The sequence below is a fragment of the Gammaproteobacteria bacterium genome (genome assembly GCA_013697705.1).
In the GTDB taxonomy this organism is placed as follows: Bacteria; Pseudomonadota; Gammaproteobacteria; order UBA6002; family UBA6002; genus UBA6002.
The window spans coordinates 1-57,671 of record JACCWJ010000024.1 but is presented as its reverse complement, the minus strand read 5'-3'; the positions used below and the strand labels follow the sequence as shown (position 1 = coordinate 57,671).

50 protein-coding genes, 5 tRNA genes, 1 other RNA gene and 2 pseudogenes (1 of these 58 running past the window's edge) are annotated in these 57,671 nt (G+C 37.3%); 33 read left to right on the top strand and 25 right to left on the bottom strand.

The annotated features are described in order from the left end of the window. Positions 1 to 1,387: the 5' portion of a cation-translocating P-type ATPase gene (locus tag H0U71_05265; protein ID MBA2654455.1), read on the bottom strand. Its footprint begins 1,166 nt before the window's first position; the window shows 1,387 of its 2,553 coding nt (coding positions 1–1,387); the start codon lies at positions 1,385 to 1,387; its stop codon lies off the left edge, out of view. Between the two features lie 175 nt (positions 1,388 to 1,562). On the opposite strand from H0U71_05265, the gene H0U71_05260 reads away from it, so the two are divergent. Genes H0U71_05260 through H0U71_05245 form a run of 4 tightly spaced genes read left to right on the top strand, consistent with a single transcriptional unit; the run spans position 1,563 to position 5,659 of the window. Then, positions 1,563 to 1,862, top strand: a complete 300-nt coding sequence (locus H0U71_05260) for an antibiotic biosynthesis monooxygenase (GenBank protein ID MBA2654454.1) — start codon at positions 1,563 to 1,565, stop codon at positions 1,860 to 1,862. A 50-nt stretch (positions 1,863 to 1,912) separates the two neighbouring features. Further along, positions 1,913 to 3,268 (top strand): MBL fold metallo-hydrolase, encoded by a 1,356-nt coding sequence (locus tag H0U71_05255; protein ID MBA2654453.1) that lies wholly within the window; start codon positions 1,913 to 1,915, stop codon positions 3,266 to 3,268. A 4-nt stretch (positions 3,269 to 3,272) separates the two neighbouring features. Next, complete coding sequence (locus H0U71_05250) at positions 3,273 to 4,781, top strand: thymidine phosphorylase family protein (protein MBA2654452.1); 1,509 nt, start codon at positions 3,273 to 3,275, stop codon at positions 4,779 to 4,781. Then, positions 4,778 to 5,659 (top strand): ribose-phosphate diphosphokinase, encoded by an 882-nt coding sequence (locus H0U71_05245; protein MBA2654451.1) that lies wholly within the window; start codon positions 4,778 to 4,780, stop codon positions 5,657 to 5,659. Before H0U71_05250 ends, H0U71_05245 begins: the two co-directional genes overlap by 4 nt. A 123-nt stretch (positions 5,660 to 5,782) precedes the next feature. Here H0U71_05245 and H0U71_05240 read toward each other — a convergent pair whose 3' ends face one another. From H0U71_05240 to H0U71_05225, 4 genes are all read right to left on the bottom strand, one after another. Beyond that, positions 5,783 to 6,124, bottom strand: coding sequence for an alkylphosphonate utilization protein (locus H0U71_05240; protein MBA2654450.1), 342 nt, complete (start codon positions 6,122 to 6,124; stop codon positions 5,783 to 5,785). A 73-nt stretch (positions 6,125 to 6,197) separates the two neighbouring features. Then, positions 6,198 to 7,829 (bottom strand): STAS domain-containing protein, encoded by a 1,632-nt coding sequence (locus H0U71_05235; protein ID MBA2654449.1) that lies wholly within the window; start codon positions 7,827 to 7,829, stop codon positions 6,198 to 6,200. A 31-nt stretch (positions 7,830 to 7,860) separates the two neighbouring features. Then, the gene (pckA, locus tag H0U71_05230) at positions 7,861 to 9,426 is read right to left on the bottom strand and encodes a phosphoenolpyruvate carboxykinase (ATP) (protein MBA2654448.1); all 1,566 of its coding nucleotides are present in this window, start codon (positions 9,424 to 9,426) and stop codon (positions 7,861 to 7,863) included. 313 nt (positions 9,427 to 9,739) lie between these two features. Next, positions 9,740 to 10,045 (bottom strand): HigA family addiction module antidote protein, encoded by a 306-nt coding sequence (locus tag H0U71_05225; protein MBA2654447.1) that lies wholly within the window; start codon positions 10,043 to 10,045, stop codon positions 9,740 to 9,742. 637 nt (positions 10,046 to 10,682) lie between these two features. Between H0U71_05225 and H0U71_05220 the strand changes: the two genes are divergently transcribed. From H0U71_05220 to nhaA, 7 genes and pseudogenes are all read left to right on the top strand, one after another. Continuing rightward, on the top strand, positions 10,683 to 12,659 hold the full coding sequence (locus H0U71_05220; GenBank protein ID MBA2654446.1) for a cation:proton antiporter: 1,977 nt from the start codon (positions 10,683 to 10,685) through the stop codon (positions 12,657 to 12,659). A gap of 22 nt (positions 12,660 to 12,681) precedes the next feature. Beyond that, a complete protein-coding gene (locus H0U71_05215; GenBank protein MBA2654445.1) occupies positions 12,682 to 13,665 on the top strand; it encodes a 2-hydroxyacid dehydrogenase in 984 nt (327 codons plus the stop codon). A gap of 226 nt (positions 13,666 to 13,891) precedes the next feature. Next, on the top strand, positions 13,892 to 14,032 hold the full coding sequence (locus H0U71_05210) for a hypothetical protein (GenBank protein MBA2654444.1): 141 nt from the start codon (positions 13,892 to 13,894) through the stop codon (positions 14,030 to 14,032). 102 nt (positions 14,033 to 14,134) lie between these two features. Next, positions 14,135 to 14,416: a hypothetical protein gene (locus H0U71_05205; protein ID MBA2654443.1), complete on the top strand. Its 282-nt coding sequence runs from the start codon at positions 14,135 to 14,137 to the stop codon at positions 14,414 to 14,416. A gap of 162 nt (positions 14,417 to 14,578) precedes the next feature. Continuing rightward, positions 14,579 to 14,830 (top strand): hypothetical protein, encoded by a 252-nt coding sequence (locus H0U71_05200; protein MBA2654442.1) that lies wholly within the window; start codon positions 14,579 to 14,581, stop codon positions 14,828 to 14,830. Continuing rightward, positions 14,788 to 15,030, top strand: coding sequence for a tyrosine-type recombinase/integrase (locus H0U71_05195; GenBank protein ID MBA2654441.1), 243 nt, complete (start codon positions 14,788 to 14,790; stop codon positions 15,028 to 15,030). Before H0U71_05200 ends, H0U71_05195 begins: the two co-directional genes overlap by 43 nt. Before the next feature lie 214 nt (positions 15,031 to 15,244). Then, positions 15,245 to 16,412 (top strand): annotated as a pseudogene (gene nhaA / locus H0U71_05190) (Na+/H+ antiporter NhaA). A 101-nt stretch (positions 16,413 to 16,513) separates the two neighbouring features. Here the strand turns inward: nhaA and H0U71_05185 are convergent. Together H0U71_05185 and crcB are read right to left on the bottom strand one after the other, a co-directional pair. Continuing rightward, entirely contained in the window at positions 16,514 to 16,819 is a 306-nt protein-coding gene (locus H0U71_05185; GenBank protein ID MBA2654440.1) for a DUF190 domain-containing protein, read from the bottom strand. Beyond that, positions 16,816 to 17,193, bottom strand: a complete 378-nt coding sequence (gene crcB / locus H0U71_05180) for a fluoride efflux transporter CrcB (protein ID MBA2654439.1) — start codon at positions 17,191 to 17,193, stop codon at positions 16,816 to 16,818. The genes H0U71_05185 and crcB overlap by 4 nt, the downstream gene beginning before the upstream one ends. A gap of 536 nt (positions 17,194 to 17,729) precedes the next feature. Between crcB and H0U71_05175 the strand changes: the two genes are divergently transcribed. From H0U71_05175 to H0U71_05155, 5 genes are all read left to right on the top strand, one after another. After that, positions 17,730 to 17,933 carry a toxin-antitoxin system HicB family antitoxin gene (locus tag H0U71_05175; protein ID MBA2654438.1) on the top strand — a complete coding sequence of 68 codons (204 nt, stop codon included), beginning with the start codon at positions 17,730 to 17,732 and terminating at the stop codon, positions 17,931 to 17,933. A gap of 118 nt (positions 17,934 to 18,051) precedes the next feature. Beyond that, positions 18,052 to 18,294: a hypothetical protein gene (locus tag H0U71_05170; GenBank protein MBA2654437.1), complete on the top strand. Its 243-nt coding sequence runs from the start codon at positions 18,052 to 18,054 to the stop codon at positions 18,292 to 18,294. Between the two features lie 87 nt (positions 18,295 to 18,381). After that, positions 18,382 to 18,642 carry a type II toxin-antitoxin system RelE/ParE family toxin gene (locus H0U71_05165; protein ID MBA2654436.1) on the top strand — a complete coding sequence of 87 codons (261 nt, stop codon included), beginning with the start codon at positions 18,382 to 18,384 and terminating at the stop codon, positions 18,640 to 18,642. Next, entirely contained in the window at positions 18,639 to 18,956 is a 318-nt protein-coding gene (locus H0U71_05160) for a helix-turn-helix transcriptional regulator (GenBank protein ID MBA2654435.1), read from the top strand. Before H0U71_05165 ends, H0U71_05160 begins: the two co-directional genes overlap by 4 nt. Before the next feature lie 551 nt (positions 18,957 to 19,507). After that, the gene (locus tag H0U71_05155) at positions 19,508 to 19,786 is read left to right on the top strand and encodes a hypothetical protein (GenBank protein MBA2654434.1); all 279 of its coding nucleotides are present in this window, start codon (positions 19,508 to 19,510) and stop codon (positions 19,784 to 19,786) included. A gap of 245 nt (positions 19,787 to 20,031) precedes the next feature. On the opposite strand, the gene H0U71_05150 is transcribed toward H0U71_05155, so the two are convergent. Both H0U71_05150 and H0U71_05145 read right to left on the bottom strand, forming a co-directional pair. Continuing rightward, the gene (locus tag H0U71_05150; GenBank protein ID MBA2654433.1) at positions 20,032 to 20,448 is read right to left on the bottom strand and encodes a type II toxin-antitoxin system VapC family toxin; all 417 of its coding nucleotides are present in this window, start codon (positions 20,446 to 20,448) and stop codon (positions 20,032 to 20,034) included. Beyond that, positions 20,445 to 20,717, bottom strand: coding sequence for a type II toxin-antitoxin system Phd/YefM family antitoxin (locus H0U71_05145; protein ID MBA2654432.1), 273 nt, complete (start codon positions 20,715 to 20,717; stop codon positions 20,445 to 20,447). The genes H0U71_05150 and H0U71_05145 overlap by 4 nt, the downstream gene beginning before the upstream one ends. A 1,447-nt stretch (positions 20,718 to 22,164) precedes the next feature. Between H0U71_05145 and H0U71_05140 the strand changes: the two genes are divergently transcribed. From H0U71_05140 to H0U71_05100, 9 genes are all read left to right on the top strand, one after another. Next, the gene (locus tag H0U71_05140) at positions 22,165 to 22,941 is read left to right on the top strand and encodes a hypothetical protein (protein ID MBA2654431.1); all 777 of its coding nucleotides are present in this window, start codon (positions 22,165 to 22,167) and stop codon (positions 22,939 to 22,941) included. Further along, positions 22,928 to 23,812, top strand: a complete 885-nt coding sequence (locus tag H0U71_05135) for a nucleotidyl transferase AbiEii/AbiGii toxin family protein (protein ID MBA2654430.1) — start codon at positions 22,928 to 22,930, stop codon at positions 23,810 to 23,812. The genes H0U71_05140 and H0U71_05135 overlap by 14 nt, the downstream gene beginning before the upstream one ends. Before the next feature lie 27 nt (positions 23,813 to 23,839). Next, on the top strand, positions 23,840 to 24,673 hold the full coding sequence (locus H0U71_05130) for a transglycosylase SLT domain-containing protein (GenBank protein MBA2654429.1): 834 nt from the start codon (positions 23,840 to 23,842) through the stop codon (positions 24,671 to 24,673). Position 24,674: 1 nt separating this feature from the next. Further along, the gene (locus H0U71_05125; protein MBA2654428.1) at positions 24,675 to 25,226 is read left to right on the top strand and encodes a hypothetical protein; all 552 of its coding nucleotides are present in this window, start codon (positions 24,675 to 24,677) and stop codon (positions 25,224 to 25,226) included. Positions 25,227 to 25,371: 145 nt separating this feature from the next. After that, entirely contained in the window at positions 25,372 to 25,899 is a 528-nt protein-coding gene (locus H0U71_05120; GenBank protein MBA2654427.1) for a transposase, read from the top strand. 1,246 nt (positions 25,900 to 27,145) lie between these two features. Further along, entirely contained in the window at positions 27,146 to 28,495 is a 1,350-nt protein-coding gene (locus tag H0U71_05115; protein MBA2654426.1) for a putative DNA binding domain-containing protein, read from the top strand. A 46-nt stretch (positions 28,496 to 28,541) separates the two neighbouring features. Next, entirely contained in the window at positions 28,542 to 30,968 is a 2,427-nt protein-coding gene (locus H0U71_05110; protein ID MBA2654425.1) for a DEAD/DEAH box helicase family protein, read from the top strand. Positions 30,969 to 31,002: 34 nt separating this feature from the next. Continuing rightward, positions 31,003 to 31,701, top strand: a complete 699-nt coding sequence (locus H0U71_05105) for a hypothetical protein (protein MBA2654424.1) — start codon at positions 31,003 to 31,005, stop codon at positions 31,699 to 31,701. 395 nt (positions 31,702 to 32,096) lie between these two features. Beyond that, positions 32,097 to 33,269, top strand: coding sequence for a tyrosine-type recombinase/integrase (locus H0U71_05100; protein ID MBA2654423.1), 1,173 nt, complete (start codon positions 32,097 to 32,099; stop codon positions 33,267 to 33,269). A 106-nt stretch (positions 33,270 to 33,375) separates the two neighbouring features. Here the strand turns inward: H0U71_05100 and H0U71_05095 are convergent, their stop codons facing one another. Both H0U71_05095 and H0U71_05090 read right to left on the bottom strand, forming a co-directional pair. Further along, positions 33,376 to 34,344 (bottom strand): nucleotidyl transferase AbiEii/AbiGii toxin family protein, encoded by a 969-nt coding sequence (locus tag H0U71_05095; GenBank protein MBA2654422.1) that lies wholly within the window; start codon positions 34,342 to 34,344, stop codon positions 33,376 to 33,378. Between the two features lie 12 nt (positions 34,345 to 34,356). Next, a complete protein-coding gene (locus H0U71_05090) occupies positions 34,357 to 35,163 on the bottom strand; it encodes a transcriptional regulator (protein MBA2654421.1) in 807 nt (268 codons plus the stop codon). A gap of 163 nt (positions 35,164 to 35,326) precedes the next feature. Here H0U71_05090 and H0U71_05085 point away from each other — a divergent pair, with 163 nt between their 5' ends. Together H0U71_05085 and H0U71_05080 are read left to right on the top strand one after the other, a co-directional pair. After that, on the top strand, positions 35,327 to 35,458 hold the full coding sequence (locus H0U71_05085; protein ID MBA2654420.1) for a hypothetical protein: 132 nt from the start codon (positions 35,327 to 35,329) through the stop codon (positions 35,456 to 35,458). Beyond that, a pseudogene (locus tag H0U71_05080) lies at positions 35,430 to 35,669 on the top strand (DUF1016 family protein). The gene H0U71_05085 and the pseudogene H0U71_05080 overlap by 29 nt, the downstream one beginning before the upstream one ends. 683 nt (positions 35,670 to 36,352) lie before the next feature. On the opposite strand, the gene H0U71_05075 reads toward H0U71_05080, so the two are convergent. The 9 genes from H0U71_05075 to H0U71_05035 all read right to left on the bottom strand — a co-directional run bounded on the left by H0U71_05075 (position 36,353) and on the right by H0U71_05035 (position 43,543). Next, entirely contained in the window at positions 36,353 to 38,935 is a 2,583-nt protein-coding gene (locus H0U71_05075; protein MBA2654419.1) for a DUF927 domain-containing protein, read from the bottom strand. Between the two features lie 20 nt (positions 38,936 to 38,955). Continuing rightward, positions 38,956 to 39,174, bottom strand: a complete 219-nt coding sequence (locus H0U71_05070; GenBank protein MBA2654418.1) for a helix-turn-helix domain-containing protein — start codon at positions 39,172 to 39,174, stop codon at positions 38,956 to 38,958. Positions 39,175 to 39,470: 296 nt separating this feature from the next. Next, positions 39,471 to 40,640 carry a hypothetical protein gene (locus tag H0U71_05065; protein ID MBA2654417.1) on the bottom strand — a complete coding sequence of 390 codons (1,170 nt, stop codon included), beginning with the start codon at positions 40,638 to 40,640 and terminating at the stop codon, positions 39,471 to 39,473. A gap of 311 nt (positions 40,641 to 40,951) precedes the next feature. Next, positions 40,952 to 41,545, bottom strand: coding sequence for a hypothetical protein (locus H0U71_05060; GenBank protein ID MBA2654416.1), 594 nt, complete (start codon positions 41,543 to 41,545; stop codon positions 40,952 to 40,954). A gap of 234 nt (positions 41,546 to 41,779) precedes the next feature. Continuing rightward, positions 41,780 to 41,855, bottom strand: a tRNA-Lys gene (locus H0U71_05055). Positions 41,856 to 41,946: 91 nt separating this feature from the next. Next, positions 41,947 to 43,212: an MFS transporter gene (locus H0U71_05050; protein MBA2654415.1), complete on the bottom strand. Its 1,266-nt coding sequence runs from the start codon at positions 43,210 to 43,212 to the stop codon at positions 41,947 to 41,949. Positions 43,213 to 43,273: 61 nt separating this feature from the next. Then, a tRNA-His gene (locus H0U71_05045) sits at positions 43,274 to 43,349 on the bottom strand. A 5-nt stretch (positions 43,350 to 43,354) separates the two neighbouring features. Next, positions 43,355 to 43,431, bottom strand: a tRNA-Arg gene (locus tag H0U71_05040). Positions 43,432 to 43,466: 35 nt separating this feature from the next. Further along, positions 43,467 to 43,543, bottom strand: a tRNA-Pro gene (locus tag H0U71_05035). A gap of 158 nt (positions 43,544 to 43,701) precedes the next feature. Between H0U71_05035 and dapD the strand changes: the two genes are divergently transcribed. From dapD to H0U71_05020, 3 genes are all read left to right on the top strand, one after another. Further along, complete coding sequence (gene dapD / locus H0U71_05030) at positions 43,702 to 44,535, top strand: 2,3,4,5-tetrahydropyridine-2,6-dicarboxylate N-succinyltransferase (GenBank protein MBA2654414.1); 834 nt, start codon at positions 43,702 to 43,704, stop codon at positions 44,533 to 44,535. A gap of 8 nt (positions 44,536 to 44,543) precedes the next feature. Continuing rightward, positions 44,544 to 45,698, top strand: a complete 1,155-nt coding sequence (dapE, locus tag H0U71_05025) for a succinyl-diaminopimelate desuccinylase (protein ID MBA2654413.1) — start codon at positions 44,544 to 44,546, stop codon at positions 45,696 to 45,698. Between the two features lie 136 nt (positions 45,699 to 45,834). Continuing rightward, a tRNA-Ser gene (locus H0U71_05020) sits at positions 45,835 to 45,925 on the top strand. A 280-nt stretch (positions 45,926 to 46,205) separates the two neighbouring features. Here H0U71_05020 and H0U71_05015 read toward each other — a convergent pair. After that, positions 46,206 to 47,366, bottom strand: coding sequence for a Fic family protein (locus tag H0U71_05015; GenBank protein MBA2654412.1), 1,161 nt, complete (start codon positions 47,364 to 47,366; stop codon positions 46,206 to 46,208). A gap of 338 nt (positions 47,367 to 47,704) precedes the next feature. On the opposite strand from H0U71_05015, the gene H0U71_05010 reads away from it, so the two are divergent. Further along, the gene (locus H0U71_05010; GenBank protein MBA2654411.1) at positions 47,705 to 48,706 is read left to right on the top strand and encodes an aminoglycoside phosphotransferase family protein; all 1,002 of its coding nucleotides are present in this window, start codon (positions 47,705 to 47,707) and stop codon (positions 48,704 to 48,706) included. A 332-nt stretch (positions 48,707 to 49,038) separates the two neighbouring features. On the opposite strand, the gene H0U71_05005 is transcribed toward H0U71_05010, so the two are convergent. Continuing rightward, the gene (locus tag H0U71_05005; protein MBA2654410.1) at positions 49,039 to 49,977 is read right to left on the bottom strand and encodes a class I SAM-dependent methyltransferase; all 939 of its coding nucleotides are present in this window, start codon (positions 49,975 to 49,977) and stop codon (positions 49,039 to 49,041) included. A gap of 212 nt (positions 49,978 to 50,189) precedes the next feature. After that, on the bottom strand, positions 50,190 to 50,327 hold the full coding sequence (locus H0U71_05000) for a hypothetical protein (protein ID MBA2654409.1): 138 nt from the start codon (positions 50,325 to 50,327) through the stop codon (positions 50,190 to 50,192). Positions 50,328 to 50,621: 294 nt separating this feature from the next. Between H0U71_05000 and ffs the strand changes: the two genes are divergently transcribed. Together ffs and dnaX are read left to right on the top strand one after the other, a co-directional pair. Next, positions 50,622 to 50,718, top strand: an RNA gene (gene ffs, locus H0U71_04995) — signal recognition particle sRNA small type. Positions 50,719 to 50,746: 28 nt separating this feature from the next. Next, positions 50,747 to 52,354 (top strand): DNA polymerase III subunit gamma/tau, encoded by a 1,608-nt coding sequence (dnaX, locus tag H0U71_04990; GenBank protein ID MBA2654408.1) that lies wholly within the window; start codon positions 50,747 to 50,749, stop codon positions 52,352 to 52,354. Between the two features lie 8 nt (positions 52,355 to 52,362). Here dnaX and H0U71_04985 read toward each other — a convergent pair whose 3' ends face one another. After that, a complete protein-coding gene (locus H0U71_04985; GenBank protein MBA2654407.1) occupies positions 52,363 to 54,711 on the bottom strand; it encodes a protein kinase in 2,349 nt (782 codons plus the stop codon). 186 nt (positions 54,712 to 54,897) lie between these two features. Further along, positions 54,898 to 57,315, bottom strand: coding sequence for a protein kinase (locus tag H0U71_04980; protein MBA2654406.1), 2,418 nt, complete (start codon positions 57,313 to 57,315; stop codon positions 54,898 to 54,900). Between the last annotated feature and the right edge of the window lie 356 nt (positions 57,316 to 57,671).

Sequence of the window (57,671 nt, the reverse complement as noted above, 5' to 3'; positions counted from 1 at the left end):
CCTTAGCTACACCTAGAACACGTAAGCCTTTTTTTGCCATGGAGTTTGCATAATTAGATTGCTGTTTTGTAGTTTCTTCATCAAGGTGACAAAGTTTATATACAGCCTCAGGTGATCCTTTTGTTGCAACGATATAATCGGATTGATCAGGTATTTTCCATACATGTGTTATCACCAGTAAATCGGGTGTGAGTTCGTATTCATGAATTAAAGTTCGATCTGCGTGCAAATGTTTTGTATCTTTTAAGTAATGTTCACCTAATTTGTGAATTGCTATTTCCATAGCATCAAATGGCTCTATTTCACTAGCTAAGATACTAAATTCCACAATATCATGGTATTTACTGGGTAATACAGGCTCATTAACAAAATCCACGGTATAGGCTTTGTCAATAAATAATTCATCCACCCTCATTTGATTTAGAGTTAACGTTCCTGTTTTATCCACACATAATACAGTGGTAGCGCCTAGAGTTTCGATAGCGGGGATTTGTCTTGTAAGTACTTGCAGTTTAGATATTCGCCATGCACCTAAAGCAAAGAAGACCGTTAATATAACGGGAAATTCTTCTGGAAGTGTTGCCATGGCAAAGGTGATACCAGCCAATATCCCACCAAGCCATGATCCTCTTGTAAAACCATATATTATGATAATGATGGTACATAAACTTAATCCTAAAATTACTAAATTTTTAACTAATCGACCTGTCATTTTTTGGAGAGGGGTTTTTTCTGGTTTGATTTCTTGAATAACTTTTCCAATTTTACCAATTTCAGTTTTTGTGCCTGTGGCAATCACCTTTGCAATTCCTTGTCCTTGTGTCACCATCGTTCCCGAATACACATAAGGTAAATTATCGCCACCTGGTTGTTGGTTTTTTGGTATGTTGTCATCTGACTTTTTTTTGCTAACAGAAATAGCTTCTCCCGTTAACATGGACTCATTAACTCTTAAATCATGACATGTTAATAAAATAGCATCAGCTGGAATACGATCACCTTCTTTCAGAACAACAATATCCTCTACAACAACCTCCCTTCCAGCGATTCGTTTGTATATATTATCTCGAATCACTAATGCACGTGGACTGGTTAAGTCCCGCAATGCTTCTAACACGTGTTCTGTCTTTCTCTGTTGAAAGACCAGAATTACAATAATGACCGCTACAAAGATGAGAAGAACAATGGCTTCTTTTGGATCACCTAAAACCAAATAAATGGCTCCTGCGATGAGCAGAAGTAAGATCATGGGTTCCCGAATGGCTTCTAACGCAATTGTTAACCAATTTCGTTGTTTTATTGTGGCTGGGAGCTCATTGTATCCCTGTTCCTTAAGTTTTTTAACGACCTCAATTTCAGACAAGCCATTATAAATAGGTTTTTCCATTGCATTTCCTGTATATGATATTTATTTTTTATATAATTATAATAAAATATATCATAATTATATTAAGCAATGATCAAAACTTTCATGATCACTGCTACCATTTTTTAAACTACGATTTACGATTTGATATATACTTTAAGTGTCACTTATTTTATAGACATTAAGGAAATAGTTTATGGATGATAGATACTATGCTTTTATAGTAGCGGGTTTGGCAAAAGAAGGGACTGAAAACCACGTTCTAAACTTTCTTAAAGAATTGATGACGAAATCGCGTCAAGATGAAGGCTGTATTATTTATAATATCCATCAGTCAACCGATAATCATCAAGAGTTTGTATTGTATTCTCTTTGGGAGAATAGAGAGGCATTTGAACGTCATAATCAGACACCCCATATGCAAGCATTTAAACATGAATTACATAAAAAATTATTTGATAAAGAGTCAGCTAAAACTTATTGGAATCTTTTATAATTTTTTTTTGAAATTTAACTCTGCAAGAAGCAGGCACTGAAAGGATATCTATGCAACTCACATTTATGGGTGCCACAGGGACCGTTACGGGTTCTAAATATTTATTAGCCTCAGATTCTAAAAAAATATTAATTGATTGCGGTCTTTTCCAAGGTTACAAAGAACTTCGTTTGCGTAACTGGAGTAATTTACCCATTGATCCTCATAAGATTGATGCGGTTATACTTACTCACGCTCATATCGATCACTCAGGTTATTTACCTTTGCTGGTAAAGAATGGTTTCTCAGGCAAAATTTATTGTAGTTCTGCTACAAGAGATTTATGTGAGATTCTTTTGAGAGATAGTGGTCATCTGCAAGAGGAAGAAGCCCGGTTTGCAAATGAGCAAGGTTATTCAAAGCACCATCCAGCATTGCCACTTTATACACAAGAGGATGCTGAGCGTTCATTACACTTTTTTCATACTGTTAATTTCGGATTAGAATATCACCTAGATGATGATCTGAGTTTTCAGTTAACACGTTCTGGTCACATTCTTGGATCATCATTTGTACGTATAAAACATCATAATCGTATACTTTTATTTAGTGGTGATTTAGGTAGACCACATGATCCCGTGATGAATCCTCCTGTTATTGTTCAATCAACGGATTATTTAGTGTTGGAAGCTACGTACGGCAATCGTCTGCATGAAGCGATTAATCCTATCGATCAGTTGGGGAAAGTAATTACTAAAACCGCAAAACGAGGTGGTTCTGTTATAATTCCTGCATTTGCTGTGGGGAGAGCGCAAAGCATTTTGTATTTTATTTACCAGTTAAAAAAAACAAACAAAATACCAGATATACCTGTCTTTTTAGATAGCCCAATGGCGGTGAGTGCTACTAAAATTTTCTGTAACTATGCTAACGAATATAAGTTCTCTAAGCAGCAGTGTTATGACATTTGTGCCGGTGCTACTTATACCAACACAGTTGAAGAATCCAAAGCTATTGATAATTATCAATACCCAATCATCATTATTTCTGCAAGTGGGATGGCGACAGGCGGACGTGTTCTTCATCATTTGAAACAATTTGCTCAAGATTACCGCAATACCATTTTATTTACCGGTTATCAGGCGGGTGGTACGCGTGGTGCACGGATGGTTAATGGGGAATCTGAGGTTAAAATTCATGGCCAAATGATTCCGATACGAGCAGAAGTGATTGAACTTAGTAACACATCAGCACATGCTGATTATCAAGAAATATTGGCCTGGTTAAAAAAAATTACCACACCACCCATAAAAACCTTTATCACCCATGGTGAGCCGGAAGCCGCTCAGTCCTTGAAAAACATAATAGAAAAGGAATTAGCATGGGACTGTGAAATACCTGTGTACTTGCAAACGGAAGAGCTGTAATTAAATGCGGCAATATTCTTTACGCCTCAAATATCTTGGCATTGATACCTATAAAGAAAATATTATTTATATGCGACAAGATTGTCCTATTTGCCGTGCTGAAGGGTTCGAAGCTCAAGCTCGAATTCAAATTACTTTTGGTGACAAGATTATTATTGCTACTTTAAACACGATTGAGTCTGAACTTTTAAGCAGAGAAGAAGCAAGTTTATCGAAAAATGCTTGGACCCTTTTAGGAGCTTCGCCTGATGATATGATATTTTTATCTCATCCAAAGCCACTCGATTCTTTGAGTTATATTCACGCCAAAATCTATAATCATCAATTCTATCCTCGGCAGATCCAATCTATTATAAACGATGTATTGGTTGGAGATTTATCAGACATTCAAATTGCATCATTTTTAACAGCTTGTGCTGGAGATAGATTAAATACTACAGAAATTATTGAGTTGACCCAAGCGATGGTTAACACAGGCGAGCGTTTAACATGGCCTTTTGAATGTGTTGTTGACAAACATTGTGTGGGTGGGGTGCCTGGCAATCGTACGACATTAATAGTCGTACCTATTGTGGCTGCATTTGGTTTAACTATACCCAAGACTTCTTCCCGTGCCATCACTTCACCTGCCGGTACAGCTGATACCATGGAAATATTTGCACCAGTCGAGATCGACATTCCTACCATGCGCAAAATAGTTGAAAAAGAAAATGGTTGTATCATTTGGGGTGGTTCTGTCGCATTGAGTCCAGCTGATGATATTTTGATACGAATTGAAAAAGTGCTCGATTTGGATAGTGAAGGTCAGCTCGTAGCCTCTATATTATCAAAAAAAATTGCAGCAGGTTCTAATCATGTGGTTATTGATATTCCTATTGGTAATACAGCAAAAGTCCGAAGTTTAAAAACGGCGACTGTTTTAAAACAATATTTAGAAACAATAGGAAATAAACTAGGCATGAAAGTGCGTGTAGTGTTTACAGACGGTTCTCAACCTATTGGTCGTGGTGTTGGTCCAGCTTTAGAAGCACGTGATGTATTGTCTGTATTGCAAGGAAAAGATGACGCACCTCAAGATCTACGCGAACGTGCTTTAGTGCTTGCAGGCAGTGTGTTGGAATTTTCACCAACAGTTGAACTAGGTCAAGGAGAATTAATTGCAAAAAACATTCTTGATAGCGGACTCGCATGGAAAAAATTTCAAGCGATATGTGAGGCTCAAGGTGGCATGCGTGATATTCCCAAATCTGTTTATACTCATACTATTCATTCATACAAATCAGGCATAATCAAAAATATCGATAATAGAAAATTAGCAAAAATTGCGAAATTAGCGGGCGCACCCCAATCTAAATCTGCAGGCGTAGATTTACATATTCGCCTTACAGATAAAGTCAGCAAAGATGATCCTCTTTTCACTATACATTCAGAAACAAAGGGTGAACTTAGATACGCGCTATCATTTATTCAAGAAAGACAAGATATTATCTCATGCTTTGAGGATGCGGAATGAATGCCATTATTTTTTCATTATTTTCTCCTTCCCAGTTATCCGACAAAGTAATCGAAAATTGTAATCTAGAAATTGGAGATGCTGTTTTGCGTGACTTTCCTGATGGTGAAACATTTATAAAAATTAATTCTGATGTGCAAAACCGAGATGTGATTGTGATGACGAGTTTAAACTATCCTAATAATAAAATATTACCATTGTTATTCTTTTCAAGAACAGTGAAAGAGTTAGGTGCAAAAAAAATTGGATTAATAGCGCCGTATTTAGCCTATATGCGCCAGGATAAGAATTTCAGTACGGGTGAGTGTATTTCATCACGATATTTTGCAGATTTATTATCACAGAATTTTGATTGGTTACTGACAATTGATCCTCATTTACATCGATACAAATATCTCGATGAAGTTTATACAACGCCAACTTTTACTCTGCATGCAAAAGAAAAAATTGTTAAATGGATACAGGGCAATGTAAAAAATCCAATTATTATAGGTCCTGATGCTGAAAGCAAACAGTGGGTTTCAAGTATTGCAGACAGTGCTAACATTCCTTATTTAATTTTACAGAAAATTAGACGCGGAGACAGAGAAGTGGAAGTGTCTATTCCACAGATTCATGAATTCCGATTTCATACGGTAGTTTTGATTGATGACATTATATCAACCGGTAATACAATGATTGAAGCTATAAAACATCTAAAAAAATCAGAGGTCAAATCGGTTATTTGTATAGGAATTCATGCGTTATTCGCAAAAAATTCTTATGAAGCATTAAAGCAGAGCGGTTGTTCTATAATAACTTGTAATACGATTGATCATAATACAAACGCTATTGACTTGAGTAGTTTAATTGTTCATGTCTTAGCCACCTTGAACTGAAAGAATAATCCAATTTTTAAGTCCCTTTGATCCTTCCCTGCCTAGTTCTATAATATTTTATCATAATTCATCTGAGTTATCTTTTATTGTTGATTCACGGAGTTAGCCCAATAACACATCTATCTAAACCTTTTTTACAAACTGAGATTTCAACTTAATAGGACCAATACCATCAATTTTACAATCAATATCATGGTCTCCTTTAACAAGTCTGATATTTTTTACTTTAGTTCCTACTTTGACCGTAAATGAGGAACCCTTTACTTTTAAATATTTTATGACGGTGACCGTGTCACCATCCTGAAGTGTGTTACCATTTGCATCTTTAATAATTAAGGTATTTTCAGGGGCTTCTTCATCTTCGTCATTGGCCCATTCATATAAACACTCTGGGCAAACAAAAAATATGCCGTCTTTATAAGTAAATTCAGAATTACATTTCGGACATTTTGGTAATGTGTTCATGGTTTCAATCCTATTTTTTTCAAATTAATTCTACATATGCTCTTTTTTAAAATTCAAAAAAGCAAATATTTAATTAATGTAAACTTCTAACTATCTCTATAAGCGTCTCAAATATACGCCCCTCACTAATCCAACGTGTAATTCCTATTTTAACTAATTTTCGAGTAACTTTTGGATTTGCCTCACAAAGATAAACAGTTACTCCTCTTTTATGAAACTGTTCGATCACTTCACTAAATGTCTGTAGTCCCGTTATATCCATAAAGGGAACATTCTTCAGACGAAAAATAATATTTTTTGGGTCAGAATGAGTTACTGCAAGGGCATGTTCTATTTTTTCAGCTACCCCAAAAAAGAAAGGCCCTTGAATGGTGTAGACAAGGGTATCTTTTGGCAGAGTCAAACCTTTTTCTATTAATTTACCATTCAACATTTCATGGTCTTGTTTTTCAACTGTAACAAACTGACTCATCCGGCGAACGAAAAGTAACATAGCTAATATAACACCCACATTCACAGCAACCACTAGATTAGTGAATATCGTTAGCAAAAAAGTTGTAAATAACACGAGTAGATCATACCGAGGAGCGTGTTTGGTCATATGGATAAAATGAGGAATATCACTCATATTATAAGCAACGACAAATAGAATTGCTGCCAGCGTACAAAGTGGAATGTCTTTTGCTAATGGCGACAATAGTAAAATAACAAGAATTAAAAAAATAGAATGCACGATGGCTGCAATGGGGCTATTACCACCATTTCGAATGTTTGTTGCAGTTCGGGCAATTGCACCGGTTGCAGCAAATCCACCAAAAAGGGGTGAAAAAATATTTGCTAAGCCTTGTCCAATTAATTCTTGATTAGAATGGTGACGTGTCTTAGTCATACCATCAGCTGCAGTAGCTGATAATAGCGATTCAATAGCGCCCAAGAGTGCAATGGTAAATGCGGGCCCAATTAAATTTAAAGCAGATGTTAGTTGTATGGTGGGCAAATGAAAGCGAGGCAGAACTTGTGAAATACCCCCGAAGGTGCTGCCAATGGTCGCAACCGATTTAAATTGAAATACAGTCTGAAGCGCTGTTGCAACAGCCATAGCAATTAAAGGTCCGGGTATACGTCTTAAGAATTTTGGAGTTATCCATACTAAAAATAAGCTTAAGCAAGCTAAGCCTGTCGTCGCCAAATCAAGATTGGGTAATGCTTTAATTAAAGCTAATAATTTTAGATGAAAATGTGCATTTAAAGGAAGCTGCGTTGGTAATCCAAAAAAATCCTTCCATTCTCCTACAAAAATAATAACACCAATCCCACTGGTAAATCCCACGATCACAGGATCAGGGATAAATTTAATTACGCTTCCCAGTTTTATAATGCCCATAAACAGCAAGATAAATCCTGCAAATAAGGTAGCTATCTGTAAACCATCAACACCATATTGAGCTGTAATACTAGCGAGAATAACAACAAATGCACCCGTAGGGCCTGCAATTTGTACACGGCTACCCCCAAAAATTCCTACAATTAATGCTGAGATGATAGCGGTATATAAACCCTGTTCAGGTTTCACTCCAGAAGCAATAGCGAAAGCCATTGCCAAAGGCAAAGCAACAATTCCAACAATTAAACCAGCTACTATATTAGGTAACCAATTTTTAAATTTTAGTAATCCAGCACGATACGCTTCAATAATAACTATCATTTTTTCTCATATGCATTGCAAGGTTCATACCTTAAGTCAACTCAGGACCTGCGGCCATGATTTCAGGTGAGACCTTAAACTTCTTAAAATTAGCAATAAATGCTTCTGTCAATTTTTTAGCGTGTCCATTGTAGTCTGCTGTACTCCGCCAAGCATTGATAGGATTTAGTAGTTTTTGATCGACTTCTTTGATAGAAGTCGGAATCGCGAGTTTAAATTCAGGCATTACTTCATAAGTCGCCTGCTCCAATTTTTGATTCAGAATAGCGTTAATAATGGTGCGTGTCGTCGGAATATCAAAACGTTTTCCGCCTTCACCATATGCTCCACCTGTCCAGCCTGTATTGACAAGATAAACTGGGCAGTTAGTTCGTTCGATGTGATGTATCAACAAATTAGCATACACATCGGGTGACCGCGGGAAAAATGGAGCACCGAAACATGTGCTGAATGTTTGTTTTATTCCGCTGCCTTGGCCTACTTCTGTACTTCCAACCAGTGCTGTATAACCGCTTAGAAAATAATATGCAGCTTGTTCTTTGCTGAGTTTTGCAACAGGTGGTAAAACACCATAAAGATCACACGTTAAAAAAATGATGGCCGTGGGTTGTCCGCCACGATTTTGCTTCATTCTTCGCTCAATATGTTCAAGAGGATAAGCGGCGCGGCTATTTTGTGTAAGACTACTATCGTCATAACGAGGCGCTAAAGTAGTTTCGTCTAATACTACATTTTCCATAATCGCGCCATCTCGGATCGCTTGCCAGATCAGCGGTTCGCGTTCAGCGGAAAGATTGATACATTTTGCGTAACAGCCACCCTCAAAGTTAAATACACCATTATCTCCCCAGCCATGTTCATCATCACCAATTAAATAGCGATCAGGATCAGCTGATAGGGTTGTTTTGCCTGTTCCAGAAAGACCAAAAAATAATGCGGCATCTCCATCATGACCCACATTTGCCGCACAGTGCATAGGTAAAATACCTTGGGGAGGAAGTAAGAAATTCATTACAGCAAACATCGCTTTTTTCATTTCACCCGCATAATGTAAGCCACAGAGCAAAATTCTTCGTTTTTTAAAATCAATAAGCAATGCTGCATCACTTTTAACTCCGTCTCTTTCAGGATCAGTTTTAAGTTGGGCAGCGTTAAGAAGTGTCCAAGTTTTAGCGGAATCTTCTGTTTTAAAAGTTCGTATAAATGCGTTGTAACAAAATAACTGGTGCCACGCTAAATCTGTGATGACAGTCACAGGCATTTGATAATTTTCATCAGACCCTACAGCTAAATAAGAAATAAAATGTGTATTTTTTTTAAAATATTCTTGTGTACGTTGCCATAATCTTTCGAAGCATTCTGTCGAAATAGATTGATTAATTGCTCCCCAATCGACTTCATTTGTTGTGACTTCATCTTGAACAATAAAACGATCTTGTGGCGAGCGTCCCGTACGAAGTCCTGTGGTAACTGAAAGCGCACCATTTTGGGCTAGCTTTCCTTCTCCGCGAGCCAATGCAATATTTAATAATGCTTTTGCGGGTAAATTGCGATGCACAGTTTTTTTATTATCTGTTTGAGAAATCATTTTAGACATTCTAGAACCTCTCACGATGATGGGATTGTCAAAATCTTTTGGCAAATCAGAAACTGTGACATTATCGAGGCTAATCACCCTTGCATGCTAGGCATTTTACCAAAATTGCTGAGAATAAGGCGCGTTCGACGTGCCCAATAACAAAACTGACAAAATCTCATCCGGGCGTTCAATCTCTGATACTTAGCTACAATGAAATGATAAGGAGGATATCAAATAAATTGCATAGCATAATTGAAAATCAATTATAATCCAGCGCCTCATCTCAGGAATATTTTATATCATATACCGGTATACGAGGTAAATTAATTTATTATCTATTTCTTTTTTCTTTGATCTGTTGCAGTGCTTTTATTGGCAAATGGGTTTTCCTGGCGTGCCATAAATCCCAATTACATTGAAGATTTAGCCAAAATTCAGGTTCCATTCCGAAAGCTTCCGAGAATGCTAAGGCGGAGTCTGCTGTAACCCCACGATGCATATTAACGATTTCATTGAGACGGGGATATGTCCACCCTAAATGTTCGGCAAATTGTTTTTGTGATAGCCCAAGAGGTTCCAAAAATTCCTTGAGTAAAATTTCTCCCGGATGTATGGGCGGTCTATTTTTTGGAGCCATCATAAAGTTCCTATTATTTTGATTTTGAATCATATATCGATAGATAGAATCATCGCAATAAAATTATGAGTGAATCTTAGGCATCGCTTCAATTGCCTAATAGCCCAAATCCACCCATACTGGCCAACGCCACGTATAGCAATTGCCAGAGCCATACTAAAAAATTCGCCGGTTTGGATTTTAGATGAAGCAACTTCAGCATTAGATTCTATAACTGAGAAATCATTGAAGACGGTACCCATGAGACACTTTTGGCAAAAGGTTGGGCATTTATGCAAGAATGAGGCAAATGCAAGCTGGTGTGTTTGTGCCTGAAACAGAAGATGAAAATGAAGGCGTATAACAAACCCGATATAACAGAGTTAAAAATGGAAACGCTATGTGAAGGGATCTTAAAAATGAAAAGAAAACAAAATTCGTTTAAACGAAAAATACCACTTGATATTTGGGTATATAATCTTTATATATTGCTTAGGGCGCGATCAAGACGCATTTAAAAATCCTAATGAAACTCCTCAGATGCAAGAATTTAAACGTCAATTACATAAAGAACTATTTGCTAAAGAGTCGCCTAAAAATTTTTGGAACTTTTAAAATAATTTCTGTTAAACGATTTGATGAGTAATGAAATAATTATATGAATTTAAGTATTTTCAATAGCATTATTATTATCCTGTTTCTTGTTGTTGCAATACTCGTTCTATTTCGTCGCGCTAAATTACCTCCTATTTTTGGTTACTTATTCGTTGGCAGTTTGGTTGGTCCGCATGCCTTTGGTTGGATTCGAGATGTTAAAAATATTAGCCAGCTAGCAGATTTTGGTGTGATGTTTTTAATGTTCACGGTGGGATTAGAGTTCTCCTACACCCGCTTGCGAAAAATGAAAAGCCAAGTATTAAGTTTAGGCAGTATACAGGTCATATTGACTACTGCAATTACGACCATTATTGCAATGTGGCTAGGGATGACTTTTCAAGAAGCAATTATCGTGGGTGCTATTGTCAGTATGTCTTCAACTGCCATTGTATTAAAACAATTAATTGACCAGTTAGAACTGGATACATTACATGGTAATCATTCTGTCGCAATTTTATTGTTTCAAGACCTGGCCGCTATACCTTTTTTTATTCTTATTTACAGTTTAGCAATTCCAGACCAACCTATACTGATACTTTTATGGAGTGTCATTGCTAAATCATTTGTGGCTATTCTAGCCATACTGGTTATTGGACGTTGGATAATGAGACCCTTATTTAGGGAAGTTGTTGGGTCACATTCCTTGGAACTCTTTACCTTAACGGCTTTACTCATTACCTTGAGTACTGCATGGATAACTCAACAAATGGGCCTTTCATTGGCTTTAGGAGCGTTTTTAGCAGGAATGATTCTCGCTGAAACAGAATTAAGACATCAGTTAGAAGCAGTCATTAGGCCATTTCGTGATATTTTAATGGGTTTGTTTTTTATTTCTATTGGTATGCTTTTTAATGTTCGAGAGATACCCATTACTTGGAGTTGGGCATTTTTGCTACTGGTAGCGTTGCTAATTTTCAAAACGGCTTTAATATTTCTGTTGTCATTGATGGCAGGAAGAAACGCAAAGGAAGCATTACGGACGGGTTTAGTATTAGCACAAGGCGGCGAATTTGGTTTTGCACTATTGGCACTGGCATTGACTTATCACTTGTTGCCATCATTATATGGTCAAGTTGTATTAGGCGCATTGTTATTTAGTATGGCATTAGCACCTTTCATTCTTAAATATAATGAAAAAATCGCAGAAATTGTTTTGCGAAAGATTTCTCTAGAGAAAATAGATAAATCTAAGGCAAAACCAGTGCAAGTTCTTGTCGATCAGGAAAAACATGTCATTCTGTGTGGCTATGGCCGTGTTGGTCAGGGTTTAGCAAGGATATTGGAAAATGAAAATATTCCCTATCTCGCCATAGATTTTGACTTAAATCTTGTTCAAAAGGCAAAGTCGTTAGGATATCCCGTCATTTATGGCGATGCATCGCTTTATGAAATTTTGCAAACATGCAGAATACAAAATGCACATGCTTTGGTAATCACATTTGAACAGATATCTGCCAATCTTAAGATATTGCAACAAGTCCGAATGCATCATAAAACCATTCCTATTTTTGTGCGGGCACTAGATGATTCAGAACTTGAAAAACTGCAAGATTATGGTGCTACAGAAGTCATACCTGCCAGTCTTGAAATTTGCTTAACATTGGCTTCTCATTTGTTAGCAACTTTACAAGTGCCTGTACAACACATTTGGCAGGAGATAAACCAAATTCGTAAAAATCGATATCAGTTGCTTCACGAAATTATTTCAGGTTCAGAAAGCACAGTTGCTGAGGTGGGTGATTTTCAAAAGAGATTTATCACTTTACCCGAAAATGCTTATGCAATTGGCCTGACAATTAAAGAGTTAGCCTTCGATAAAAAAGGGATTTTGTTGGCCTCAATCAATCACGAAGGAATTGAGGATTTTCATTTCTCATCGGCTACTCGACTACAAGTTGGAGATACTTTACGACTTTATGGATTACAAGTTAATCTTGAAGAGGTTGAACAATATCTGATTGAAGGCAATGTTTTTTGAGACCTATGAAGGAATGCACCACATGCAAATAGTTATTTACAGCACCAAAGAATATGAACGTGAACATTTAAAAAAATATAATACATATAATTATGATTTAATTTTTGTTGAAAAAAATCTTTCTTTGGAGACAACTGATCTAGCTCAGGATTGTATAGGTTGTTGTTGCTTTGTTACAGATGATCTTTCTAAAAAGGTAGTTGATAGGTTGGCAGAAATTGGTATTAAGTTTATAACTCTACGTTCATCAGGATATGATCATATAGATCTATCAGCAGCTAAAGACCACAATATCACCGTGATGAGAGTACCCAAATATTCCCCTCAATCCGTGGCAGAGTTTGCAGTAACTTTAATATTAGTTTTGAGTAGAAAGATAATCAAAGCTTATACGAATGGCTTAAAACATAATTTTTTGCTTGATTCTTTATTAGGATTCAATATTCATAAAAAGACAATAGGTATTGTAGGAACAGGATATATTGGTACTGTTTTTGCAAGAATTATGAATGGATTTGGTGCTCATTTACTGGCATATGATCCTGTCAGAAACAAAGAATGTGAACAATATGGAGTAGTGTATACATCCTTTGATAATTTATTAAATGAATCTGATATTATTAGCTTACATTGTCCCCTTAATCAAGAAACCTTTCATCTAATTGATTCTCAAGCTATATCTAAAATGAAAGATTCTGTAATGTTAATTAACACTGGAAGGGGCGGGTTAATTGATACAACATCACTGATTGAGCATCTAAAGAATGGTAAAATTGCATATGCTGGTCTAGACGTTTATCAAAAAGAAAAAGGATTATTTTTTCAGAATTGTTCGGAGCAAGTTATTGAAGATGAGGAATTTTTGACCTTACAAAGTCTTTCTAATGTTTTAATAACTCCACATCAAGCATTTTTTACCACTGAATCAATTCAGAACATTTGCCAAACGACTATAGAAAATATTAACGCCTATTTTCAGGGTGGTTTTTTAAATGCTGTAGAGTAACCAAGAAAATCACAGTTAATGGGGTTTACCAGAAAAATGAATTTATCAGCAATAAGGAAACAAAAATCACTTTTTTCTCTTTTTTCTCTTTTTCTGCAATTTCAGAAGGTTAAAAATAACTAAAATAGCTTATATTTTGCTTTAAATTGGATCTTGGTATTGACAGAGCTCAAATAATGATTAGCCTTGAAGAATAAAATTATAACTAATAAAGGATACCCACCTCATGTCAATTAAATTTTCAAAATTAACCAGAGCAAACATGCGCGGATTAAAAGCCAATGAAAAATTAAATGAGCATGGTATTATTTTTGAGCGCTTAGATAATAGTGACGGTCGCTTTATTATTAACGTAATGGTTGATTGATAACGTATTCATCGTGTCATTGGTAAAGAATCCGAAGGTGTCACACGTAAGCAAGCCGAAGATTTAATAGCCAAGCTTCGCACTGATGCAAGAGAAGGTAGATTGAATTTACCTAAAGGTCGAAAAATTATTTTTTCATTTCAAGAAGCCGCAGGAAAATACTTGGAAAGACAATTATTAGAAAATGCTAGAAATTTGAAAGCAAAAATCTATCAACTACGGCTACATCTTATTCCTTTTTTCAGCGAACTCCCTCTTAACAAAATATCTAGTTTTGATGTTGAGCGTTACAAAAAATTTCGATTGGATAATAAAGTTAGACCTACCACGGTTAACAGAGAGCTCGCTGTATTATCTCACCTATTTACAAAAGCCATTGAATAGAACTGGCTAGATTCAAAACACACTACGATTCGCCGCTATAAAGAAGATCAGAGTCGGATTACTTATCTCACCGTAGAACAGATTGATCGTTTAGTCGAAGCTGCGAAGCAAGATCAACATCCTCAAATTTATCCTTTCATCATGATTGGATTAGAAACAGCAATGCGACGAACTGAGATTCTTTCAATACGACTCGAGCACATTGATCTTGAGCGACGAATAATTTATATACCACAGGCTAAAGCGGGAGCAAGACAACAGCCAATTACTGCTTATTTAGCAGAATTTTTAAAAAATACGTTGGTTCAACCAAATTACAACGAGAATGGGTATTTCCGGCGGAAAAATCGGCGACGGGACACACAGTCAATATTGAAAAGGCCTTTAGACGCGTTGTGGCAGCGGCAGGATTAGACCCCAAACAAGTTGTCAGGCATACCTTAAGACACACCGCAATTACCCACCTAGTTCAAGCAGGAGTTGACTTACCCACTGTTAAGCGAATTTCGGGGCATAAGACTTTACAGATGGTAGAACGTTATAGTCATCAAAACGGTATTCACATTCAAAGCGCAATGGATAAGTTGGAACAACGATACAGGAGCAGTAATTAATTATTTTTTCGAATTATACTTATCGAATTCTTATATAACACAGTAAAAATATTAAACAGTCATTTATAGCTGAGAATCGCTATAAAATCGTAACTATTCAGTCCTGGGTGCAAGCTATTACCCTAAAAGAAGAACTCGAGCCTTTATAATTTTCAGAATTTCTATAGAATGATATTTCTATTTAGCCTGAACCTGTAACGATAAAGGATTTCCCATAAAAAATTTTCAGGAATTTATCAAATACGAGTCAACCAGCAGTATATTTTTACTCATTATTTCTTTCATAGCGATCCTCTGGGCAAATTCACCATGGCGCCCATTGTATTTAGTGTTTTCCATGAACCTATCCATATCAGCGCCTATATTTATCAGTTTGAAACTTCATTAAATCATATTATTAATGATGGAATGATGACTCTCTTTTTTCTACTCGTGACACTTGAGGTAAAACGGCAACTATTGGTTGGAGAACTCAATTCATTAGCTAGAGCGCTATTGCCCCTCATCGCCGCTATTGGCGGCATGTTGCTGCCAGCAGCAATCTATCTATCTTTAAATATGACTCATTTTGTAGCTGTCCGAGGCTGGGCTATTCCCACTGCGACAGATATCGCATTTTCACTTGCCATACTTATATTGCTACGTTCTTATGTCCCTTCTTCCTTGAAGACTTTTTTAACCGCACTAGCCATTATTGATTACCTTGGAGCAATCGTTATCATTGCGATTTTTTATACACATAACCTCCAGGTCTTATATGTTTCTTGGCTTTACTATGCGTATTAATACTCCTTATATTTAACTTAATAGGCATAACTCGTTATTTTCCATATTTCATTATTGGCTTCGCTTTATGGTTGTTTATCCTTAAATCAGGAATTCATTCAACCATAGCGGGGGGCATACTCGGATTATTTATTCCCCTAAAAAGTAGTAAAGAAAACTATTCGCCTTTAAAAAGATTGGAGCATTATTTGCAACTTTGGGTTGCGTATGGTGTGTTGCCGCTTTTTGCACTTGCCAATACCGGGCTTTCATTTTCTGATGTCAAACTATCGAGTTTATTCCATGCCGTTACGCTTGGCATACTTTTAGGACTATTTATAGGCAAACACTTAGGTATATTTTTAGCTTGTTAGGTAGCGGTAAAAGTAAGGGTAGCCAAATTACCAGACGCCATTAACTGGTGTCATTTTTATGGGTTAAGTGTTATTTGCGGAATAGGCTTTACTATGAGTTTATTTATCGGTGATTTGTCTTTCGCAAACTACCAAGCAATTTATGGAAACTTTGTTAAATTGGGTGTTCTAAGTGGATCAATACTTTCTGGAATCACAGGTTCTCTCATCCTATGGGGAACTCGTAGGTTAAGATGTAAGTAACGAGCTTAAATCAGTAGCTAGCAAACATAGAATTGTTTTACTAAATTAAAATTGTCCAGATTATAAATTACGTGGATTCAACAAATAAGTGCAACCACATGTCAAATGTTAGCCTTTGCTTCCCACATAACAATATGTTCTGGTTTTATCATTACATTTAATCCATCAAGAGCTTTATCAATTTTACCTTTATTGTCATCGAAAAATTCGACTATTAAAGGAAGATCAAGAGAAAGATCAACTAATGATGACGTATGATTGCCAGACTCACCAAAACCACTAATGGCGCGAAAAACACTAATGCCACGAATTTTTGCTTCATTTTTCAGATAATCAATTATTTTATTTAATAAATGTGATGATTCAGTGATATAAATTCGCACCATTAACACATCAACAGTTTTCATAAATTCCTTCCTCCAATAACTCCTAGCCAGGCAGCAATAACACAAACAACCGTGCTGAGTAACATATTCATGATTGCGCTAAACCAATTTCCATTTTCAAATAAATTTATTGTTTCGATTGAAAAGGAAGAAAATGTCGTATATCCACCAAGCAAACCAATTAATAATAGTGCCCTAACTTCAGGACCAAAGCCGTCAACTCGTTCCAATGTGATAACAAATAGTAATCCCATCAAAAAACATCCGCTGACATTGACAATCAATGTTCCATATGGGAATTGCCTGCCAAGTATTAAATAAATGCTATTAGAAACCCAATAACGAAGAACGCCACCAATACCAGCTCCAAAGAAAATTAGCACTGTATTATTCAATAAATCTCTCCGTTAATTTGATTGAATATTTCGTTCGGCGTTGCAAAATTTAAAGTCCTTCTTGGTCGTTATTCATCGTAAGATGAAGCTTATTCAAAGAGGTGCTTGTGATTCAGAAATTTTGAAAATTATAGGTTAAGGGTTAGAGTACTGTGCGGTTAGTGGGTGCCCCCTAAAATGGGAAAGAGCCCCCAATTAAACAGGAATTACACAGAAGTTACAACTAGAAAATGGGCCACCACCACCTAAAGCCTTGATTCTATTGGTGGGCCGTGACAGTCTCGAACTGTCGACCCGCTGATTAAGAGTACTCTGTTTAGTCATTCTGTATTTTTCTCAAAAGTTCTTAACTGTTTGATATATTACTGTTTTTTATTCAAAAACCATTCTATCTTCTTCTTGAAAATACTCGAAAATACCTGGTTTTCTTGGCACGATTACACAGGAATTACACAGGAAAATCTCTTCCACCTCCCCTCTTATCAATCTTGATGAGATTAATTCATACTACCCTGCTGAGAGGATAATTCGCTATAATGACGCCCATTAATCAAGATTGGAATTATGCCATGGCTCAAGGCAAACAAAATAACCCCGAAGATAAGAAATTACTCATCCGTTTACCAAAAGAATTACATCAAAAACTTAGGCTTCTAGCCTTTGAACTCAATGTGAGCATGGCTGAGCTTTGTAGAGAAGGGCTAGAATTAATACTCCAAAAACACCAGAAAAGGAAATAAGCATTGAGTATATCGCGATATATCGATATACTTTACCCCTCTAATACAGCAGCGTGACGCGAAGGACTGGTACTCCAACGCGTCACTAGCCACAACTTTACTAACAAGGAGTAAAATCATGGATCAGCATAGCTTAACCAATCTCACGTCATTATTAAATCAGCAAATAGGTTCCCAAGAAACATTAGTCGAATATCTATATAAGGCAAAAGCTCTCATTAATGTAACGTTGGGAAGAGACTTTCTAGATTATGATAAAGTTACTATTAATCATTATCTTTGGATACTAAGCGTATTCATTGAAGATGCATGCTCTCTTAGTGAGAATATACGTAATGACTTGTTGCGAAACGTCCAATGAATGATCGCGAGCCTTATTTGTATTCAGAAGCCCGAAACTAGCAATATAACTAAATATAACCTATAATTACTCCAAAGTAGTAATAACATGGACTATACATTACTGATTAAACGACAAGCTAAGAAGACACTACAAAAACTTTCTCGGCCAGACAGAAATAGGATAACTGAAAAGATTATGGCACTAGGGGCAAACCCAGACGACCCAACACTTGATGTTAAGCCTTTACAAGGGCAGCCCTACTATCGTTTACGTGTTGGCGATTGGCGTGTCATTTATGACAGAGATGATGAGGTAAAGATTATTGCTATAGAGAAAGTCAAACCACGGGGAGATGCATACAAATGAACTTACAAGTTATCAAGTCCGTTGATGGTAAAGATGAGTATGTGCTCTTACCCATTAGCGTTTATAACGCTTTGCGCGACCAGATAAAAGAACGCATGAAGAAAATTAAAAGCAAAGCTGACTATGTCGCTTTTGACCCTGCTGATTATGTTGATAACCCGATTGCCCTTGCACGCATTAAGGCAGGCATTACGCAGGAAGAATTAGCAAAGCGCATGAAAGTTACGCAAGCTTATATAAGCAAAATTGAAGCTCAAGATAAGGTTACGGCGAAAATGCTGCAGAAAGTTAAAGCTGCACTTGATAAGGATTAATCAATATTACAGCGCACGGAGATAATAATATTAGAAATAAATAGGTGTTCTGATTTTAATTACATTAGCTTCAGATTTTATGTTTTGATTTAAATCCAGAACTTTATAGTCCAGTTAAAAAAGGGGGGGCATGTTACATGTATGTGAGAGCGTCAATTGAGCCGCACAAAACTCTATTAAAAAAACCTCCTAAAAACTCGTCTTTATTTAAGATAATATGTTCAGAATATATTTTTGACATGATAGAACATAATTATTTATTTTTTAATGGTGTAGATAATTATACAGATGACAAAAGAGATTCGGACCAGCCAAATCATGATAAAGAATTATGCAAAGGAATTGGATTCGAAAAAGAAAACTTTTACACTTGCGAACTACTATAATAATTCTAGATCAAGATCATATGCTTGCTGCTTTTCTACTGAAGAGACAAAATATCTATGGGATCATTATGGAAATGGCGACGCCAATTCTGTCTGCATGGTTTTAGACTGTTATTGGGATGGAAGATTTGAAGAGTTTTTATAAGCTCCTGAAGGAAAATAATAATGAAAATAATAAAATGTCTTCTTCTATTCACGATCGTGAGCATGTCTTATAAAGTATGCGCTATCAATTCCACTATTAAAAAAAAATATCCTTATACTTTACTCACGGAAGATTACGGCATTTTAAATGAAAATGATTTAGCGGTTTATGCGCGTGGAAAACCCCTAAGACCTTTCAATTTGGAAAATAGTGGCGCATATAATTATTGGCAGTGTTTTCCTCGTGAAAAAGTTACAGTTTTTCTCGAGGATATGGGTTATTCTTCAGATGAACTGTAAGTCATTGAAAATAAATGGGCCGTGACAGGCTCGAACTGTCGACCCGCTAATTAAGAGTGCGCATAGTCGAAAATTGTTCTATTTATTAATCAATGCTTTACGGTGCTTTAGCCTAATCAAAATCTATATAAATCTACTTCAATAGGCAGTAAATCTACTACAGCGCGTGACAATTTTCACTACAGCACCCCCAAAAGTGTTACCCATGTTTTCGGTATAATTTGCAACCTATGTCTCCAATGAACTTAACCCCAAGGATTAAAGATAAGCACTCCCGTGGGCTCAAAATCAGACACATTGCGAGTCATAATATGCAACCCGTTAACCAATGCCGTTGCTGCTATTAACCCATCAGCAGCTGGAATAATTTTTCCTCTCGTTTGTGCATTTGCGGTGAGCTCACCCCAAACATGTACCGTTTCACAGTCGATATTTAAAATGCGCTCGACATAACTACTTTCAATAGTCATTGCCCAGTCGGCTAATTCCGTCTTTTTTTTGGAAGACGGCAATAGTGCAATGCCTTTAATAATTTCACCGATTGTAATTACACTAACGAATAAATCGTGGGATTCGAAGCGCTTAAACGTATTTTTTAGTAAAGCAGTACTCTTAGGATTTCTTAGCTCAGACAGTATGCATGTATCTAACAATACCCTCATAGATCTATCTTACGCATTGGCGATTCATCGCGTGTTAAATCAAGCCCTTCTAAATCAGGGGTTGAATGCAATAAAAAGGCTTTAAAATCTGGGTGCTTTAATTTTGCTTTAAGTTGAAGGTATTCACTTTCTGAAATTACTACCACATTTCCATCTCGCCGATAGATTTTTTGGGGTCCCTCGGATAAAGCAGATCTCGCCACTTCACTGAAGCGGTTTTTTGCTTCGGCTAATTGCCAATAATCAACTTTGCTTTTGTTTGCACTCATTTTTTTGCTCCAATAAAATCTAGATAACCTAGATTTATTATAGGCCGAAATATTCAAAATAGCAATACAAGAACAATTTATTCGCCCATGAAACTTTTCGTTGAACATCCTAAATTAAATGAGCCAGAAAGTGACTGGTCAAACATGTTCCTCGCCAAGTTCCGATGCTTCCACCAAAAGAACTATACTAGCAGGAGCTACCAAACCTGATAGATTGGTTGCATGGTAATAATAGCAAGCTTATAGAAACACCAATACCCCTCCCTGTAAATGAGAATATCAATTCCTCATGGCAACCATCTAGTATGATTCAAGCATGGGGCTTGGAGATACCTTTTGAGTTAATTCGCTATGCTGGCGCTAACCATTTTTGTATAAAAATGGATTACAAAAATGATACGCACTTAATTGAGCCTTATGATCTGAAAAAAATCAGGACGAGATTTTGATATTGAACGCAGTAAATCACGAAACAAATGAATTATTACCTTTCATTTAAAATTCATTCAAAAAGTCGTCATCACGGAAATACCATTTTCTTCACGATATTTAATGTCTTTAACACCATTATTAAAATAATGTCGAGATTGCTTGCCCATCGCCATACCAATGCCTAATCATACTGAACTCGTTTTTGTAGATCAGTGACCCAAATAGTTTTGAATACCACTGATCTTGAATATCACAATTTGTCACCCGATGAGTATCCTAATGTAAGCAAAGAAAGAGCACTATGAATCCATTTGGATCAGAGTTCCGCAAAGTTTTTTATCGTCATAAATAATCGCTGAAAAAAACCTATAAAAAGACATGAAAATATTCCAATTCCATTAATAGCAAATAAGGGATAGGTCTCTTCAAACGGAGGTAAAACGGGAAATCGAAACTTTAAATAATAGCCAAACAAAATCATCCCAATCACATATAATAAAAACACGAAAGACCATCTTGGCAGTTGTTTTGAAACTACAAATATTTGATACCAATGCCATGCTGTCGTAATCAGCGTAGTAATTGATGAAGAGACATGTAAACTAGAACCCCTAGAAAACCCTTTTGGTCCAAAAGTGTTACCTATGTCTTCGGTATAATCTGTAACCTATGTCTCCGGTACGGACCTGATTATATTGGCTCCCCGGGACGGACTCGAACCGCCGACCAAGTGATTAACAGTTAGCCAATCAGTTTTTAACTATTTGATTTTAAATGTTTTTAATAATTGGATGCCCACTATATTTGTCATACTGTGTCTAACAATGTCGCACCAATCTACGCAAAAGTCCCGCAAGCTAAATTTGTGGGTTTTAAAGGAGATTGAGTATTGGGTATTCTCCTTAAATGATTGGCTATTTTAGTCTAACATTTGATATAAATATTGCATTCTATTTATTGACAGTAGATAATTTTTCTATTATTGACAAATAGAATGTAATCAATGAATCCTACAATGATTAGCCAGTTTTTTGCATATATACAAATGCAAGAGAAAAACATATTTTATTTTGGGGAACTACAAAAGGTTTTTAATATCAGTTCTCAACAAGAAAAAGACCTATTGAGTAACTTATCTCGAAGAGGAATGATTATCAGATTGAAGAGAGGAGTTTATTTAGTCCCTCAGAAAATCCCTCCTGGTGGTAAATGGCAACCGGATTCTCTTTATCTCATCAGTCAATTTATGAAGGTGATAGGAGCCAAATATTATATTGGTGGTCTTTACGCTTTTCATCATTACGGGCTAACAAATCAGCTTGTAAATGAAATCACGATTTATAACGATCGTTTATCCGGAAAAAAAAGATTAGGGAATCTAAATATTCAATTAATTAAAATTGCTTCGCCAAAAATTGGTGAACCGGTTACTTTAAGTTTCAAAGAAAAAGAACAGGTAAATATCAGTAGGTTATCTCGTACTATCCTTGATGCTATTAAGGATTGGAGTCGATTTAATACCTTGCCCACGGCTTTTGAATGGATTAAAAATAATATTCAAGATTATGGTTTTCTAAGTGAACTGGTAAACGATACAATCATGTATGGAAATATGAGTAGCAAAAGACGTATTGGATATTTTCTTTATAAACAAACTCATGATAAAAAACTCGTGGAACCAATCTTAAAAAAATTGACAGCTTCAAAAAGCTGGTTACCTCTAGATCCTCAGGGAGGCACTAAAGGATTAACAAAAAAAGAATGGAGAATAATTGATAATGTCCATAATTGAAAATCATTTAGATAAAAATTCTTTTCTTTCTGCCATTGAATTTACTGCAGCAGAAACAAATTTTGAACCAGGTTTAATTGAAAAAGATTACTTTTGTAGTGTACTTCTTAGTTGGATATCATCGCAGGATATCGATAATTTAAATTTTAAAGGAGGGACATTGCTTGCAAAAGGTCATGCTGGTTTTTATAGGCTAAGTGATGATTTGGATTTTACATTGCCAACGCCCTCACTAGCAAGTCGTAAGATAAGAAGTGAAGCCATGAGCCCTCTTAAATCAATATTTAACCAAATACCTAAAATCTTTAAAGGTATAGATATAAAAATTGAGCTGAAAGGTAGCAATGAATCAAGACAATATAATGCCGAAATAAGCTATGAATCAATTTTGGGATTCAAAGAAGGAAGAATATTGATAGAGATTGGATTACGAGAAGAGTTACTTGAATCGCCAATTATTATAAAACTTAATACTTTATTGATTAATCCGTTTACAAAAAAACAATTTGTTAGCCCTTTTGATTTTCGTTGTCTTAGTCGGGATGAAGCTTATGCTGAGAAAATAAGAGCAGCCTTAACAAGTAATAGATTAGCTATACGTGATTTTTTTGATTTGGATTTTGCTTTAAAAAGAAATTTAATTAATTTAAACGATGAAGGCTTCATTAAACTTGTTTCAAAAAAAATTGAAAATAATAATAATATCCTTTTAGAACTCAATAACCCTATAAAAGAACAATTGAAAAGAAAAATAATCACTGAATTAGTTCCAACTTTAAGAAAACAAGAAATAGGAAGTTTTGACCTGAATAAAGTTATTGAAAACCTGGAGCTGCTTCAAAGCAGATTAAAATTAATGTGTAAAAAATAATTAAGTTTAATTGAGAGGGATTTTAATATGGCAAATGAATTTATCGATACAAATCTTCTTGAAGAAGAAAGTTTAGGGTCTATTGTTGATTCAGATAAAAAAGTTCATCCTTGGCGTATTTGTCCAATTGGAAAGCATTATGTTCGAACTCACACTCTTCATATTCCTCCAAGTAAGCAACACCCTGAGGGAGAGGTAGTAACAAGGCATGCGCATTGTGCCAATAACCCACAAAGAAAAGACCCTAAGGAACATGAGCAAAGAGATTTATTGTCCTATGATGAACTTCAGCTAATTTCAAAAACTTACTTTTCAAGTTTGAATGGACCACCTAAAGCAGGGGTTCTTACCCAATTCCCTAATGCTGATGAATTTGATCAACAAATTCGTGGATGGGTACGTTATTGGAATGAAGTATTTCAGGCTATAAACCCGCTCGATCCTAACCTGGTAAAAGCTCTTATAGCAAGTGAGTCAAGTTTTAGTCCGGAACAACACAATCAAACAAAAAACGAAAAGTTAGGAAAAGCACATGGTTTGATGCAAATATTAGATGCAACTTTAACATATCTCGCGGGTCATGAAGGTGGAGTGAGAGATCACTTTGTTTGTCTCGATTCGAAAGAAGTGATGGATCCATCTGCCAACATTTGTGCAGGTGTTCGTTGGCTCTTCATGAAAAAAGCTGCTGCTGCTGAGAGAGTTAAGCATGCTAAATTAGATCGCGCAGTAACGTGGGATGATGCGATAGCGGAATATAAAGGAATATTCAAGGATATTATTGAAGAAAAAGATAATCCTGATCCGCTAAATGAAATGCCAAAATTCCACAAATTCTATGAACAATTATTAAGGTCTTAACATGAGAAAAAAAATTATTTTGATTCTTATATTATTTTCTTTTGTTTGGAAGACATATGCTATTACCAATTCTTTAAGGCAGGAATATCCTAATTCATTATTAACAGATGACTATGGAATTCTAATTAGGAAAGATTTAAAGAGTGAAAAGCCGGCACCTTTTTTACTAAAGAATCCTCCCGGTTATGTTTATTGGCAATGTTTTCCTCGTGACCGTCTAGTGATTAGCCTTGAAGATTTCGGTTCCACTGCAGAAGATATTGGAATAGATGAAAACTACAGCAGTTTAAAAATTACTGCATCCAATAAGCATGATATTTCGCATGAGTATGTTATGCGAAGAAGATGGCCTCTTAGTGTTTATGAAAGAAGATTCAACTCATGGATAAAGTTAATGAAAGGTGAGAACTATGTCTGCATAGCTGGAGAGTTTTTTAATTATAAAGCAAAAATGGAAGGTGGAAAAAGGCTAGGAGTATGTTCATGGATTTTTGAAAAAATTAAAACCAAAAAAGGTCAAGATTCTTACTTTACGAAAAATGTGCTTAATTAACAGAGCGTTCCTGTTATCTCAAGAAAAAATAAAGCCTTTATGTTTTAATTTAAAAGGGAGTGTCATATTAAGTGTGTAAATAGCCATAATCCGATATCCTTATTTAAATAAATTTGGATGTCACACACTTAAAAGGGAAATAACAATGGCTGCAGGAGATACAGTACGCGATGAAATTATAGATGAATTATTAGGTAGCACCAAGTCAGCAGAAGATTTATTTGGTAAAGATGGTTTGTTAAAAAATCTTACCAAACGATTGATGGAGCGATTGCTAGAAGCAGAAATGACCAATCATCTAGGTTATATGAAACACGCTATCGAAGGTAATAACACAGGCAATTCTCGTAATGGTAAAACTAAGAAAACAGTAAAAATAGGAAATGGTAACGTAGAAATATCCATTCCACGAGACCGCGAAAGTGCATTTACGCCTCTATTAGTTGAAAAACGCCAAAGCCGTCTAGCAGGATTGGATGATAAGATTCTATCGCTCTATGCGAAAGGAATGACGATTCGAGATATACAAGATCACTTGCAAGAACTTTATGGAACAGAAATTTCACGAGACTTAATATCAACTATAACCGATGCTGTGCTTGAAGATGTTAAGGCATGGCGCTGTCGTCCGCTAGACGATTTATACCCCATTGTATTTATAGATGGCTTGTAGCTAAATGTCGGCTCGATGGGCGGGTTGAAAACCGAACGGTGTATGTGATATTCGGAATCAAAATTTCAACTGGTTAACTGGCTCACTATTATCATGGTACCTATGAACTTCAGATTTTGAGAGTTCTAAATCTTTATAAATAAAATATAGAAAGACAGCTTCATGTAAAAATTGCTTAGAGTTAGAATCGGCATTTTTTGAGAGTAGATTTCTAATTACAGTCAGATTTTTAGCAATTTCAAAATTATTTCTTTTTATGTAGGAAACTGTATAAATCTCAGGCTGTTCGATATGATAATGTTCATTTCTTTTTTTTTCATAGGAATAAAAAATTTTATGGTTAAAAGCTATTATTGCATTCAATAATTTTTTGTTCAGGAATCCAAGGCTAGGTTCTTGTAGAATATTATTAAATCTTTTTTCTGTTTGGGAGATCGCGTTGATCCTTTGCTGGTAATCGGTTAAAGATATTGAACAATATTTCATCTGGTAACTTTTCAAAGAATCTAAACATACTAAACACTACCTCATCAATTTCGTTATTACTCATCAACATGATGCTCTTGCAATTTATCAAGATACTACCATCCAATGCTTAAGAAATCCTGATTCACAATTCAAAAGAAATGGCAGCCATCAATCATAGCACCACCTAGCACTGAGTATTTGAAAATTTTGGGGATAGCTCGTAAGCTATTGAAAAATAAGTGGGCCGTGACAGTCTCGAACTGTCGACCCGCTGATTAAGAGCCTCTTTCTTCGTTTTTATGTTATTGATTATTAACAATTTTTAATTCTAGGACGCCCGCTAAAATGTCGCAGAATGTCATAGAGCGTCATAGCGATTCCCGCAAAACTCCCGCACCCAAATATAAGCCTGAAAAGAACCCAGAAATCTTTTCCTTCTGAGTACTTCCGGGTTCATCGATTAACTAAAAAAATAGGGTTCTATATTTAGAAATAGGGTATTTTAGCCTTTATTTTGCCCCCTTTTGAAGAATAGCTAATAGCCAACTCACATTGACCGATAATCCCCTAACTCAAAACTTCCAACAAACTGCATTGGATATAGCCCCGCAAGGAACCCAGAAATCTTTTACTTCTGGGGTGCTCCGGGTCTGATCACAATCGCGTTCTACTTTAACGTATTTCTTCTTAATCCGAATGCAAGAAATTAACCCAGAAAATTTGACAATTTTAATTTTCTGGGTTAATTTCTTGGTAGTTAATTAAATAGATGGGTAAAATGTTAGAAGCATTATTGAGCCAAGAAGAAAGCAAAGTACTCGAATTCAAAGAAAATGCTGAATCCTTAAATGGCATAATTCGCACAATTATTGCATTTGGAAACACAGCAGGAGGAACCATTGTTGTCGGGATTAAAGACAAAACAAAAGAAGCTATTGGTGTAAAGAATATTTTGAATGAAGAGGAAAGGATCGCAAATGCAATAGCTGATTCCATTACCCCATTAATTACTCCAAATTTTCAGTTTAATACCTGGAGAAACCGTGATTTCCTCATAATTTCCGTTAATTTTGCTCCAATGCCTTATTACCTTAAAAGTAAAGGATTAGAACACGGCGTATATATTCGTTTAGGTTCTACGAATAGGGTTGCTGATAAAGCCACGATAGCTGAATTGCATCGCTTAGCGATTCATCAAAGCTTTGATGAATTACCAAATTTTCAAGCAAAACAAGAGGATATTGATTTATCACTCGCTAAAGAACTTTTTTTGGCTAAAGGAAAAAAATTTGACCTCAATGTCGCTAAATCTATGCATTTGCTTGTTTCTTACCAGTCCACTTATTACCCCTCCAACAGCGCAATTCTTATCTTTGGTAAAGACCGAAGACATTTTTTTCCAGATGCAATTATTCAATGTGGATGCTTTGCTGGAACAACGAAAACACAAATTATTGACCAACAGGAAATTGATCTTCCTCTACCAAATGCGATTGACCAAGCAATTTTATTCATAGAACGTAACAGTTCAGTAAGAAGCGAAATTGGCCGAATACAACGAATTGATATTCCCCAATATCCGCCCGTAGTTCTTAGGGAAGCGATTATTAATGCGATAGTGCATGCAGATTATTCAATAAAGGGAGGAACAATACAAATTGCTATTTTTTCCGATCGATTAGAGATAACTAATCCAGGAACATTGCCCTATGGCCTTACACTTGAGAAAGCGTTAAGTGGGATTTCACAATTGCGTAATCGTGTTATTGGACATATATTTAGAGAACTTAGCCTTATAGAACGTTGGGGCTCAGGATTAGGACGTATGATAGAAGTTTGCCAACAACAAGGAATAACTGAACCTAAATTTGAAGAACTTGATAATTATTTTCGTGTCACACTTTATCATGATGCACATTTAGTGCCCACCAAAGTAATCTGGCAAAAAGTAATAATAAATTATTTAAAACAGCATCAGATAGTAACAACAAAAGATGCAAGTAGAGTTTGGAAAGTAACGGAAAGAACAGCATCGTCTAGATTAAAAAAAATGCTTGATGAAGGTTTGATTATCGAAGTAGGCACAGGCCCGTTTGATCCCAAGAAAAAATTTGTTTTAACAAAATAAACTGTATCATGGAAAAATTTTCACGAACACTAAATGAATACTAGAAATATGCAACAGATTACAGAAAATTGAAGTCACCAAAGTGCGTCTTCAAGAACTAGAAATCGAAAGAAATTCCCTACTAAACGAGCTTAATCAATTACATGTTCAGTTAGAAAATATAAAAAAGAGAAATCTTCATACTGAAAATAAAAAATTTTCGCCTGCAGAAAAAATTCAAATTTTTACGGATCTTTTCCGTGGTCGACTAGACGTGTTTCCAAAGCGATGGGAAAATTTAAAAACCGGCAAATCCGGTTATTCACCTACTTGCTCAAACGAGTGGGTTAAGGGCAAATGTAACAAGCCCATAATCAAATGTAAAGATTGCCCTAACCAAGCTTTTATTCCAATCTCTGAAGAAGTAATCCGAAAGCATTTAGTTGGAGAAGAGATCCAAGGGCAACGAGTAGATTGTACGATTGGTATTTATCCCATTTTACCTGATGATACTTGCTGGTTTTTGGCGGTTGATTTCGATAAAGAGCATTGGCAACGTGATGTTTCAGCCTTTATAAAAGCATGTGATTGTAAACATATCTTCCCCGCTATTGAACGATCACGCTCGGGAAATGGCTGTCATGTATGGATCTTTTTTAAACAGCCTATCCCTGCATTGGAAGCGAGAAAAATGGGATCAGTTTTAATTACACTTGCAATGGAGATACATCCTGATATTGGCTTTGAATCGTATGATCGCTTTTTCCCTAATCAAGATACTCTGCCCGCAGGCGGTTTCGGTAACTTAATCGCTTTACCCTTACAACGTACTCCCAGAGAAAAAAATAACAGCTTATTTTTAGATAAAAATTTTGTTCCATATGAAGATCAATGGTCTTATTTAGTGTCTAGCACACAACTTTCAGTCGAAGATGTTAAAAGAATTGTTAATGAAGCTTCTGCTAAAGGCCAAATATTAGGCGTTCGAATGCCAATAGTGGATGAAAGTGAAACTCCTTGGGAAACGAAATCACTTACTATTGATTCAGAGTTTCCAAAAGATCAAAATTTACCACCTAATATTAATATTGTTATAAGTAACCAGTTATATATAGAGAAACAAGAATTACCACCTGCATTGATCAATAAACTGATAAGATTAGCAGCATTTCAAAACCCAGAATTTTACAAGGCACAAGCAATGCGTCTCTCGACATTTGGAAAACCAAGAATCATTGCTTGTGCTGAGAATTTTTCAAAACATATCGGGTTACCAAGAGGATGTTTTGAAGAGGTTATTCAGCTTTTAAAATCATTAAACATTGAAGTTAATATCGAAGATAAACGTAATAAAGGCAACTCCATTGATACAAATTTTTTGGGTGAGCTAACCTCTGAGCAAGAAAAATCAGTTATTGCGTTAGCAAAATATGATACTGGCGTACTTGCAGCAACAACTGCATTTGGAAAAACCGTTATCGCTGCTCATATGATTGCAAAGAGAAGAACCAATACATTAATTATTGTTCATCGGAAACAATTGTTAGACCAATGGCTCGAAAGATTAAAGACTTTTTTAGAAATTGATAGCAATCAAATTGGAATCATAGGTGGTGGCAAACGAAAACCAACTGGAATAATAGACATTGCTATTATACAAAGTCTTATTAGAAAAAATCAGGTTAATGAAATAGTTGAGAATTATGGTCAAATAATCGTTGATGAATGCCATCATCTTTCTGCGATTAGCTTTGAGTCAGTGATGCGAGCATGCAAAGCAAAATACATACTAGGGCTTACGGCGACAATATCTCGTAAAGATGGTCATCATCCTATAATATTTATGCAGTGCGGTCCAGTACGTTATAAAGTAGATGCAAAGAAACAAGCAGAATTACGACCCTTCGACCATCAAGTGAATATTCGCTATACCCATTTTAATTTCTTGCCGCTAGAAAATACTACGAACATTATTAATCAAGTTTATGCTCGAATAATTGCAGATGATGGTAGAAACGCACTTATATTTAACGATGTTCTTGAAACCCTTCAAGCTGGCAGAAGCCCATTATTACTTACGGAGCGCAAGGATCATGCTATCCATTTAGCAAAACTATTTTCTAAATTTTGTAAGAATGTAGTTTTAATGACTGGCGGTCAATCAAAGAAAAATTTCAATGATGTAAAAGATAAACTTGCTACTATTCGAGACGACGAAGAAAGATTGTTGATCGCTACAGGTCGTTACATTGGTGAAGGATTTGATGATTCACGTCTAGATACTTTGTTTTTGACGATGCCAATATCCTGGCATGGCACAATCGCTCAATATGCGGGCAGGCTCCATCGATTACATCATAGCAAAAAGGAAGTCTTAATATATGATTATGTAGATAGCAATGTCCAGATGCTGGTAAAAATGTCTGAGAAAAGAATTAAAGGTTATAAAAAGCTTGGGTATATTATTTCATCAACTGAAAACAATTTCTGTTAACGGTTAGCAGAAATATTTCAACTAAGGAAAGGAAATGGATTTACTTTCAGGCTTAATTGGAGCATTAATCGCTTCAATCTTAACGATTATATATTTGTATCTTGTTGATAAAATAAAGTTTCGTGAAAATATATTATTAGAGATAATTGATTATCTAGAAAATATTTACCATCGCCTTCAAACCATTCATTCACTTAAGAAAATTTTATTTACTGATAAGCAAAAAATCGAAATAAATCATAAAAATATATACGAGGAATTAGCATTTCTCTTAAAAACGTCCTCACCCCATGCGAAGTTAAGACTTGCATATGGAGAAGGTAAAGAATTACAAAAGCTGAATTACTTTTCAACTAAGATTAGAGAAGTGTCTTTAATCTTATTTAATACCAATGAAGAAACTTGGGGAAAGAATGACTCGAACATATTATCGATCATCTCCAAAGTTGAAATTCAAAAAAATCTTTTAATTAATTATTTATTTGACGGATTATCTATTGTCAGGATATTAGAATTTAAATTTTTTGGTATCGTTCGTAAATTCAATAAGGGTGTAGCTACTGATGGTGAAATCACAAAAAATATTTTGAAAATGAGATTCTCAGATATCAATAAATTATTGGATGTAAGCACTGGCTATTTGTCTGATGTGGAAGTAAATTCTGTTCACGAACAAATTGACATAATTATGAAAATAATAACAGAAAATGAAAAATTATCATCAGACAATTGAAGCTTTTACATATCATCTTTCAGATTATTAAATTGCCTCATTTTGAACTAGTGGGCACTCTAGCAGTCGGGAAAATATTATCTCTTGATATTTTGAAGTAATATTCTCTAAACCTCACACGGTTCTGAGTCCCGCAAAATTCCCGCAAGCTTTTTTAGGAAGAGCGAAAAATGCTGTAAGTCATTGAAAACAAATGGGCCGTGACAGTCTCGAACTGTCGACCCGCTGATTAAGAGTCTCAAAAATTCCTGCATAATCGTGACTAATTATCCTTAATATTGCTTTACAAAATAATATGTTATCGTTAGCATTCTCCTGCTCGTGCTATGCCAAACTTAACCAATTTTCATCCAGAACATAGCACCAGTCTAGCACCATATTTACTGGAGTCTTGAATGAGTGAACAGAAAGTCAATTTCACTAAATCAATTATTGAGTCCCTGCCTACTGCATCAAAGGGTAAGCGTCTTTATTTCTATGACACTAAGACCAGAGGGCTTGGCATTAGCATTACTCCCGCTGGAACTAAAACCTTTATTGTTTACCGTTGGGTGAAAGGTAAGCCTGAGCGCATAACTTTAGGTCGTTTTCCAGATCTGACTATTGAGCAAGCACGTCGCATGGCGATGGAAGCAAATGCTGATATTGCGAAAGGAGATAACCCTAATGACAAACGGCGCTTAGAAAGAGCAGAGATGACTTTTAGTGCGATGTTTTCCGAATACCTAGAGCGATATGCCAAAGTGCATAAAAAATCGTGGAAAGCGGATCAGGATCAATTTAATCGTTATCTAAAAGATTGGGGTAAGCGCAAATTATCTAATATCACCAAGAATGATATTCAGAAACTACATCAACAAGTTGGACGAGAGAAAGGTACTTATGCCGCAAATCGATTGTTAGCATTGCTAAGTACGATATTTAATAAGGCCATCGAATATGGTAGTTGGGATAAAACAAATCCTGCGCTAGGCATTAAAAAATTTAAAGAGAAGTCTCGGGATCGTTTTTTACAGGCGGATGAATTACCATGTTTTTTCCAAGCAGTCACCGAGGAACCAAATATTGATATCCGGGATTATGTTCTATTATCACTTTTAACAGGCGCAAGACGATCGAATGTTTTATCTATGAGGTGGGAGCAAATTAATTTTCAACGTGCAGAATGGCGAATCCCTGAAACAAAAAATGGTGAACCACAAATCATTACTCTATCAGATGAAGCATTGAATATTTTGACAGCAAGAAAGCTAACTGCGAAAAATCAATTTGTTTTTCCCAGTAACGGAATGCATGGTCATATCACAGAGCCTAAAAAAGGTTGGCAGCGAATTTTAGCGCGAGCTGGAATAGAGAATTTACGGATTCATGATTTACGCCGAACACTAGGAAGCTGGCAAGCAAAGACTGGTGCCTCGCTTGCCATCATTGGCAAATCACTTAATCATAAGTCGCCCTTAACAACGGCGATTTATGCAAGACTAGACTTGGATCCTGTAAGAGAATCTGTTGAGAAAGCTACTAAGGCGATGCTTGAAGCTGCTGGGATTGAGTTAAATGATAATTAAAATAAGGAAGCATTCATGAAAAAACAAGGGGTCCTCTATAACCTCAAATAATAAGGCTATTGATACTAACGGATTGATAAACTTTATCATCGCGTTTCGAACCATATTATTTATTTTTATATTGCTTAACATTTTCCGCCTTCCATAATAAAGCTGGGTTAGAATGAATTCTTTGGTTCAATGATCTATCTGATGTAAGCAATGATGCATCAATCTTCCCATTTTCTAGCAACTCATGCAAAAATTGTGTTTCATTCTCACGGAATGGGAATAAATTTTCTAACGCAGATTTGCATTCAGTCAGTATCTTTTCAGCCCATGATTTCGGATCATCGCGTTTTCCTAGATCAGTTTTTCGAAGTAGAGGAATTAGCATGTTTTGAAATTCACGCCACTCGAAATGAATATTTTCTAGCTTAGTATGCCGCCAATCAACGCGGCTACTCCCTCCATATACGATAAACCCTAAACGTAATTTATCTATATCAATATGTTGCTGATTCATTAATTGGTGCGCATCAAATAAATCACGACTTGAATGACGAGAAAATAGTGCTCTTAACTTTCCTGACGCTAGCTCGTGTAAGTCTTGAATGGGAATATTATTCGCTTGGAATTCACCAAGCTTAAATGAGTTGACTCGTGTTATTGTCCACAGGGGTACACGATCTAAATAATTTAAATCGATCTCTATGATACCCTGACCTTGTATTGCGCTAGGGTAACGAATCGCCCACTTACCTCCCGCATGTTCGCTGGGTTTACGCTGTGGTACCATTCCCTCATCAAGAACAATGTTTTCTATTGCGGATTCCATTGGGTTCTTTTCTTGCAACATGACTTCACGATCCGCCGAACCAATGTAATTGATATCAATATCCACGGATAGCCTTGGATAATTAAAACAAAATACATTGAGCGCGGTACCGCCTTTCAAAACAAATCGATCTTTAAGAAAAGGATCTTCTGAGAATCGATTCAGCAAATGAATTAAATAAATCACTTTTTCTAAAATTTCCGGGCGGAATCCTGTAGACTCTGCTTCGTAATATAAACGTTCTGTTGAAATGCGCATATTATTTCCTTGCTATTCTTCCCAATCTTTTATAATAAGACTTTTTGGAACGATAATATTCCAATCATCAAGTAGTTTGCCGTCTTTTCTTGCTGCGGAGTCAATGTAATGCGGAGAACGGGGGCAATGCTCGCGTAACTCTAAAATTTCATCAGAGGAAACATTTAATTCTTTCTGTCGTTGGGAGAGATAAAATCCAACTTTTGCAACTGTCGTTGCATTATTTAATAAAAGTGCATATTCAACAACTTGATTTATTTTGATGCGATCTATCATCTCCAATGATCGCCAAATTTCTTCCCATCCCCCACCAAGGTTAGGCTTGTCCAATACATCCACCAAGGTGCGCTCTAAGCTAGTTACTCGAATATTAATTCCTTGCACATCTTCAGTGCGGATAAAAATATTTTCCTGATGCTTCTGCATTAAGCTTGCCGGAAACTTTATCCCCTCATAACTTTCTGATCTAAAATTAAATGGGCTTGATTGATGTTGAGTCAGATAAGTAAAACGATAGCTTACTGAATACGCCACTTGATAAAAACTTAATGCGGAGTGGTATGCAATCACAGCATCGGGGACAGCATAACCTGCGACAAGATAAGGATTGATAGGATAAGTCTCTGACTCGGCGCCAACAGGGATAGCAGCAAATAGCCTGCGTCTCACCCTTACAATATGACCTTGCAGAATGTGGTGAGTTAACAATGCTTTAACAGTGTTTTTGCTACGTTCATGATCACCTGAGACCGCCCGCGCAAAGGCATCATAGGTAAATATAGGGGTTTTTCTTAAAAATTGCTGAAGTGTAGTAGCCATGAATACTTGATAAATTAATTAGTAGGTACTATTAATGTTAGCCCCTATTCATATAATTATCAAGTGCAAAGCAAGACTGAAAATAAACAGTGTTAAGGAAATATAGACTTGTCCGGATGCGGACCATTATGGGCAGCAGCAGTTAAAACAGCTCTCTAAACAATTGCAGTCTGAATTTGGAAAAGTCTTTGATGAGCGTAACCTTCGAAATATGCGAGCGTTTTATCAAGCTTATTCAAATTGGAACACAGTGTGTTCCGATAGATCAGATAGACACATACGTGCGGATGTATGATCAGCATCGAAAGGGAACCGACGATAATCCCACAATCGGTTTAATTTTATGTAGCCAAAAAAGCGAGGCAGTTGCCAAATACTCTGTGTTAACCGAGAGTAAGCAACTATTTGCCTCCAAGTATCTGCCCTATCTACCTAGCGAAGAAGAACTTCGGCGCGAATTAGAACGTGAACGAGCTTTATTGACTCAACAGCACGATGCAGAATAGTTCTTCTATTGGAAAATCGTCGTCTCAGTTTTGCTCCAAATTTATCTTGGATAATCGTTTGCTCATGCATTTTATATTTCAGAAACACCTCGAGATGAGCGGTCAAATTATCAATTGTCATCCCCTAGTTGAGTGTTTTGAGCACCTATCAAAAAGATATCCATATTTTAAAATTTTGGCAATGGGTTAGAACAAATTAGATGCTTGCCTAATTGCCCATTTTTTCATTGATCAGCCCCAGCAAAATGTCCCTTTTTTAGCAAACTTGAAAAGTTTGCATATTGCGCTTTTAAGAAGACGATTTTCCTGGAGGGCTATATTTGTGATTTGTATTAAGAAGGTCTTTCAAAAATTAATACCTTTTGGGCTGTAAAAAGAATTTTAGCAAAGATATAAAAAAATTGGGTGACAAGGGTGACAGAGGTGACAGAGGTGACAGAGGTGACAATAAAGCTAACTTATTGATTCAAAAGCTTCTGACAGGAAAAAATGTGTCACACAACTGGATTTTCCTTTGGGTGACATGGGTGACAATTATGCCAATGGATATTTGTCACCCGTGTCACCTAGCTGGTTTTCATTCTGGGTGACAAACAATGTTCGCTGAAAGCCGCATTCAGCCTGGATTCTAATCTTGTGTCACCCACGTCACCCTTGTCACCCAGAAATTTCTAGAAGCAGCACTAAACATCATCACCCAACACTTTATCGCTAAAATGATAAACTCGACGCGTCTTGCTGGTATCTGGCATCCGGTGTGATGCAGTAGCCTTGCCTGTGCCATCAGGTAACAACCAACCTTTAGCGATACAAACGTCTGCCACATACTGTGGATTTAAGCCCACACAGATATCTTGCTTAAATGATTCTGGAAAAACAAAAAACTCGGCACCTCGACGAAATCCTGCACGATTCAGAGTCTTAAATTGTTCACTAGGATTACTCCAAAGGGTAAATCGGGATTCTCCATGGGCCTCAAAAAAATGTCGTACCTGGGTTAAAGCAATTGACGCTTCTTTAGCACCTAAACCTCCTCGCAATTTAATCCAATCATCGAAGCATTCACTCGCTGCAAGTGTTGCATAATCTTTTTCCCAGCCTGTAATATTGAAATGAGTTGCCAACTCACCTGCTGCAGCTATTAAGGCAAATCGTAAGCCAACTCTTTGGACTTGCCCATCCGCTTTACTTGGAATAAAGCTTTTAACAAATTCAGACCTATGCTGTTCTAATAATTTTTTTACTGTTTCAATATCTTCAGTCACAGAGCTCAAAAATTTTCGAATGGGGACACCAAAATAATTTTTGGATGCTTGCCCTATATATCGTGCGAAATCAGCCGCAGAAGCGAAATGGTGGAGGTTTTCGAATATGCCTAGATCACACCCTGCCTCTGCAGGAATATCCACTAGACGCACTTCTTGACCTGCTTTTGCTTTCTTACCCCCTTGATGGATATGATCCGCTAATCCCATTTCACCGGTAGAAAGAAATAGTAATCGCCAAGAGGATTTTTTACGGGCAGAACCATCCTTTAAACAACGCCCTTTGCCACTTCCATTTGCCAGCATATAGGCAATTTCACCCACCTCTTTTGCATCAACCTGCCCCATTTCATCTAAACAAAGTAGACTGTCATTATGCAAAGTCGCAATGGCTTCTAAGCCATTACTGGTTGCACGCCAACGATGCAACCTATCCTGACCACCCCATACTGAACATGCCAGCTGTAACAACGTTGTTTTTCCAATGCTACTTGAACCAACGAAGTGAAATCCGCCGGATTCTTCTTGCAATAAATGTAGGACTGCTGCAGCAAAGGCAGCGCTAATGACAAATAACAAACGTGAATTGCCAATGCATTGCTTTGATATATTTTGCTGCCAATCTAATAGGGTTCCTGAAGTACCGAATCCTTCCAAACTGGAATGTGTGGTTTGTAGTAAAATCTTTTCATTAAAATCGCCGATGGATTCATTGGGTAAAATAAATATATTCTTATACCAACCCGTGCGCTCAACACATAAGGTCACTTTTTGTGGATGCGTACTTTGAATATAATTTGTGAGTTGTTCTCTTGCTTTTCGATTCGGGGCAATTTCAAGACCTCTGCTCAATAGGATGCGACGATATTCTGTCCCATCACCGGCTAACATTTCCATCGGCATGGCCCATTGGTGATTTTTTCCATCAGGGTCAGAAAATTCCAACAAGCGTCCATGGTTCATACTATCTTCGTCGCGCGTCCTTGCGGTAATTTCTAGGCGAGAACAAATTTTTATTGGTGAAGATAAATTTCCGTTGGCATCTTCAGTCGGATGAAAATAAACACCCTCACCATTCACACTAAAATTTGTTGGGATTGAGTTTTTGTCGGTATCTATTTTTTGTGACAGTTGTTTACGTACACTGTCTAAACTTTCAAGTTGATGCAGATCATTAAAATCTGTTGGTTTAAAATCAAGACAAACAAAACGAGGAACAACAATTTGAGCTTGAATTGTATGCGCCGCTTCTTGTGCCTTCGTTAATCCAGGGTTTCCTTCTGTCCACTGATCATTGTCAGCGCAAATAATAATTCTTCTATCTGGATATTTATTTCGAATGAGACTGGCCACTGCTAATGAATTACCGGCATCAAAAGCGATAAATACCGAAGAGTGAGTGGCTTCATGAAGAGTGCAAGCTGTAGCATACCCTTCGCAAAGATAGACTGTTTGCGTAATATCTTTCCCAAGTAGATGAAATAAACCTTTTTTCCTCCCACCTCGTAAAAAATGTTTTTCACCTTCTTGGTTTATAAATTGCAAACTCCAAATACATCCATCACTGTCACATAACGGAATAACTAACGAATCCTTATAACATTTCACATCGTAAGCATTAATTTTTTTCTTGATTAAATATGGATGATTAGGATCAGCACTGACGCTTCGAATCCATATTTCATCAGCACGATTGCGTACCTCTTGATGCATTTTTCCTTGAGCAATCCTGTATTTTTCTTTTGCCTCTTGCAGAAATTTTTTAATAGTTTGCTGTTCATCTAACTGAATAATTTTATAGTCAGCACTACACCATTTCTGTTTTATATTCCGTTTCCAACAGCCAAATACACCCACTTGGATTTTATTCGAATGAAGCACATACCAACTGTTTGGCTTTGCATCTTCTGCCACTCTAAAACGATGTAGCTCTCCATCAGCTATTAATGGTTCAGAGCATAACAACCCAGCAGCATTCATCGCATTTTGAAATTCACTCATAACATGATCCATATACACCTCTATTGCGTATGGCTCATGGAGCGTTTCTCAATGAACGCCTGCACATCCTGTGCTCGATACATCACACGACGACCCACTTTGATATAGCGAAGGTCATAACGTCCTGTCGAGCGCCAAACCTCCAAGGTACCTGCAGATATGCCTAGAATATGTGCAGCTTCTTGCGGCGTGAGTAATTTTTCTAATTGTGACTTTAAATAGGTTGGATTATTCGTCATAAAGATACCCCTGTTTTTATTAAGATTAAAAATACAGGGGTATCTTGCATGAGGCAGTGTTGGAATTGTTCCAGGTGGAAAAATTAGTTTCCATTTGGAACGACATATATTACAAATATTGTTGTAAAACGGTTAATGCCTAAATGGCTCTCTTTTGATGCAAATTTAAAATAATACGGGTCGAAATAAAGATGACCCGTTTTATTTATTTCAATCCGGCAGCCTGAGTTGAGGAACTAATTTTTTCAAAGTCATCATATTTAACTTCTCAATAACATCCATAGTTTAGCTTCATTTTATTTAAAACTTAGGCTCATTGCTCCTTCAGTTTTTAATTTTTCATTTTCTTCTTGTAACTCACTAATTAACTTCATGGCGGCGTTTAATTTTTCAGACATTTCCGCTAAGAGAGCATCTTTTTTATCTAATTCATGTTTTAATTTGCTAACTTCAGCTGGAATGTCTGAAGATTTATTTAAATCAACATCTTCATTATTAGAATCATTATCGGATGATTGAGGATGAAGATTTATTAGTCTTTGAAGTATGGGCTCCCCCATTTCAGAATATTTTGATGTCGGAACAGAGATCACGTTATCAATGTCATAATTTTCTATCTTTGATAAGTAGTTACCGCAGCGTGATTCCAAGAGCTCCTTTACACCTTGTTTACCTTTTAATCTGAATGTTCTTTTAATAAAATCTGTTTCCGGTTGGTAAAGATGATATTTGTTATGTTGGATAAGGGTTAATTCACCGTACTGAAACAATGTGATTATTTCAAAAATATATTGTGGCCCCGCAGAAACTAACGCATCACAAAGCTTATTTTTTTCTTTTTCTTCTACTAAAGGCTTATAATTCCTGCGAAGCATTCCTAACCCTAAGCATTTCAGAAGACGGAAAATTGCAGCGTTAACTAAAAAATCGGCAGGACCAGGACCGCTTATCTGAAACATATGTTTCTGTAAAAACTCAACAAAATATTTAAAGGCATCAAAATTCTTATGTGATATTGTCAATGTCATTATTTGAGGTAGTTCTAGAGCATTTATATTACGCCCATCAAGAAAACCAGGAAAATCATGCCACCTGATATACTTAAAAAAAAGATGATTCTTTGCACTACTAAGCACATTTTTAGTATCTTCGAAATTTTGAATTTTACTTATAGGTTTATTTTGATTATTAATTTTGAAAATAATAATCCCGGGACTTCTCAAATTCATTACTTCTTCACTATAGACTAAGGCAAAGAAATAACGTGATACTCGTCCAGTTGTATAAAAGTCTACTATTCCGAGTAGCACTAGAATTTGCATTAATATGTCTCTAGGGAGAACATCAATAGAAATCAAACTCTCATCGTGACGCTTAATAGCTATATTATTGTTGTTTAATATAGTTTCATATAGGTCATTTTGTTGCGATTCTTTTTTTGTAGCAACTCGAAGCAAAGCTTTCATTGATATATCCTCTAACTAAAACAAATTTAAAATGTGAATTTGGTTGAAAAATAATTTAATAAGTATTAATACTACGCCTGGTAGCCATTAACTATGGACTATTAATCATTGACACCCAGTTTATAATGAAAGTATTAACAAACTCTTAAAAATTGTGTATTAACCGCGTTAAAAGATTATTTACCATAAAACCCTAACTTGCTTATTGTACTTTCCTGAGACAACCAATGTGCTCAAAGCCATATCTCCACTGAGATATTGAGAACCCTGTCAGAAAATTCTTCAAGCGACCTTCAGCACGAACGCTCCAATTATGTGCCAATCAACCTTAACCCATCTGCTATCCTTCGATTCAAACTGCTCTTTCCTAATCCATATACTTTTTCGACGTTACAAGCATCTATAAATTGCAATATATCTTCCACGACTCGAGAGACATTAACGTTTTTACTATCACCTAGCCTTGGCTTTTTTTGCTGAGTGACATACAGCTTTACCAGAACTCCTAAAGTTTTCAGCAAAAAATCTTTCTCCTTTTGAGAGGCTTCACCTGCTGATTGTCCATCTGAATTATCAGGTGATCTATCCACAGCTTCTTTCGCATAACGCTCCCTCGCCAAATTAAAAAGCTCATCAGGAACCGGCCAATCTTTTTTCTTGCATTCAACCACGTAGGCAACAGGATGACTCTGATATTCACGATGCCTATAAAAATCGATAGATAAAAATAATTTATACAATTTATAAGCCTGAATTAACTCTGGGTTCTTTTCAAAATCCAAATACTTAAATGTGAATCGAATATGACGATATTGATCAGGGTCTAAGCCGCTAATAATCAATGCTGCATCCTTTTTTGACCAAGTGTCCAGTTTTATGAGGTAGTTATAATCTGCTTTTAACACGACAAGGCTCCTATTTTTTTTACATTACTAAAGCTAAAACATGAACTGTTATGGATAAGTAATGTTTAATTAAACAGGATTAAAAGGCAATACCCTAAACCCGAGGTATTGACAGGTACATAAAAATACTGTAGCGCAGAAAATTTGAGAGAATTCACACTGCCAGAACATAGCACCAGTCTAGCACCAGAAAAATTTGAAGTTTGAAAAATATTCGTAAGTCATTGAAAAGATTGGTGGGCCGTGACAGGCTCGAACTGTCGACCCGCTGATTAAGAGTCAGCTGCTCTACCAACTGAGCTAACGGCCCGAAGGAGTAATCTTAGCAAATCAAGAAGATTTCACAAAGCTATTGTTGCCGCTTTGCTCAATAAGCAACTGCCAAGTTTTAAATTCTCAATTCAATTCATAATAATTTTATTAGCCACAACTGATTTTTGTTTGTTATTCACCAGGGCAATAGCACACCAAGTGCCAATACCAAGAAAAATTAGCCACACAGAAGCTGCGCTAAAATGGCTGGTTCGTTGATAAAGGTAATTTTCAACGATAGGGGTTAGGCCCCCAAAAACTGACATTCCCAAGGTAAAACTAAATGAGCTCCCCCGGTAACGGTACTCCATAGGGAATAGGTTCTTTAAAAACGCATTACTTGGGCCGAGCAAAATTTCATTACTCACAATCATTGTGATAGAAACAAGGAAGAAACCTATCATTGAAAGCTTATCCAGCATCAAAAAAACAGGATAAGATAAAAAAATTAAAATTAAAGAACCAAATTGCATTACTTTTGCAGGTGATTTTTTATCTGCTGATTTTCCGGCAATAATGAGTGTCACGATGGCGAGCGCTATGAGTAAACTTTGGACGATCATAAATTGCTGATTGGTGAAGAATCCCTTTGTGAGTAACACTGGAGCCACAAATGTAAATACGGTGGTAAAAGGTACGGTTGCAAAGCCTCCAACAAATCCGCCTGCGATTATTTCGAGCGGGAATTTACGAAGCATGTTTTTCAGATTATCGCGCGCAGCATCTGCTTGTTTGAAATGCGGGGATTCCAGTAAATTTTTCCGATAAAGAATACCGCTGATACCCACTACTCCTCCGAGAATAAAAGCAATACGCCATGACCATTCTGGCATAAACGCAAAGGTGATAATTATTCCAATTACCGAGGCAATTAACGAACCAATAAGAGTGACCGCTGAAAGTAAACTGCCAATATAGCCTTCATTTTTGCTTTGCGCGTGCTCAACCACATAAATTCCGGCGCCATTATACTCACCACCAAAACAAAAAATTTGAATAGTTTTTGCGATCATTAAAATGATGATTGAGCCGATGCCAAATTGCGCATATGAGGGAATGAATCCAATTACAATTGTCGCTATTGCAATGCCATACATAGATGTGAGCAATGCTTTTCTGCGGCCGAAAGCATCACCCAGATATCCAAAAAATAATCCGCCAAGAGGGCGAGAAACCATCGCGATGAGCAAGACATTAAAACTTTTAACCAAGGATTCGTAGGGGGAACTTGAGGGGAAAAATAAAGGTGCAATAATAGGCAAAAAGAGAGTGAACAGCGAATAATCATAATACTCTATCAAAGTGCCAAAGGCAGCTCCAAAAAAGGAATGACGTAGAATCTTTTCATTTAGCATGTGCGCTCGAAATGATAAATCTAAATAACTATAACTGCTAAATTAATAAACTATTGATTAATGGGGTGAACGACGGGACTTGAACCCGCGACAACCGGAATCACAATCCGGGACTCTACCAACTGAGCTACGTCCACCATATTGGCGCGCCTGGCAGGACTCGAACCTGCGACCCTCGGCTTAGAAGGCCGATGCTCTATCCAGCTGAGCTACAGGCGCATAACTGGACTAGCTTTCGCAATTAATAATGACACTGGTCGGGGTAGAGGGATTCGAACCCCCGACATCCTGCTCCCAAAGCAGGCGCGCTACCAGGCTGCGCTATACCCCGAAAATTAGACAACAGATAATAAAGGGCAGGTACCATTGCGTCAATGAGTTTTCCATTTGGTTGTCATTTAATTCTTGAGTTGTTCTCTTTTGACTAATTTTTTGCCAAATGAAAGATACCGGAATAGAATCAACCTATAGGTATTAGGGAGTGCTATTATGCAAGAGTTACAAGACATCATCAACGCCGCCTTCGAACAGAAGACCAGCCTTACGGCACAAAATGCGAGTAAACAACTTAGAGAAGCAATACATACCACGATCGACCTGCTCGATAAGGGGAAGGTCCGAGTTGCTGAAAAAAGTAATGGCGAATGGCAAGTACACCAATGGGTCAAAAAAGCTGTCCTGCTTTATTTTCGTATAGAAGATAGTAAACCTATCGATGGTTCTTTCACACAATTCTATGACAAAGTCCCCCTTAAGTTTGCAGGTTTATCAGATAATGAACTTACTCAGAATAATGTACGCATTGTGCCTCCAGCCTGCGTGCGCAAAGGAGCCTATGTCGGCTCTAACACGGTTTTGATGCCTTCATACGTAAATATAGGTGCCTATGTTGACACTGGAGTTATGGTGGATACGTGGGCCACGGTGGGCTCTTGTGCTCAGATCGGTAAAAATGTCCATCTTTCCGGAGGCGTGGGTATTGGTGGAGTACTCGAACCTGTGCAAGCAAATCCCACCATTATTGAAGATAATTGTTTCATTGGCGCGCGCTCGGAAATTGTCGAGGGGGTCATTGTTGAGGAAGGTTCGGTTATTTCGATGGGCGTTTATATCGGTCAAAGTACCAAAATATATCATCGTGAGAAAGACCAAGTGCTGTATGGCAAAGTTCCTGCTGGGTCCGTTGTGGTCTCCGGAAATCTCCCATCAAAAGAGGGGAAATATAGTCTCTATTGTGCCGTCATCGTTAAGCAGGTAGATCAGCGGACCCGCGAGAAAGTGGGAGTTAATGAGTTGCTTCGTAGTTGCACTATCGATAATTAAGGGTTTATATGCTAACTTCTGTCACCCTTTCGGCCACCTTGCTCTTAGCAAAACAATTAATTGCACAGCCCTCCATCACGCCTAACGATGCTCAGTGTCAAACAATTCTTGAAGATCGGCTTCAAAAAATGTCCTTCAAAATAGAAAAAATGAATTTTGGTGAAGTGAAAAACTTTTATGCACGCCGCGGTAATTCTGCACCGGTTTTATTATTTGCGGGACATACGGATGTAGTGCCGCCTGGACCTCTCGACAAGTGGACCTCTCCTCCTTTCGAGCCAACAATACGAAATGGTGCACTTTATGGGCGCGGAGCTGCTGACATGAAAAGCAGTTTAGCTGCGATGGTTTGTGCCTGCGAACAATTTATTGAAGAAAACCCCCGGTATTCAGGATCTATCGCCTTTTTGATAACAAGTGATGAAGAAGGTCCGAGCACAGATGGGACCAAACGTGTAGTTGCAGAGTTGCTGAAGCGCAATGAAAACATTAATTGGTGTATTGTAGGGGAGGCCTCCTCTGAGAATAAATTTGGCGATGTTATTAAAGTAGGTCGACGCGGTTCGCTCAATGGCACCTTAAAAATACACGGTAAACAAGGCCACATAGCGTATCCCCAAAAAGCTGATAACCCCATTCATAAAAGCTTGGCCGCATTAAACGAACTCACGCAGATACAGTGGGACCAAGGCAACGAGTATTTCCCTCCCACCAGTTTTCAAATTTCCAATTTACATTCGAGTAGCGGCGCCACTAATGTTATTCCTGGAGAATTAGAAGCCATTTTTAATTTTCGTTTCGGGACCCCCTCTACTGTGGATGGATTAAAACAGCAAGTGCTTAGTACCTTAAATAAGCACGGTCTAAAATATGATATCGATTGGAAATACTCCGGCGAACCTTTCTTCTCTCAACCCGGCGAGTTATTCAATGCAGCAACAGCCGCAATAGAAAAAGTAGCGCAGATCAAACCCCGCCCCTCAACCGACGGCGGCACATCAGACGGGCGTTTTATCTTTAAAACTGGGTGCGAAATTTTAGAGATAGGACCCATCAACCAATCTATCCACCAAATTAATGAGCATATTAACGTGAAGGACTTAGACTTACTGACCCAAGTTTACTATGAGATTTTGACTGCATTATTGGCTAAGAAGACCTAAATGAAGATAATAAACTATCGGGTACTATGGGAGAACAGTAATTAGGCTTTTCCTGCATCAGGATTTTTGATAATTCTCCCTCAGTAAAATGCTACCCCGATTAATTTAGGCATGGTATTCTATGCGGCCTTTCGAAGGAGAGATGTCCGAGCGGTCGAAGGAGCACGCCTGGAAAGTGTGTGTACGTTAATCGCGTACCGAGGGTTCGAATCCCTCTCTCTCCGCCAGTTTTGCCATTGTTAGATTTCATTAAAAATAAAAAATCCTGGGGCTCCATTTTCCGCTATGCGTCTTCTTTGTTCCAGGTTCTTAAAATAAGCCTTTCTGTTTCAATAATGGTGGTCATGTTATCTCCGATGAGCTTGTTCTCAGCAATTTTTCTAGTTGTGCTGCAGGGTATTGGGTTGATTTGCTTTCTTTTTGAAGTCGTTGAAAAAACTCATCTCATTGCTAAGGTATGCGAGGCTTGTTGACACTTTAGTGTATTGTTTGATCCGAGCGCTGTTATTACTCATAAACATCCGCCCTAATTTTTGTAGGTTCTTCTAGAATATTTAATATTGCGGTAGCACAGTAGACTTTGTCTCGTTTGTTATCATTCGTCTTTTTGATAATGCCTGCAGCCTCAAGTTTTTGAACGCCTCTCTGGGCTGTGCTATAGGCAATCTCTAGATCTTCAGCAATTTTACTGGTGGTGAAATAAGGATTCACAGCCAAATGCTGCACCATGTCCACAGGAACTTGAGAGCCACTGCTTCCAACATCAATTTTCCATTGATTTAATAATGCATTGATGCGCTCAGCGCGTGATAAAACATCTTCAGATTGTACGGCAACACCATTGAGAAAATAAATAAGCCACTCATGCCAGGTGCCTTTTGAACTGACATTATAAAGCTGTTTATAATACTCATCGCGTGTTGCTTCAAAAAATGCAGATAAATAAAGCAAAGGCTTGGTGAGCATTCTTTGTTCAACAAGCAACAACATAATCAGCAGTCGTCCAACGCGCCCATTGCCATCTAAAAAGGGGTGGATGGCTTCAAATTGATAATGACAAAGCGCTATATGGATCAAGGGCGGTAATGATCTATCATGTAAAAAGTTTTCCAATTCTCCCAAGCAATCCATTAAATTGTCAGGGGGGGGTGGCACAAACTTCGCTGTGTTCAGGGTGCATCCGGGAGATCCAATCCAATTCTGACTGCGCCTAAATTCCCCAGGGGTTGCATGAGATCCTCTCACTCCTTGCATTAAGTGCTCATGGATTTCTTTGATAAGGCGAAGCGATAACGGAAGCTCTGCTAACCGCCCAAGCCCATAATCAAGCGCCTTGATGTAGTTTTGCACCTCTTGGAGATCGTCGGGGTTTTGCTTTACATAGGCACCAGCGTTAGCGGCTAAGATTTCCCCTAGGGTTGCTTGGGTGCCTTCAATCTTGCTAGACAGCACCGCTTCTCGGGTAATGAATGGGCGCATCAAAAGATGAGGATTAGGTAACTTACTGCCTTCGCGCGCTAATTTTCCAAGCAAGAAATCAGCACGGGAGAGGCTATTTACCACCGCATTATCCCACTCCAGTTTAGGTGGTAAACTATGGGGCACAAAGGCATTATACCCTTTGGGTGATTTAACGATTTGTCCTGCGGGGGACTGTTGTATATCCATGTAACTGGCCTCTATTTGATTATGCTTACATCATAACCCTTATTCTCGAAAAAGCTAATATCCGGTAATAGCGACATTTCTTATCACCATTCATGAGAATAAGGATGTAAGTTATTATCGTATGTCATAGAAATCGATAATAACGCTGTTTCTTATCACCACCAATGGTAATAACTGCTAGCATTGTTATCGAAATCTACTAGAATCGGTCTCAGTGAAGTTGACATTCCCCACCCAGTTAGGAGGTGGTTATTTTGAGGGATGCCAACCTCGCCAATTTGCAAATGTTGATTTATCTCAAAATTTTCTACTTTACTCTCCGTTACATGTGAATATCTATGAATCACAACCATTTAACACGCTTATGCCAATACTTTAACCTTGGTCAATCAAGACAAGCCCCAGAGAGAATACATGGTGGTTTGCTGCATCTTATGTGGCGAATTGATACAGATAAAGGCTCTTATGCGATCAAACAATTATCGAAAGATATTGATCTGACAGATGAACGGATCGTTAAAAATTATGAATTAAGCGAACATATTGCAAGAGGCTTCGCTGCAAAAAACATTCCCGCCTTGTGTGCTATCGCACAATTTGGTAACTATCTTTTTATGACAGAGGACACTGGTTATCTAGTATACCCGTGGGTGGATGCAAAATCGCTGGACAGCCAAGTGGTTTCAAAATCTCATGCGCTAAAAATAGCGGCAATACTGGCTAAAATGCATCAACTAAACTTGGATGAGCCCGACCTACCCCCTGCTCACTTTTATACTTACACACAAGAACAAATAGTTGCGTTGATTGATAAGACTAAGCAATTCGATTGCCCCTTCTCCGAAAATTTATGGCAAAATCTGGACAATATATTGGCTGCTAATGAAGCCTATCAAAAAGCAATGCCGATTTTAAAAACACACATTATCGTCACTCATGGTGACTTAGATCAAAAAAACGTTTTGTGGGACAGCGACAATAATCCAATTCTGATCGATTGGGAATCGGCCTGCAAAATTAACCCCACTTATGACATTATAAATACAGCGTTTTATTGGAGTGGCATTACCAGTGACTTCGATAAAGCCCTCTTTTTCAAAATGATACATACCTATCAACAAGCGGGTGGGGTTATTAATAAGGAACATATTGTCGCGGCGATTGGGGGTGTCTTTAGTTGGATTGGCTGGTTAGTTTACAACATCAATCGTTCATGTGTTGCGGGTGATTCTGAACAGAAAAGCATGGGTATTACCCAAGTCAATGAGACTTTGGCCACAATACTACGATTGCAAATAGTTATGCCTGAAGTCATTAACCTCATTGAAGTTGAATTATGATTACCGATCTACGCAACAAACCTTCCGACGAGTGTACAAGCAGCGAAGAAATTGCGCACGCTTGATGGCTCACTTATTTCTAGCGCGGGATTTTATAGTTTAAATTCAGCCAAAACAAAACATCGCGGCATAATATGGGGTATGTATATTCAGACAGTCTTGATGATAAATTCTCTTAATTCAGAAGATTTTCCAGGAGAAAGTAATTTGCCAAAAGCAGGTGTTTTTCATATTTCATTACCGACAAGAAAGAACTGATAATTCCCAGAGTCGCCCCTTTCATATACTGACAAACACAACTTACTGGGGATAAATCAAGATTAACCCTTTTATTATATTTTTAGCGAAGAGGGTTTTTCTGCTACTACGGTTGGAAATTGTTTATAGTCATCATTTGTAAACTCAATTTTTTGGAAACCCACTGATTCAAGCTGTACTTTAGTTTCCTCCGTTGTGCGAAAGCATTGCCACTTCGCTCCAATAATATCTACAAAGATAACTTTTTGAAGCATCAAATCATCTCTATTCATTTTTTCTAAATTCCATTCGCACTTATCTGGAAAATTTGGCGGATAGGTCAAAAAACTTGTTACAAGTTTGCCTCCAGGCTTAAGTGCTTTAAAAAATATTGCATAGAGATCACGAACTTTTTCATTATTCGGTTCATAGATAGTTAAACCATTACTTGAAATCAAATCAAATTCATTTTCAAATGTTAATTGCCATGCGTCGCCACAAATTAACTCAATAAGATGTGACAGCTTTCGTTCTTCAGCAAGTCCCTTCGCGTCTTTTAAAGTGTCAGGATCAAGATCAATTCCAAATAGCTTAATATCGACAGCATCTTTGAAATCTAGATATAGCAATTCTCCCATCATTCCACTAGGTATGCAGGCCAAGTTTTTATGACTTCCGACGGCCAGCTGATTTTCTTTCAAAAAGAATCCATATCTTTGCCTAGTCGCTAAGGCTACAGGTGCACGTTCAAGCATGAACTGTTCGGTACTATTAATGTATGATTTTTCATTTTTATTCGTTGGATTGTAAGTGAGAAGAAAATGGGTCCAAAAACCATTTAGCCCTTTATTCTGCAGCAAGAATAGGCCTAAAGAAAACTGAGTTAAATCTTTTAATATCGCAATCTGTCGCTCTATGGTGGCATAGGGCTTATCACCTTCTTTTTTAATGCGTTCAGTAATCTCGTAAATGAGGTCTTGTACGTTAATTTCTGTGGTAGCATGAGAAATTAATCTGTCTTCAGTCTTCGTCATCATAATAAAATTCCCTCTATTTAAATCTTTTTTCTAAATGGTCAATCCATAAATGTAAGCCAGCTCATTACAAAGGCACTAAGAAAGCCATTAAGATATACCAAAAATATTTTTACAATCAACGATTTTTCAAATTCAAAGCTCTCTTGGCCGAATAAAATGTAGGACCCTATTGTAATCAACAGCCCTACATTTTAAGCGCTGGACACCAATCAATTGCGTAAGGTTTTTAACCATTCCTTTGCTTTTTGACTAATTCTTTCATCAGCTAATGCGAGATCATAAAGATCTTTTTTGCGGGCATCATCTTCCCCGTACATATCATCCAGCATGTCATGCCAAAGACTCAAGAGAGTATCAGGTGATTTTTCCCCTACTTGATCAAGGATGCTATTCAGCCATCATTTACCTCCTTGGGAGTAAAGGTAAGGTATATTGTTAGTATAGGGTCAAGCATTTCTCTATCTCCTTTTAATATATCTACTCATTGATAAGAACGCCATTGCTTATCACCACCCGGATAATAACTGGTAGCATTATTAACGAAATATGCTAGAATCACCGTCGGTGAAGTTGGATTCCCCACCCTAAATTTAAAGGTGGCCATCTAAAGAATATCAACCTCCACCCATTTATGGTGACCTCTTTGGTCCCCTCGCAACGATATATTGTGAACCCCGTCAGGCCCGGAAGGGAGCAGCGGTAACAATAGACTCGTGTGCCGGGGTGTGGCTGGAGTAGGTCACCACCCATTCCCTGCGAGATGTCTATGAATTACCAAGTTTTAGCCCGTAAATGGCGCCCTGATTCCTTTGAAACCTTAGTGGGACAATCTCATGTCATTCGCGCGTTAACCAACGCACTCAATAATCAAAGACTTCATCATGCCTACCTTTTCACAGGCACAAGGGGTGTTGGCAAAACCACTTTCGGGCGAATTCTGGCGAAATGTTTAAATTGTGAGATTGGCATTACGTCTAAGCCCTGCAATCAGTGCTCCTCCTGCAAAGCCATCACCAGCGGTCGATTTATAGATTTGATAGAAGTGGATGCTGCCTCAAGAACCAAAGTGGAAGACACCAGAGAACTTCTAGAAAACGTTGCTTATGCGCCCACCAGCGGTCGTTTTAAAGTTTACTTAATCGATGAAGTGCATATGCTTTCAACGCATAGTTTTAATGCGCTATTGAAGACTTTAGAAGAACCACCGCCGCATGTGAAGTTCTTTTTAGCCACCACAGATCCACAAAAGCTACCCATCACAGTGCTGTCTAGATGTTTACAATTTCATCTCAAATGCCTAGCACCCGAACTCATTACGCAGCGATTAGCTGATATATTGCAGCAGGAGAATCTTCCCTTTGAAGAGGAAGCCCTAACTCGCTTAGCCTATGCAGCCGAAGGCAGCATGCGGGATGCGCTAAGCTTACTCGATCAAGCTATTGCTTTTAGTAATGGTAATATAAGTGTTCAAGATATAAAGATGATGCTGAGCACGATTGAAGCCACTTATATTTATGAAATATTGGATGCTTTAGCCGAGCAACACGCACAAAATCTCATTGCTCTCACCCATTCACTCGCTGAAAAATCGATTGATTTTACGAATGCACTAGAGGAATTACTTTCCCTGCTGCATCAAATTGCTATAGCGCAATTTGTTAAAGAATCGGATGTTGGCGCCTGGGATAAAGATAAAATTCAGCAGTTTTCAAGAGCACTTTCACCTGAAGATGTGCAGCTTTTCTATCAAATTGCATTAATTGGACGAAAGGATTTACCTCTCGCACCAACTCCTCGCATTGGTTTTGAGATGGTGCTTTTACGGATGCTGGCCTTTCACCCGAGCTCAATTATTCCCCCAACCAAGAACGCTGACCAAGAAAATAAAACACCTATAGCGCCTAAGATTGAATCCCGTCCAGAAGTCGCAGAACATGTAAGTGATGAACCGCTAAAAGTACCCGCTAGTGCAGTTACAACTAAAACAATTCCCAATCTAACTAATGACTGGCAGGAAATTTTACCCCATCTTAATTTGACCGGAATGACCGCTGCCCTTGCAAGTCATTGTGTGGTTAAGAAAATGACGAACGATGAAATTGTTTTGGCCATCGACCCTACACGTGCTGTGTTACTCAATAAAAAACAGGAAGAAAGAGTGGGGCAAGCTTTGCGAGATTATTTTCAAAGATCTCTGCAGTTGACCATTCAGACAGGCGAGCTTCACATGGATACTCCTGCTGCTCGCGATCAACATGAACAATCACAACGCAAATCAGCCGCAGAAGAATCCATTCAGAAAGATCCTAATGTACAAAAAATGATTGAAATGTTTGACGCAAAAATATTACCAGGATCAATAGAAAAAACCTGATCCATTACTCACAGCTCAAATGAAATCTCTACTTCAAACTCCTCATCAACTAGACGAATAGGGAGCAACGCCTGAAGCTCTTGTTTTAGTTTGTTATTGCTAAATGGAAAATACCCGGAGGGCATTTTATTTATAAAAGCCTGAACATGTGCAACAAATTCTTGTCTATCCTTTGCCTTATCACAATTCCCAATTAACTCATCTATCAGCGCATTTATTTGCGGTGAGTAAATATGCTGGCGAAAAAAATGGCTAGTGCAGTTGTCACTTTTTTTGATGTAGTCTTTAATAATTTTACCAATTTTTGTAACTGTTTCAGGATCGGGTAATTTGTGTTTATTCAACCTACATTCAAAGTTATTCATCTGTTTAGATAAATTGGTAAGCCTTTTCTCGACGAGGGAACTCACTAAGGCTAAGTTATCTAATGTAAGTTTATATTTTCGCTGTTTACCGAAGATATCCTCTAATTCAAGTTCATGAGTGTTTAACTCTTCCATCAGCAAATTTTCCCGAGGGAGACTAGCATCATTTTCTAGTATTAAGCGAGAGTCTTTTAACCGACCAGACAATGCTAAAAGCATTTCCATTTTTTGGATAAAATTTTTGGTGATGCTACTAACACAAGCAGTCACTTCATCATGCGTATAGAAATGTTGTAAAGCATTTAAAGAAGCGCCACGCAAACACATTCTCAAAGGCTCTCCACCAGGTATTTTTTCACAAGTCTGGTTAATTAATTCCCCCATAGCAGCGATAGGATCAAACTCAAGATTTGATTCATCATTCACTATTAATAATTGATCAGAGTAACCGGTAACAGATTTCTCTGCTATTTCAGCTAACCCTTTAACTAATTCACTTTGTGCATCTTGTATATTTTTATTACGATCAAAACCATAGTATTCAGCTTCAAGGCTCTCTAAATCACCAATGATGGTCGAGATAGGGGGGCGCATATCGCGATCGATTGAGAGCATTTGTTCAAGCAGAGAACTTATTTTTTCTTTCAAAGAAGGTAATAAATTAATTGATAACATTGCACTTTTAGCAGTCCGTATCAGACTGTCTCTAACTTGGTTAAGCTTAGAAAGTGGTTCAGGCATGCCTGTACTCAGATGCAGATGAAGTTCCGCGGTTAAGTTATTGTAAAGGCTCTTAAACATCTCACTTTTCAAGCAGATAATTTCTATCCAAAGCAGTGCCAATTGATAAATATCTGAAGAAGCATTTTGAGTAGTGAACTGAAGAATTTCAGGTACTATAAAAGCAAGAGTATAACTTTGGGCGCGATAGACATTGCTGACATGCTGACCAAAATCTAGATCTATAAATTTTATTTGATCTGCCAAAATTTCAATTGAGCCAGTACGTTTCACACAAATATTATCGGACTTAATGTCGCGATGGATAATGCCTCGGTCAAATATTTGTGACTTATAAGCCCGTGATAATTTTAATAATAGATCAATCACAAAATAATCTGTTATAACAAACGGAGCTTCTAAAAAATTAAATAAATTGGTATCAGGAAAGTATTGCGTCACCAGATGATCACTGTCTGCTGCTATCAAGGGAGGCTTGCATCGTATATGCGGAGCATATTGATTGATTGCCCACTCACTTAGTACGTGTTTCAGTGGTTTCTTTTTAAAATGTTTTATCACATAGTGAAAGTACGTATCTTTACCATATTGCAAATAGACTATTTTTGGGTAACCTTTTTTAACCTTGCCAGCGAGTAGTTTAAGTTTAGCAGTGCCGCCGTTTCCAAGTAAGGGTTCATTTTCTCGCTCAACCTCATAAACCACTCCGTTCTTACCTTTGCCTCTGGGGCGCAGAAAAAGATAATGATCAACGAAGCGTACTGGGTAATAATGAAGAGAATGGTCGGCCTTGCTCAGATGTATTGGATAAACCATTTCAGGCCGCAGCCGGGTATAATCGACATATTTCGTTTGTTGGGCTTCCTTTTTAACAGCAGCTTCTAACTGCATTATTCTAGTTTGAAATGGGAGGCAATCCCTATCCTTAATAGTTGATGATGCAGTTAGAGTGTCGGTTAACTCCTTGCACAATGCCACCAGGGCAGGACCCTGAGTAATTAAGAGACCTTTTACCACAATTAAATTTTCTAAGTTGGATAGAATGGTGTAAAGGCTCGTCAGAATTTTGAAGACATCGTCCGAGTATTTATCAAAATTAATCCTAGCTTGGTGTAACTTAAATAAACTCTCTTTAATAGCGAGTTGGTGTTCACCTAAAGTTAAAAACATAAACATTAAATGTTGATCAATGTTACTTTTTAATTGCGTAGGATTGAGCTGTCTTTCAATTGCATTTTTTTTATCTAACATTCGCTTTCTCTGCATTGGTGTAGGAGAGGGTCTCTCTTAAAACTATACTAAAAGTGCAAATAATTATCTATAAAAATGCTTTGTTATACCTTTATTCCACTTCGTTTCAAAAGGTTCAGCTTATTGTATTCGTGACCCTAATGTAGTGAAATAGAACAAAGGCCTATTGTATGATTAGCCTCTCTTTCAACCTAAATAGGTTTGCAGGGACACTCGATCGCAACCCAATAAATTAGTAGTCTCTAAATTTAGAGCGCTCACTAATTTTTCCTCAATCGGATTTTTACTTTTGGGAAACACACCTGAGGCACTATTATTTTGCAGGGCACTCCTCACTCCACTCGATAATTCATCCACATTGCCCGCTTTCTCACAAATATCTATAACATTATTTATTAGATTCTTTTTGTCAGCTGAAAAAGCTTTTTTATGAAAAAGATGGTTCCAAGTCGTATCACTCTCAGCGACATAATCATTAAGCGTTGCGATGATATTTTTGCGTATAGTTTTTAGTTTAAAAATATTATCTAAATGGCCCTGAATCGTAGTCTCAAAATGATCCACATTAGCTGAAAGTATCGCTAATCGTTTAGTAATACTTTGAGTTAATGGCAATAAGTTATCTAGCGTCAAACTATATTTGGAGTGTTTTCCAAATACTTCATCAACATCACGCATCAAGTAGTTGAATTGTTCTAAAGAATCAATGCCAGATATCAACGGATGTTTATCAACTGTAGGCTTGAGGCTATACAATCGTTCAGATAGAATTAATAATTCTTCCATTTGCTGAAAAAAATTAGCAATAATTTCTTCAACGCGCTTGGTGACCTCCTCAAGGGTAGCGGAATTTTGTAAAGAAGATAATCCTAAGTTTTGCAAAAAGGCAGGTAAAAAACTTGCCTCCACTTGCATGCATCCATCCTCTACTAGCAATTTTTTTAGCGCCGAAAGGGGAGCAATTTCATTTTCTTTTTGGTTTGTAATCGGCAGTGTGCTGTGAGACAGTTCATTCTGAGAACGATTCGAAATTTCTAAATTTCTTAAGTTAGATTGCTGCTCTATATCAATGAGCTTCTCACGTAATTCGATTGCTTTATCATATAAATCAGAAGGAAAATTGGGTGATAAATATTGCGTATTGAGATTATTAAATTTTGTAATTAAAGTGTCAATTGAGGGACGTTTTTTTGGATCCACCTGTAACATAGCTGCAATAATGCCAAATAATTCAGTTTGGATTTTTGGGTCTAATCCCGTCTCATTCATCGCCTCAAGCAGTATAAATTTTAAGTTTTGAATTAAGTGTGACAGCCCTTCAATTTTATGTTTGACCGGAATTATAGCCAAAATCAACTCTTGAATCTGGTCAAGTGAGCGTGAAAAATCGTTGCTCAACGAGCTTTGATAACAAATTATTTCACATAACACCAGCGCCAAACCATAAATATCAGAAGAGGCTTCTTGAACACTTGAAGTTAAAACTTCGGGTGAAATATAAGCGGGAGTACCACTTCCATGAGCGAATAATTTAGGAGCACGTTGACTCAAATTCAAGTCAACAAAATTTTGGCCGGTGGCAATCCATCTCACCAGGATATTGTCGGATTTGATGTCGCGATGAACGATGCCTTGATTAAATAGTTGCAGTTTATATGCTTGCACTAATTTTAAAGCCGTATCTAGAATAAAACTTTCGGGTAGCGCAGTAGCCTCACACGAGAGATCGAATATATTTATGTCGGGAAAGTATTGAGTAATAAGGTGCCCTATTTTTTTACCAAAAAGTGGCGGCTTACAATGTATATGCGGCGCATGTTTGCTCATATTCCATTCTTGAATAGAGGCATATCGATGTTCTGGATGAAAGCTTTTGATTACATATTCATTAATTGTATCTTTACCATATTGGATGTAAGTAATGATCGGGTATCCCTGCTTAACTTTTCCGGCAAGTTTTTTTACAATTGCATAAGTACCCTGACCCAAAACGGGTTCTAGCTTATTTAGTACTTCATAAACCACCCCTGTCTTACCTTCACCTTTGCGACGCAAAAAAAGAAAGTGGTGCGGTAGCTTCACCTTATAACATTGCTCCTGCATTGAAGAGGCAGGATCTTTAATAGAGATCGTATAAATAGTCTGAGGAGTGAGTCTCGTATAATTAACTGATGCTGATTTATTATCGAGTAAGCTTAATTTGGCCTCTAGTGCATTTAGCCCTATTTCAAATTGTGTAAGCGCCTCGAAGCGCTCTGCACGTGAATTTTGAGGCAAATTAACTAACGTCGCCCTAAATTTCTCACTTAATTCAATCAAGGAAGGTCCGTGTTCTTGCAAAATGCCCTTCCGCACTACTACTTTCATCAAGCTAGATAAAGCTGAACCCATCTCAATAACCGAGGCTATTAATTCACCTAATTCGCCTTGAGCACATCCACTCTTGAAAAGAGCTATAGCATCGTCTGTCATTGCCAAACTTTCTTTGATCTCTAAATGCTGCTCCCCTAGCATTAATAATGCCAACATAAGCTGTTGATCTCGAAGGGTTACTAATTGGTGGGGATTTAATTCTACTTCAATGGGTTCATATTGATTAATCATAAGGTCTCGGATAATGTAAATTTAGGAGGAATTAATTATACAATACAAACCTTAAGGAAAAATGGCCTGAGCCGCGTACAACTGACTAACCCAATGATTGCATCAAGCGGTATTTACCTTAATTTTGGCCTTTTTTTGCTTTATTTTGCTTCACCGCATCAAGACTACGCTAAAAAATCTAGCCACAAGATATAAAGCAGATTGGTTAAATATGGGTAGCGATATTGATGCAAAACAAGTCCTGAATTTTAGGCTTTGTACTGGACAAAAATTGGTTCGACTTTCCATCGTCCGGAACCCATCCCTCTCCGTCGTCCCGCGATTTATTCGCGGGATCCAAATCCGATGCTGGATCC

What these genes read in the sequence shown, in the direction of transcription:
- H0U71_05160 (MBA2654435.1), top strand. Translation starts at nt 18,639, where the DNA reads ATGAACTTACAAGTTATCAAGTCCGTTGATGGTAAAGATGAGTATGTG.
- H0U71_05250 (MBA2654452.1), top strand. Translation starts at nt 3,273, where the DNA reads ATGCGGCAATATTCTTTACGCCTCAAATATCTTGGCATTGATACCTAT.
- H0U71_05240 (MBA2654450.1), bottom strand. Translation starts at nt 6,124, where the DNA reads ATGAACACATTACCAAAATGTCCGAAATGTAATTCTGAATTTACTTAT.
- H0U71_05130 (MBA2654429.1), top strand. Translation starts at nt 23,840, where the DNA reads ATGGCAAATGAATTTATCGATACAAATCTTCTTGAAGAAGAAAGTTTA.
- H0U71_05105 (MBA2654424.1), top strand. Translation starts at nt 31,003, where the DNA reads ATGGATTTACTTTCAGGCTTAATTGGAGCATTAATCGCTTCAATCTTA.
- H0U71_05010 (MBA2654411.1), top strand. Translation starts at nt 47,705, where the DNA reads ATGAATCACAACCATTTAACACGCTTATGCCAATACTTTAACCTTGGT.
- H0U71_05075 (MBA2654419.1), bottom strand. Translation starts at nt 38,935, where the DNA reads ATGAGTGAATTTCAAAATGCGATGAATGCTGCTGGGTTGTTATGCTCT.
- H0U71_05095 (MBA2654422.1), bottom strand. Translation starts at nt 34,344, where the DNA reads ATGCGCATTTCAACAGAACGTTTATATTACGAAGCAGAGTCTACAGGA.
- H0U71_05215 (MBA2654445.1), top strand. Translation starts at nt 12,682, where the DNA reads ATGCAAATAGTTATTTACAGCACCAAAGAATATGAACGTGAACATTTA.
- H0U71_05140 (MBA2654431.1), top strand. Translation starts at nt 22,165, where the DNA reads ATGATTAGCCAGTTTTTTGCATATATACAAATGCAAGAGAAAAACATA.
- H0U71_05090 (MBA2654421.1), bottom strand. Translation starts at nt 35,163, where the DNA reads ATGGCTACTACACTTCAGCAATTTTTAAGAAAAACCCCTATATTTACC.
- dapE (MBA2654413.1), top strand. Translation starts at nt 44,544, where the DNA reads ATGCTAACTTCTGTCACCCTTTCGGCCACCTTGCTCTTAGCAAAACAA.
- H0U71_04980 (MBA2654406.1), bottom strand. Translation starts at nt 57,315, where the DNA reads ATGATTAATCAATATGAACCCATTGAAGTAGAATTAAATCCCCACCAA.
- H0U71_05065 (MBA2654417.1), bottom strand. Translation starts at nt 40,640, where the DNA reads ATGAAAGCTTTGCTTCGAGTTGCTACAAAAAAAGAATCGCAACAAAAT.
- H0U71_05165 (MBA2654436.1), top strand. Translation starts at nt 18,382, where the DNA reads ATGGACTATACATTACTGATTAAACGACAAGCTAAGAAGACACTACAA.
- H0U71_05220 (MBA2654446.1), top strand. Translation starts at nt 10,683, where the DNA reads ATGAATTTAAGTATTTTCAATAGCATTATTATTATCCTGTTTCTTGTT.
- H0U71_05185 (MBA2654440.1), bottom strand. Translation starts at nt 16,819, where the DNA reads ATGAAAACTGTTGATGTGTTAATGGTGCGAATTTATATCACTGAATCA.
- H0U71_05210 (MBA2654444.1), top strand. Translation starts at nt 13,892, where the DNA reads ATGTCAATTAAATTTTCAAAATTAACCAGAGCAAACATGCGCGGATTA.
- H0U71_05255 (MBA2654453.1), top strand. Translation starts at nt 1,913, where the DNA reads ATGCAACTCACATTTATGGGTGCCACAGGGACCGTTACGGGTTCTAAA.
- H0U71_05135 (MBA2654430.1), top strand. Translation starts at nt 22,928, where the DNA reads ATGTCCATAATTGAAAATCATTTAGATAAAAATTCTTTTCTTTCTGCC.
- H0U71_05125 (MBA2654428.1), top strand. Translation starts at nt 24,675, where the DNA reads ATGAGAAAAAAAATTATTTTGATTCTTATATTATTTTCTTTTGTTTGG.
- H0U71_05235 (MBA2654449.1), bottom strand. Translation starts at nt 7,829, where the DNA reads ATGATAGTTATTATTGAAGCGTATCGTGCTGGATTACTAAAATTTAAA.
- H0U71_05155 (MBA2654434.1), top strand. Translation starts at nt 19,508, where the DNA reads ATGAAAATAATAAAATGTCTTCTTCTATTCACGATCGTGAGCATGTCT.
- H0U71_05245 (MBA2654451.1), top strand. Translation starts at nt 4,778, where the DNA reads ATGAATGCCATTATTTTTTCATTATTTTCTCCTTCCCAGTTATCCGAC.
- dapD (MBA2654414.1), top strand. Translation starts at nt 43,702, where the DNA reads ATGCAAGAGTTACAAGACATCATCAACGCCGCCTTCGAACAGAAGACC.
- H0U71_05175 (MBA2654438.1), top strand. Translation starts at nt 17,730, where the DNA reads ATGACGCCCATTAATCAAGATTGGAATTATGCCATGGCTCAAGGCAAA.
- H0U71_04985 (MBA2654407.1), bottom strand. Translation starts at nt 54,711, where the DNA reads ATGTTAGATAAAAAAAATGCAATTGAAAGACAGCTCAATCCTACGCAA.
- H0U71_05225 (MBA2654447.1), bottom strand. Translation starts at nt 10,045, where the DNA reads ATGGCTCCAAAAAATAGACCGCCCATACATCCGGGAGAAATTTTACTC.
- H0U71_05260 (MBA2654454.1), top strand. Translation starts at nt 1,563, where the DNA reads ATGGATGATAGATACTATGCTTTTATAGTAGCGGGTTTGGCAAAAGAA.
- H0U71_05050 (MBA2654415.1), bottom strand. Translation starts at nt 43,212, where the DNA reads ATGCTAAATGAAAAGATTCTACGTCATTCCTTTTTTGGAGCTGCCTTT.
- H0U71_05005 (MBA2654410.1), bottom strand. Translation starts at nt 49,977, where the DNA reads ATGACGAAGACTGAAGACAGATTAATTTCTCATGCTACCACAGAAATT.
- H0U71_05200 (MBA2654442.1), top strand. Translation starts at nt 14,579, where the DNA reads ATGCGACGAACTGAGATTCTTTCAATACGACTCGAGCACATTGATCTT.
- H0U71_05070 (MBA2654418.1), bottom strand. Translation starts at nt 39,174, where the DNA reads ATGACGAATAATCCAACCTATTTAAAGTCACAATTAGAAAAATTACTC.
- dnaX (MBA2654408.1), top strand. Translation starts at nt 50,747, where the DNA reads ATGAATTACCAAGTTTTAGCCCGTAAATGGCGCCCTGATTCCTTTGAA.
- H0U71_05100 (MBA2654423.1), top strand. Translation starts at nt 32,097, where the DNA reads ATGAGTGAACAGAAAGTCAATTTCACTAAATCAATTATTGAGTCCCTG.
- H0U71_05120 (MBA2654427.1), top strand. Translation starts at nt 25,372, where the DNA reads ATGGCTGCAGGAGATACAGTACGCGATGAAATTATAGATGAATTATTA.
- H0U71_05170 (MBA2654437.1), top strand. Translation starts at nt 18,052, where the DNA reads ATGGATCAGCATAGCTTAACCAATCTCACGTCATTATTAAATCAGCAA.
- H0U71_05150 (MBA2654433.1), bottom strand. Translation starts at nt 20,448, where the DNA reads ATGAGGGTATTGTTAGATACATGCATACTGTCTGAGCTAAGAAATCCT.
- H0U71_05015 (MBA2654412.1), bottom strand. Translation starts at nt 47,366, where the DNA reads ATGGATATACAACAGTCCCCCGCAGGACAAATCGTTAAATCACCCAAA.
- H0U71_05145 (MBA2654432.1), bottom strand. Translation starts at nt 20,717, where the DNA reads ATGAGTGCAAACAAAAGCAAAGTTGATTATTGGCAATTAGCCGAAGCA.
- H0U71_05115 (MBA2654426.1), top strand. Translation starts at nt 27,146, where the DNA reads ATGTTAGAAGCATTATTGAGCCAAGAAGAAAGCAAAGTACTCGAATTC.
- pckA (MBA2654448.1), bottom strand. Translation starts at nt 9,426, where the DNA reads ATGTCTAAAATGATTTCTCAAACAGATAATAAAAAAACTGTGCATCGC.